The 57,671-nt window shown below is 42.3% G+C and carries 47 protein-coding genes, 3 tRNA genes and 2 pseudogenes (2 of these 52 running past the window's edge); 28 read left to right on the top strand and 24 right to left on the bottom strand.

Going from position 1 to position 57,671, the window contains the following annotated elements:
- Both JMW85_RS10235 and JMW85_RS10230 read left to right on the top strand, forming a co-directional pair.
- Positions 1-300, top strand: partial view of an ATPase gene (locus tag JMW85_RS10235; protein WP_201581678.1) — the end only. The gene continues 1,344 nt to the left of window position 1, outside the view; the window shows 300 of its 1,644 coding nt (coding positions 1,345-1,644); the start codon falls outside the window, past its left edge; the stop codon is at positions 298-300.
- 638 nt (positions 301-938) lie between these two features.
- On the top strand, positions 939-2,546 hold the full coding sequence (locus JMW85_RS10230) for an inorganic phosphate transporter (RefSeq protein ID WP_193008281.1): 1,608 nt from the start codon (positions 939-941) through the stop codon (positions 2,544-2,546).
- 107 nt (positions 2,547-2,653) lie between these two features.
- Here the strand turns inward: JMW85_RS10230 and JMW85_RS10225 are convergent, their stop codons facing one another.
- Complete coding sequence (locus JMW85_RS10225) at positions 2,654-4,297, bottom strand: aminotransferase class I/II-fold pyridoxal phosphate-dependent enzyme (RefSeq protein WP_374220453.1); 1,644 nt, start codon at positions 4,295-4,297, stop codon at positions 2,654-2,656.
- 474 nt (positions 4,298-4,771) lie between these two features.
- Here JMW85_RS10225 and msrB point away from each other — a divergent pair, with 474 nt between their 5' ends.
- From msrB to JMW85_RS10205, 4 genes are all read left to right on the top strand, one after another.
- Positions 4,772-5,197 (top strand): peptide-methionine (R)-S-oxide reductase MsrB, encoded by a 426-nt coding sequence (gene msrB / locus JMW85_RS10220; protein ID WP_045448234.1) that lies wholly within the window; start codon positions 4,772-4,774, stop codon positions 5,195-5,197.
- Between the two features lie 161 nt (positions 5,198-5,358).
- A complete protein-coding gene (locus JMW85_RS10215) occupies positions 5,359-5,844 on the top strand; it encodes a glutathione peroxidase (protein ID WP_201581677.1) in 486 nt (161 codons plus the stop codon).
- A 304-nt stretch (positions 5,845-6,148) separates the two neighbouring features.
- A tRNA-Val gene (locus tag JMW85_RS10210) sits at positions 6,149-6,224 on the top strand.
- Between the two features lie 66 nt (positions 6,225-6,290).
- Positions 6,291-6,367 (top strand) — tRNA-Asp (locus JMW85_RS10205).
- Between the two features lie 286 nt (positions 6,368-6,653).
- Here JMW85_RS10205 and JMW85_RS10200 read toward each other — a convergent pair.
- Together JMW85_RS10200 and JMW85_RS10195 are read right to left on the bottom strand one after the other, a co-directional pair.
- Positions 6,654-8,135: an ATP-binding protein gene (locus tag JMW85_RS10200; protein ID WP_201581676.1), complete on the bottom strand. Its 1,482-nt coding sequence runs from the start codon at positions 8,133-8,135 to the stop codon at positions 6,654-6,656.
- A gap of 1 nt (position 8,136) precedes the next feature.
- Positions 8,137-8,904 carry a heavy metal response regulator transcription factor gene (locus JMW85_RS10195; protein WP_201581675.1) on the bottom strand — a complete coding sequence of 256 codons (768 nt, stop codon included), beginning with the start codon at positions 8,902-8,904 and terminating at the stop codon, positions 8,137-8,139.
- 223 nt (positions 8,905-9,127) lie between these two features.
- Between JMW85_RS10195 and JMW85_RS10190 the strand changes: the two genes are divergently transcribed.
- The 3 genes from JMW85_RS10190 to copM all read left to right on the top strand — a co-directional run bounded on the left by JMW85_RS10190 (position 9,128) and on the right by copM (position 11,140).
- Positions 9,128-9,736 (top strand): DUF411 domain-containing protein, encoded by a 609-nt coding sequence (locus JMW85_RS10190; protein ID WP_201581674.1) that lies wholly within the window; start codon positions 9,128-9,130, stop codon positions 9,734-9,736.
- 76 nt (positions 9,737-9,812) lie between these two features.
- Positions 9,813-10,280, top strand: coding sequence for a DUF305 domain-containing protein (locus tag JMW85_RS10185; protein WP_087815467.1), 468 nt, complete (start codon positions 9,813-9,815; stop codon positions 10,278-10,280).
- A gap of 125 nt (positions 10,281-10,405) precedes the next feature.
- Positions 10,406-11,140: a CopM family metallochaperone gene (gene copM, locus JMW85_RS10180; protein WP_227681789.1), complete on the top strand. Its 735-nt coding sequence runs from the start codon at positions 10,406-10,408 to the stop codon at positions 11,138-11,140.
- Positions 11,141-11,397: 257 nt separating this feature from the next.
- On the opposite strand, the pseudogene JMW85_RS10175 reads toward copM, so the two are convergent.
- The 8 genes and pseudogenes from JMW85_RS10175 to JMW85_RS10140 form a co-directional block, all read right to left on the bottom strand.
- Positions 11,398-11,637: pseudogene (locus JMW85_RS10175) on the bottom strand (T6SS immunity protein Tdi1 domain-containing protein); the annotation flags it as partial.
- Between the two features lie 24 nt (positions 11,638-11,661).
- Complete coding sequence (locus JMW85_RS10170) at positions 11,662-12,108, bottom strand: GAD-like domain-containing protein (protein WP_201581673.1); 447 nt, start codon at positions 12,106-12,108, stop codon at positions 11,662-11,664.
- A 22-nt stretch (positions 12,109-12,130) separates the two neighbouring features.
- Positions 12,131-13,450 (bottom strand): polymorphic toxin type 15 domain-containing protein, encoded by a 1,320-nt coding sequence (locus tag JMW85_RS10165; RefSeq protein WP_087815463.1) that lies wholly within the window; start codon positions 13,448-13,450, stop codon positions 12,131-12,133.
- Positions 13,447-16,125: a DUF2345 domain-containing protein gene (locus JMW85_RS10160; RefSeq protein ID WP_201581672.1), complete on the bottom strand. Its 2,679-nt coding sequence runs from the start codon at positions 16,123-16,125 to the stop codon at positions 13,447-13,449. The genes JMW85_RS10165 and JMW85_RS10160 overlap by 4 nt, the downstream gene beginning before the upstream one ends.
- 172 nt (positions 16,126-16,297) lie before the next feature.
- Positions 16,298-17,134, bottom strand: coding sequence for an OmpA family protein (locus tag JMW85_RS10155; protein ID WP_201581671.1), 837 nt, complete (start codon positions 17,132-17,134; stop codon positions 16,298-16,300).
- Between the two features lie 110 nt (positions 17,135-17,244).
- Positions 17,245-18,225: a type VI secretion system-associated protein TagF gene (gene tagF, locus JMW85_RS10150; RefSeq protein WP_201581670.1), complete on the bottom strand. Its 981-nt coding sequence runs from the start codon at positions 18,223-18,225 to the stop codon at positions 17,245-17,247.
- Positions 18,222-22,268, bottom strand: coding sequence for a type VI secretion system membrane subunit TssM (gene tssM / locus JMW85_RS10145; RefSeq protein ID WP_201581669.1), 4,047 nt, complete (start codon positions 22,266-22,268; stop codon positions 18,222-18,224). Before tssM ends, tagF begins: the two co-directional genes overlap by 4 nt.
- Positions 22,269-22,334: 66 nt before the next feature.
- A complete protein-coding gene (locus JMW85_RS10140) occupies positions 22,335-24,119 on the bottom strand; it encodes a hypothetical protein (RefSeq protein WP_201581668.1) in 1,785 nt (594 codons plus the stop codon).
- Between the two features lie 416 nt (positions 24,120-24,535).
- Here JMW85_RS10140 and JMW85_RS10135 point away from each other — a divergent pair, with 416 nt between their 5' ends.
- The 4 genes from JMW85_RS10135 to icmH all read left to right on the top strand — a co-directional run bounded on the left by JMW85_RS10135 (position 24,536) and on the right by icmH (position 28,586).
- Positions 24,536-25,585, top strand: coding sequence for a M15 family metallopeptidase (locus JMW85_RS10135; protein WP_227681787.1), 1,050 nt, complete (start codon positions 24,536-24,538; stop codon positions 25,583-25,585).
- A 31-nt stretch (positions 25,586-25,616) separates the two neighbouring features.
- Positions 25,617-26,303 carry a hypothetical protein gene (locus JMW85_RS10130; RefSeq protein ID WP_201581667.1) on the top strand — a complete coding sequence of 229 codons (687 nt, stop codon included), beginning with the start codon at positions 25,617-25,619 and terminating at the stop codon, positions 26,301-26,303.
- A 9-nt stretch (positions 26,304-26,312) separates the two neighbouring features.
- Positions 26,313-27,659 carry a type VI secretion system baseplate subunit TssK gene (gene tssK, locus JMW85_RS10125; protein WP_201581666.1) on the top strand — a complete coding sequence of 449 codons (1,347 nt, stop codon included), beginning with the start codon at positions 26,313-26,315 and terminating at the stop codon, positions 27,657-27,659.
- 114 nt (positions 27,660-27,773) lie between these two features.
- The gene (icmH, locus tag JMW85_RS10120; RefSeq protein WP_060491495.1) at positions 27,774-28,586 is read left to right on the top strand and encodes a type IVB secretion system protein IcmH/DotU; all 813 of its coding nucleotides are present in this window, start codon (positions 27,774-27,776) and stop codon (positions 28,584-28,586) included.
- 259 nt (positions 28,587-28,845) lie between these two features.
- On the opposite strand, the gene JMW85_RS10115 is transcribed toward icmH, so the two are convergent.
- Together JMW85_RS10115 and JMW85_RS10110 are read right to left on the bottom strand one after the other, a co-directional pair.
- Positions 28,846-28,921, bottom strand: a tRNA-Asn gene (locus tag JMW85_RS10115).
- Between the two features lie 301 nt (positions 28,922-29,222).
- A complete protein-coding gene (locus JMW85_RS10110; RefSeq protein ID WP_201581665.1) occupies positions 29,223-30,425 on the bottom strand; it encodes a pyridoxal phosphate-dependent aminotransferase in 1,203 nt (400 codons plus the stop codon).
- Between the two features lie 557 nt (positions 30,426-30,982).
- Between JMW85_RS10110 and JMW85_RS10105 the strand changes: the two genes are divergently transcribed.
- The 8 genes from JMW85_RS10105 (at position 30,983) to JMW85_RS10070 (ending at position 39,228) form a co-directional block, all read left to right on the top strand.
- Complete coding sequence (locus tag JMW85_RS10105; protein ID WP_201581664.1) at positions 30,983-31,720, top strand: SDR family NAD(P)-dependent oxidoreductase; 738 nt, start codon at positions 30,983-30,985, stop codon at positions 31,718-31,720.
- 57 nt (positions 31,721-31,777) lie between these two features.
- Entirely contained in the window at positions 31,778-33,493 is a 1,716-nt protein-coding gene (locus JMW85_RS10100; RefSeq protein ID WP_201581663.1) for an NAD(P)/FAD-dependent oxidoreductase, read from the top strand.
- A gap of 41 nt (positions 33,494-33,534) precedes the next feature.
- Positions 33,535-34,515: a DUF1365 domain-containing protein gene (locus JMW85_RS10095; protein WP_201581662.1), complete on the top strand. Its 981-nt coding sequence runs from the start codon at positions 33,535-33,537 to the stop codon at positions 34,513-34,515.
- 83 nt (positions 34,516-34,598) lie between these two features.
- On the top strand, positions 34,599-36,092 hold the full coding sequence (locus JMW85_RS10090; RefSeq protein ID WP_201581661.1) for an SAM-dependent methyltransferase: 1,494 nt from the start codon (positions 34,599-34,601) through the stop codon (positions 36,090-36,092).
- Positions 36,093-36,193: 101 nt separating this feature from the next.
- Positions 36,194-36,604 carry a DUF2177 family protein gene (locus JMW85_RS10085; RefSeq protein WP_201581660.1) on the top strand — a complete coding sequence of 137 codons (411 nt, stop codon included), beginning with the start codon at positions 36,194-36,196 and terminating at the stop codon, positions 36,602-36,604.
- Between the two features lie 126 nt (positions 36,605-36,730).
- Positions 36,731-37,276 (top strand): acyl-CoA thioesterase, encoded by a 546-nt coding sequence (locus JMW85_RS10080; RefSeq protein WP_055123836.1) that lies wholly within the window; start codon positions 36,731-36,733, stop codon positions 37,274-37,276.
- 106 nt (positions 37,277-37,382) lie between these two features.
- Positions 37,383-38,504, top strand: a complete 1,122-nt coding sequence (locus tag JMW85_RS10075) for a cation diffusion facilitator family transporter (protein WP_201581659.1) — start codon at positions 37,383-37,385, stop codon at positions 38,502-38,504.
- A 229-nt stretch (positions 38,505-38,733) separates the two neighbouring features.
- Positions 38,734-39,228 (top strand): DUF2059 domain-containing protein, encoded by a 495-nt coding sequence (locus JMW85_RS10070; protein WP_227681786.1) that lies wholly within the window; start codon positions 38,734-38,736, stop codon positions 39,226-39,228.
- A 184-nt stretch (positions 39,229-39,412) separates the two neighbouring features.
- On the opposite strand, the gene dps is transcribed toward JMW85_RS10070, so the two are convergent.
- Entirely contained in the window at positions 39,413-39,895 is a 483-nt protein-coding gene (gene dps, locus JMW85_RS10065) for a DNA starvation/stationary phase protection protein Dps (protein WP_201581658.1), read from the bottom strand.
- A gap of 371 nt (positions 39,896-40,266) precedes the next feature.
- On the opposite strand from dps, the gene uvrB reads away from it, so the two are divergent.
- The 5 genes and pseudogenes from uvrB to JMW85_RS10040 all read left to right on the top strand — a co-directional run bounded on the left by uvrB (position 40,267) and on the right by JMW85_RS10040 (position 47,342).
- Positions 40,267-42,384, top strand: a complete 2,118-nt coding sequence (uvrB, locus tag JMW85_RS10060; RefSeq protein ID WP_201581657.1) for an excinuclease ABC subunit UvrB — start codon at positions 40,267-40,269, stop codon at positions 42,382-42,384.
- A 204-nt stretch (positions 42,385-42,588) separates the two neighbouring features.
- Positions 42,589-43,578, top strand: coding sequence for an AbiTii domain-containing protein (locus tag JMW85_RS10055; RefSeq protein ID WP_201581656.1), 990 nt, complete (start codon positions 42,589-42,591; stop codon positions 43,576-43,578).
- A gap of 456 nt (positions 43,579-44,034) precedes the next feature.
- Complete coding sequence (locus JMW85_RS10050; RefSeq protein ID WP_201581655.1) at positions 44,035-45,087, top strand: pyridoxal phosphate-dependent aminotransferase; 1,053 nt, start codon at positions 44,035-44,037, stop codon at positions 45,085-45,087.
- Positions 45,088-45,633: 546 nt separating this feature from the next.
- Positions 45,634-46,686: pseudogene (locus tag JMW85_RS10045) on the top strand (pyridoxal phosphate-dependent aminotransferase).
- Between the two features lie 278 nt (positions 46,687-46,964).
- Complete coding sequence (locus tag JMW85_RS10040; RefSeq protein ID WP_055123844.1) at positions 46,965-47,342, top strand: hypothetical protein; 378 nt, start codon at positions 46,965-46,967, stop codon at positions 47,340-47,342.
- A 153-nt stretch (positions 47,343-47,495) separates the two neighbouring features.
- On the opposite strand, the gene JMW85_RS10035 is transcribed toward JMW85_RS10040, so the two are convergent.
- Both JMW85_RS10035 and JMW85_RS10030 read right to left on the bottom strand, forming a co-directional pair.
- Positions 47,496-47,885: a hypothetical protein gene (locus JMW85_RS10035; protein ID WP_045451282.1), complete on the bottom strand. Its 390-nt coding sequence runs from the start codon at positions 47,883-47,885 to the stop codon at positions 47,496-47,498.
- Positions 47,886-48,080: 195 nt separating this feature from the next.
- On the bottom strand, positions 48,081-48,314 hold the full coding sequence (locus JMW85_RS10030; protein WP_201581654.1) for a hypothetical protein: 234 nt from the start codon (positions 48,312-48,314) through the stop codon (positions 48,081-48,083).
- Between the two features lie 147 nt (positions 48,315-48,461).
- On the opposite strand from JMW85_RS10030, the gene JMW85_RS10025 reads away from it, so the two are divergent.
- Complete coding sequence (locus JMW85_RS10025; RefSeq protein WP_109589185.1) at positions 48,462-48,833, top strand: hypothetical protein; 372 nt, start codon at positions 48,462-48,464, stop codon at positions 48,831-48,833.
- 109 nt (positions 48,834-48,942) lie between these two features.
- Here JMW85_RS10025 and JMW85_RS10020 read toward each other — a convergent pair whose 3' ends face one another.
- On the bottom strand, positions 48,943-49,458 hold the full coding sequence (locus JMW85_RS10020; protein WP_055123847.1) for a hypothetical protein: 516 nt from the start codon (positions 49,456-49,458) through the stop codon (positions 48,943-48,945).
- Between the two features lie 320 nt (positions 49,459-49,778).
- On the opposite strand from JMW85_RS10020, the gene recJ reads away from it, so the two are divergent.
- Positions 49,779-51,608, top strand: a complete 1,830-nt coding sequence (gene recJ / locus JMW85_RS10015; protein WP_201581653.1) for a single-stranded-DNA-specific exonuclease RecJ — start codon at positions 49,779-49,781, stop codon at positions 51,606-51,608.
- A 73-nt stretch (positions 51,609-51,681) separates the two neighbouring features.
- Here recJ and JMW85_RS10010 read toward each other — a convergent pair whose 3' ends face one another.
- From JMW85_RS10010 to JMW85_RS09980, 7 genes are all read right to left on the bottom strand, one after another.
- The gene (locus JMW85_RS10010; protein ID WP_045451289.1) at positions 51,682-52,347 is read right to left on the bottom strand and encodes a trimeric intracellular cation channel family protein; all 666 of its coding nucleotides are present in this window, start codon (positions 52,345-52,347) and stop codon (positions 51,682-51,684) included.
- A gap of 112 nt (positions 52,348-52,459) precedes the next feature.
- Entirely contained in the window at positions 52,460-53,095 is a 636-nt protein-coding gene (locus JMW85_RS10005) for a trimeric intracellular cation channel family protein (RefSeq protein WP_201581652.1), read from the bottom strand.
- A 126-nt stretch (positions 53,096-53,221) separates the two neighbouring features.
- Entirely contained in the window at positions 53,222-54,376 is a 1,155-nt protein-coding gene (locus JMW85_RS10000; RefSeq protein ID WP_201581651.1) for a multidrug resistance efflux transporter family protein, read from the bottom strand.
- 61 nt (positions 54,377-54,437) lie between these two features.
- Complete coding sequence (queE, locus tag JMW85_RS09995; protein WP_201581650.1) at positions 54,438-55,169, bottom strand: 7-carboxy-7-deazaguanine synthase QueE; 732 nt, start codon at positions 55,167-55,169, stop codon at positions 54,438-54,440.
- A gap of 241 nt (positions 55,170-55,410) precedes the next feature.
- Positions 55,411-56,232, bottom strand: coding sequence for a 2,3,4,5-tetrahydropyridine-2,6-dicarboxylate N-succinyltransferase (dapD, locus tag JMW85_RS09990; protein WP_201581649.1), 822 nt, complete (start codon positions 56,230-56,232; stop codon positions 55,411-55,413).
- Positions 56,233-56,375: 143 nt separating this feature from the next.
- Positions 56,376-57,332, bottom strand: coding sequence for an alpha/beta fold hydrolase (locus tag JMW85_RS09985; RefSeq protein ID WP_201581648.1), 957 nt, complete (start codon positions 57,330-57,332; stop codon positions 56,376-56,378).
- 135 nt (positions 57,333-57,467) lie between these two features.
- Positions 57,468-57,671, bottom strand: the 3' end of a protein-coding gene (locus JMW85_RS09980; RefSeq protein ID WP_201581647.1) for an amidohydrolase. It continues 1,530 nt past the right edge of the window; only the last 204 of its 1,734 coding nucleotides appear in the window; the start codon falls outside the window, past its right edge; it ends in the stop codon at positions 57,468-57,470.

The following is a 57,671-nucleotide window of genomic DNA, read 5'->3' as shown; positions in this document are numbered from 1 at the left end:
GATTTAGCCGCGGCGGGGACAATCGTTATCAAATACTGGTTGGCTATCGATAAAAAAGAACAGCTTAAACGTTTTGAGGCACGTCAGGAGACACCGCACAAGCAGTTTAAGCTGACGGACGATGACTGGCGTAACCGTGATAAATGGTCGGATTATGTGCAGTCTGCGGCGGATATGCTGGCACGTACCGATACAGAGTACGCACCGTGGTGTGTCATCGCGACCAATGAGAAGCGTCAAGCACGTTTGGATGTTTTACATCATGCGATTAAGCAACTATCAGCGGTGTGTGGCAGCTGATATGTGATTGGTCATTCAATTAGGTAGCTGGTTACAAAGCGCCATAATTATATATTTAACGTTAAATAAATTCAGGGAAAGAGAGTATAATGCGGCGTTACAGCAGGATGTTTTCTAACGCATCTGCTGGCAGTTACAAATCTTGCAATATCATCATGCATTATGCGCTTATATTTAATATAATGGGCGCGTAATAGTTCCTGCTGTGCACGAAACTCACTGAGTGAGTAGCGTGTTTTATCCTTTGACACAGACATTTTAATCACTCTGATTAATAAGTTTGGCAAAGGTTCTTACAATAGCAGTTATTAGAACCAAAATTATTACTACGACATCTCTAAGCCGCAAGCTGCTGTAATCAGACGATTTGGCAATATTCCTTGCGGCTTTGTGACATATTGAGTGATGTGTTTTACCTTATTTACTGCCTTTACGTAAGATGAAATACGAGTAAATAAAAGCTAAGCGCTAGGGTAGAGCACCAAGATAGCAGTAAGAAAAACCGTTTTTTAGCAAGCATATTGCGCGTTTCATATACGTTATCTTAATGTTAGAAGCTATCACGAGCATTATTAATAGCCGCGCAATGTCATCAACCGCCTATAATTTCAATCAGCTTACGCAGGACGTATCAACGTATGGGTATTAGCAACAGTTCTACAGAGCCAGCCAAATCAGTCGGTTCTATGAGAATAAATCTATTTTTTGCCATTTTACTGATTGCGATGACCGCCTACTTTTTGTGGTGGGGTCTAGATTACACGATGCGTCAACAGACGACGCTATTTATTGTGGCCACTGCTTTTGGTGTCTTTATGGCATTCAATATTGGTGGTAACGATGTCGCCAACTCCTTTGGTACCTCAGTAGGTGCAGGGACGTTGACTATCCCGCAGGCACTGGGTATCGCAGCGATATTTGAAGTGTCCGGAGCCGTACTGGCAGGTGGTGAAGTCACCGATACCATTCGAAGCGGCATTGTCGATTTAGATGGTCTTTCAGTAACGCCCAACCAATTCATTTATGTCATGCTGTCAGCGCTCATCGCTGCCGCATTTTGGCTATTATTTGCCACTAAAAAAGGTCTGCCCGTTTCGACCACGCACGCTATTATTGGCGGCGTTGTTGGTAGCTCTGTTGTATTAGGTATCACGTTAGGTGGTACTGAAATGGCATTATCAACGGTGAATTGGAGTACGATTGGCACCATCGCGATTTCTTGGGTATTATCACCGCTATTGGGCGGCGTTTTGTCCTATGTATTATATGGACAGATTAAGAAAAACATCATTGAGTATAATGATAGAACAGAGGCGCACATTGCGACTTTGAAAGGCGACAAAAAAACCTTAAAACAAAACCACAAAGAATTTTTGGACGGTTTAACAGAATCAGAACAGTTGGCTTATACGTCAGCGATGTTACGTGATCAAGAAATCTACAAAGATGATGATTGCGATGTTGAAGATTTAGAGACTGACTACTATAAACAGCTTTATGAGATTGAAAATGAACGCAGCAACCTTGATACGCTAAAAGCGTTGAAGCAATGGGTGCCTATCATTGCGGCTGCAGGCGGTGCGGTCATGGCCTCTTTGGTCATCTTTAAGGGGCTAAAGAATGTCAATAATGGCATGACGACGCTGCAAGGCTTTTTAATCATGGGTATGATCGCGGCGCTAGTGTGGCTTGCGACCTTTATCTATACCAAGAGTATCCGCGGTAAACATAAAGAGGATTTGACCAAAGCGACGTTTATTATGTTTAGCTGGATGCAAGTCTTTACCGCCTCTGCTTTTGCCTTTAGCCATGGCTCAAACGATATTGCCAATGCAGTCGGTCCTTTCGCCGCGATTATGGATGTTATCCGTACCAATAGCATTGCGACTGAAGCCGCTGTACCGCCTGCGGTTATGCTGACCTTTGGTGTTGCGCTTATCGTTGGTCTTTGGTTCATTGGTAAAGAAGTTATTCAAACGGTTGGTACCAACTTGGCAAAAATGCATCCCGCTTCTGGTTTTTCAGCTGAATTGGCTGCGGCTGCAGTGGTAATGGGCGCGTCAACCATGGGTCTGCCCGTATCAAGCACGCATACCTTGGTCGGTGCAGTACTGGGTATCGGTATCGTCAATAGAGACACCAATTGGGCGTTGATGAAACCTATCGGTTTGGCATGGATCATTACTCTTCCTGCAGCAGCGGCAATGTCTGCCATCAGTTATATTATTTTGGTCAATATTTTTTAACACGTACGCTTATTAAGTCTTATTTAACGTTATTTATAAGCACATTTCAAATAAAAAACGCTTATCAGCATCATGCCGATAAGCGTTTTTTTATGTCAAATTAAGGTTTATTCGGTACCAAATTGTTTGCGCTTTTTGGCAAAGAAGCGATCCAAGCGGTCCATGGCATCCTCTAAATCATGTAGGTTTGGCAAAAACACCAAGCGGAAATGATCGGGTTTATCCCAGTTAAAGCCTGTTCCTTGCACCATTAAGACATTTTCTTCAACAAGCAAATCCATCATAAATGCCATATCATCTTCGATAGGGTAAACATCAGGATCCATCTTTGGAAAGCAATAAAACGCGCCTTGTGGCATGGTACAAGAGATACCTTTGATCGCATTAAGTCGTGACACGGCCATTTCACGCTGCTTATATAAGCGCCCACGCTCTGACGTGAGCTCTTTCATGCTTTGATAGCCACCCATCGCCGTTTGAATGGCATACTGACCTTGGACGTTGGAACACAAGCGCATAGACGCTAACATGTCCAAGCCTTCGATAAAGTCAGTGGCATGGTGTTTTTTGCCAGACACCATCATCCAACCTGCCCGGAATCCCGCGATACGATGCGATTTTGATAATCCATTATATGAGAGTACCAGCACATCATCAGTCAACGTACTCATTGGGGTGTGTACCATATCATCATAAAGAATACGATCATAAATTTCATCGGCCATGATGATTAAATCATGCGCTTTAGCGACCTCAATAATTTGTTTCAGCAATTCATCACTATAAAGCGAACCTGTTGGATTATTAGGGTTAATCACCACGATACCTTTGGTTTTAGAGGTGATTTTAGATTTAATATCTTCGATATCAGGATGCCAATTATCGTCTTCATTACAGCGATAATGTACCGCTGTGCCGCCAGCTAGGTTCGCCGCTGCCGTCCAAAGCGGGTAGTCTGGCATTGGAATAAGCACTTCGTCACCATCATTCATCAAGGCCTGCATGGTCATTACAATCAGCTCAGAAACTCCGTTGCCTAAATAGACGTCACGAACATCAACTGCCGATAGCAACCCTTTTGATTGGTAGTATTGTAGGACGGCTTTACGCGCTGAAAAAATCCCTTGCGAGTCGGAATAGCCGGTCGCGTCTGGTAAATTCATTGCCACATCGCGCAAAATCTCATGCGGGGCTTCTAAACCAAAGGGGGCTGGGTTACCGACGTTCAGCTTTAATATACGTTTGCCTTCTGCTTCCATCTTATTGGCTGTTTGTAATAGCGGGCCTCGAATGTCGTAGCAAACATTTTGCAATTTATCCGATTTTTTTATTGTGTTCATAGCGTGACCACTCATAGGGTTGTTTTGTGAGTTTGTATCTATAGTAGGAGTTGTAGTCGTTTGATTGGCTTGTGATTCATGTATCTTATCAGCTTGAGCGGGTGCCGTACTTTGACTGTTTTTGTTATGAGAATGAGCGCTCTTACTCACCTCTTTATTATTATCACTGTCGTTTTTTAGTTCGCCGCGTAACAGATAGCCTTCGCTGCAGCCTAAAATGTGTGCTAGCGTTGGTAGTTTAGATGACACAATACCATTGGTGCCACGCTCCCAATTCGAGATAGCACCGCGACTGACTTTTGCGCCTGCTGCAGTCATGGCTTGTGCTAATTGCTCAGCAGTCAGCCCTTTATCACGACGTAGCTGTACCAGCCTTTCGGCTTGTGTGCTTTTATTTTTGTCATCAGCCATAATCATTCAAGCCTTTATTCATTAGTTGGTAATGGAGAGAAGGAAAGCAGGCATTTGTTTTAATTAAGCCTTAATGCAAGATATTATTGCATTACCAGTATCAATGCAAGCTGTTTTTAAGGGTAGTATATTTGCAAATGCAAGAATAACTTGCATTAATAGTATTATCGTTGCCTTATTGCTGCTCTACTAGATATCAAACTTCTTTCAGAGAGTTATTGTCATGGCTACATCTGTATTCATTGATATGTTAAGAAAATTTGCTGTATTTTATTTATCATAGCTTTTTCAATACCTTACGCCATCACTTGTTTATGATGGTTTTCTTGTAATGTATGCCTTGAATATTGAGTGGATAAACAATAGATAAGGCCCATCGTTTTTATAAAAATATGGCGATAAAGTGTTAGTTAATAGCAGATAAAAGCTAATGCTAATGGATGAGATAATACATACCCAAATTAAGGATACATTATGCAAGACAATCAACTGAGCCAAGAAGAGATCAGCCAGTTAACAGAAGCGGATTGGAAAGAGCGTTTGAGTGCTGATGAATATCACGTGATGCGTGAAAAGGGTACAGAACGCCCATTTACGGGCGTCTATAACGATGCGACTGATGACGGTATTTATCGCTGCAAAGGCTGCGGTGCGAGCTTATTTGACTCAAGCAATAAATTTGATGCCAGCTGTGGTTGGCCAAGTTTTGACCAAGGAGTTGATAACAGCGCTATCGAGGAGCATGTGGATAATTCGCTTGGCATGACGCGGACAGAAGTGACCTGTAGTAACTGTGGCGCACATTTAGGTCATGTCTTCCCTGACGGCCCAAGCGAGACGACGGGGATGCGCTATTGCATCAATTCTGTGTCTATTGATTTAGATAAATCTGAAAAGTAATTGGTAAAACAAATTGCTTAGAATATTTTAGAATCATGGCAGGGAAGCGCGAGATGCTGCCTTGCCAGTTATTAGCATTATTAACGTTTTCACTGTTATTGAAAAATGAGCACGGCTTAAAAGAATATCAAAATAATAACTAATAGATTTAAGGACAAATGATGAGCACGATTTACGATTTTACTGCTGAGCGTATGGACGGTACTGCACAAGCCTTTGCTGATTATCAAGGTAAGGTGTTATTAATCGTCAATACCGCGAGCAAATGTGGGTTTACACCGCAATTTGAAGGCCTAGAGGCAATATATCAGCAATATAAAGATCAAGGATTGGTCGTTATTGGTTTCCCTTGTAATCAATTTGGCGGGCAAGATCCAGGCAGTAATGAGGAGATTGGCGCATTTTGTCAAAAGAACTATGGTGTCAGTTTTCCAATGATGGCGAAGGTTGATGTCAATGGCAAAGACGCTCATCCTATTTTTGATTGGCTTAAAGAGCAAAAGGGTGGCGTATTAACAGACGGTATCAAATGGAATTTTACTAAGTTTTTAATTGGTAAAGATGGACAGGTCATTGACCGCTACGCGCCAACCACCAAACCAGATGCCATAAAAATGGATATCGAACAAGCATTAGCCAGTAAATAGGGTCATGCTTGAAAATTTATTGATTTTTTATAAAAATATAAATCCAATGAAAACATAGGCTTGTCAGATTAATAAATAAAAACCTATAAAATTGGTTAAAAAACTGAAAATACTGTTTGACAGCTATGTGTAAATCTATATAATACACACCCACAGCAAGGGGACTTAATTAAGTTCAATGTTGTTAGGATTTTTACTGACTTAAAGCGTGACAACTTTAAAGATTAAACTTTCTATAAAATTCCCTTTAAGGAATTTTAACTTGCGAAGCTAAAATTGCAGTGCAATTTTTTAACGCTTCTCAGGGTGATTAGCTCAGTTGGTAGAGCGTCTGCCTTACACGCAGAATGTCGGCGGTTCGAATCCGTCATCACCCACCACTCTTTTTAGCGAGTGTCTCTGTAATAAGAGAAGATGCTAAAAGAGAAGATGCTAAGACGACCTAAGCAGCGGTAGTTCAGTTGGTTAGAATACCGGCCTGTCACGCCGGGGGTCGCGGGTTCGAGTCCCGTCCGCTGCGCCATATTTAGTAAAAAGCTAAAACGAATTTTAAACTCTCGAGTTTAAGCAAGTTTCGCCTCAAACATAACTTTGTTTGGGGTTTTTTTGTGTTTAAAATTCCTCTTACAGCCTTTATCTATAAAGGTTGACTATTTTTCTTTATCAACTGATAGGGAATAGTCTATCTTCAATAATGTATTCTCTATAAGTTTGGTTGCATACATTCTACCTTTTGAAAATCGATGACCACCCGCTTGCTGACCACCTACTCGGTGACCAAAAAGTGACCATTCTCGATTAAACACGCCCTATGATTCTTTTAATAACTGTACGTTAACTTGAAAGTAGTACCCATCCTTAATGGTAATACTGACTTTGCCGTTATGGGCATTGACGATCGCTTGTACGATGGCCAATCCCAGCCCTGTGCCCGAATGCTGATTATTGGATTTGTGATGACGATAAAAGCGTTCAAACAGTCTATCTGCTTCCGCTTGAGTTAGAGGCGTCTGCAAGCGATTAGTGATGGTGATGTTTAGCGATGGCTGCTGAGCCGTTTCTCTAAGGGCGTGAGCGTTATGTTTTATGAGGCTAGCAGTCTTAGAAACGGCGGTAATAGTAATGATACTGTCGCTGGCGGCGTAGTAAATCGCATTGGATATCAAGTTGGCAAACAGCCTTTGTAACAAGCTCTCATCCCCTAATACCACATCAAACTCACCTTTTTTCTCAAAAGAGATACCGCGCTCTTCGGCTATCAGTTCAAAATAATCGATGAGCTTAATTATCAGTGAGTTGGTATCGACAAGATGACGTTGTGAGTCGTAGAGACCTTTTTGAGTTTTTGCCAGCAATAGCATATTGTTAATTAGCAGGGATAGTTGCTTGAGCGTGTCGTGTTGATGATGTAGCTGCTCGACATATTCTTGATGGTCTCTAGGTTTACTGAGCATCACTTGAGTTTGAGTGCTCAACGTTGCCAGTGGTGTGCGCAGTTCGTGAGCGATGTCATCTGAAAACTGTGATAATGAGGCAAAGTTGTGTTCAAGTTTATCCATCATGGCATTATAAGCGTCAGCCAAGGGTCGCAGCTCGCTTGGCATTTCAGAGACGATGATTCTATCGTCTAACTGCTCGGCGTTGATACGTGCCATTTTTTGACTGATGGTCGCTAAGGGGGCGAATCCTAAATAGACGCTAAAAGCCGCCACTGATACTAAGATAAAAGTGATCGCAATAAGTATCAGAATAAGATGGCGATTAAACTGGGCAAGGTATTGATGATGCACATCAATCGGTAGCGCGATTAATGCCAAGCGATTAGAGTGCTCAATGACCAGCGCGCGATAATGACGATGGTTAAGCTGCAAGTCAAAGGGTTGATCGCGGTGCTGCTGCCATAGTTTTTCGACCAATTGGGAGTCATTGAGTTTATCAATAAAATCCTTTGGCTGACTATTAATGACATGTCCATTATGGTCAGTGATAATTGTTTTGACTTCATAATCTGGTCGAAAGATATCTATCACGGATGATGCTGTATTGGCGAGATGAGCAGGGTCGGCAAGGTTGTTAGAGCGCTGATCATCCGATGTCACCTCTGTCATGTACTGTCGTAAATTAAACGCAGCGTGAGTCAGGATCTCTGAGTCCATTTGTTCAAAATGATCATTAACCGAACGCTGTATCCATATGTACAAAAAAGCTTGAGATATCAGCACACATACCGTTAATACTAGGGTAGTGCGCCACAGTAATGACAAGCGTCGATGCTCGGATTTATATGCCATGCTATTTTACTTCAACATGATTGAGTTTAGAAACCGTATTAGCCTCATTACTCATATCAATGCTAGTTTCATTATTAACTGTAACGGCGCTATTGTCCGCTTCTAGTTTATAGCCCATACCGCGTACGGTATGAATGAGCTTATTTTCAAAGCCATCATCGATTTTACTTCGTAAGCGTCTTATCGCCACATCAATCACATTGGTATCGCTATCAAAATTCATATCCCATACTTGTGAAGCGATGACAGAGCGGGGCAATACTTCGCCTTGATGCTCAAGTAAAAACTGCAATAGCGCAAATTCTTTGGCCGTCAATTTGATAGAACCCTTATCTCGATGCACGCTACGTTTAGCGATATCCAGTTTTAAATCAGCCATTTGAAGCACTGTGCTGGCGTAATCTGCTTGATTGGCACGGCGTAGTAAGCTTTTGATTCTGACCAAGAGCTCAGCGAAGGCAAAAGGTTTGGTAAGATAGTCGTCACCGCCAATCTCAAAGCCTTTTATGCGGTCGCTAAGGTCATCTTTTGCGGTCAAAAATAATACAGGGGTGGTGTTACCAGCAGCGCGATAATTACTGACTAATTCAAATCCGCTCACATCAGGCAGCATCACATCCATCACCACGACAGTGAAGTCCTCAGTCATCAGAGCATGATAACCATCTAAACCTGTGGTTCTATGCTCAACAATAAAACCTGCCTCGCTTAAACCTTTTTTAATGTAGTCGCCAAGCGATAACTCATCTTCGACTAACAATATTTTCATAGCATACTCGCGCCAATTATTTAGGATGAGATCAATATAAAATGTCTCTATTATTATCAATCATAGAGGAATACTGGTAATAAACCTATGCTCAGTCTAGAAGATGACAAAATTGTCATCTTGGCGTCATCTGACTGTCAGAGTGGTTATGCTAGTTTGACTTCAATACATCCTAATTTTAATATTCAACACCATGAAATATTCAACACTATGAGAAGCCTCTATGAAGCCTTTTACCGTTAAGTTTGTTCGAGGGTCAGCGGTCTTATTAACCGCTGCCATATTATCAGCGTGCGGGCAATCTGACAGCAATGCTTCTAATGCTAGCCCCTCTACTGCCAATGCCGCTAACGCCAGCAGTGGTGAGGCAAACGCTATGCAGAGTAAGCAAACAGTGACAGAGACACCAGCCAACAACCCAGACCTGCTCAAGAACGTGTCAGCCACTGTCTATAAAGATGCCAATTGTGGCTGTTGTAAAGAATGGATAGGGCACGCAGAAGATAATGGGTTAACGACAACTGCCCATGATGTTGCAGACTTGTCATTATTTAAAGAGCGTTACGGTGTGCCTGCTGAGATGCGTTCTTGCCATACCGCCGTTACCAGTGATGGTTATGTCATCGAAGGTCATGTTCCTGCCAAGTATGTGGCTGAGTTTTTGCAAAATCCACCAAAGCAAGCCATTGGTTTGGCGGTACCGGGTATGCCCGTCGGTAGTCCTGGTATGGAATATCAAGATAAGTTTATGCCATACCAAATTATGCAAATCAACAAAGATGGCACAAACCAAGTATACGCTGAGATTGAGTCCGCAGAGCAGCAGCTATAAGTTAATACTTTAGATAGTTTTTTAAATTTCAGCTACTCATTGTAGTACTGATAGCAGCATTGATGGAGACTGACTGATGAATCATGCAGAGCAAAAACAGATGAACCCTTATGTAAAGTTCACCCTCATGATGCTGACGTCTACCGTGGTGATGTATATCATGATGTACTTCAATACTTATGAGTGGGATCATATTTATTTTAGTGAGACCAGAGCATATATGGCGCTATATATGGGCGCAGGCATGGCAGTGATTATGCTCGCCTTTATGAGCAATATGTACAAGAAAACTAAGGTCAACTTAATGATTTATGGTCTTAGTGTGCTGATGTTTGCCGTGGGTATCTGGGGCGTCAGATCTCAAGCAACCGTCGATCAAGTGGATTGGATGCAGGCTATGATACCGCATCATTCAATTGCGATCTTAACCAGCTCAAGAGCCGATATAGAAGACCCTAGAGTACAGCAACTTGCTGACGACATCATCGAAGCACAACAACGTGAAATTAAAGAGATGAAGGCACTGATCGAAGCATTAGAATAAATAGCCTTAAAACACACTGCTCTTAGTACATAAATTAAATGATTTTTCCAACTGGTGGATCTTAGCTGATTTGCCAGTTTTTATATGAACCATAACTACCAAACGATCGTAATGAAGGATCTACTATGAAAATGATAAGAAATTCACGTCTTGCCATGCTTGCAGTTAGTGTCAGTGCCGTGATGATGCTTGGCGCTTGTCAGCCGACGAATGACGTAACAGAGGCTACTGTCAAAGACGAGGCGGCTCCCGTTAATAATGTTACAACCGACACTAGCGCGATGGATGCTCATGTAGGTCATGATATGTCAGGTGATGCGATGACGGGCATGCATGGAGAGTATAACGACTCTATGACTAAGATGCATGATGAGATGATGGCAGGCATGGCATACAACGATCCCGATGCTGCTTTTGCCCAAGGAATGCTCGGTCATCATATAGGTGCTGTTGATATGGCAGAGATTCAGCTAAAGTATGGTAAGGATGCAGAAATGCGTCAGTTGGCACAAGAGATTATTGACGCTCAGAAAGCTGAAATTGAGCAAATGCAGAACTGGCTTGCCAACCATCCTGATGCTGCTGAGCCAACGTCTGATACTGAAGCCATGCAGACAGCTTATGCTAAAGGTATGGATACGATGCATAGTGAAATGATGACAGGTATCGCTGACCCTAACCCAGATATGGCATTTGCTCGTAGTATGTTGCCGCATCATATTGGCGCAGTAGATATGGCAAAGATACAGCTAAAGTATGGCAAAAATGAAGAAATGCGTCAATTGGCACAACAAGTAATTAACGCGCAGCAGCCTGAAATTGAGCAAATGCAAAACTGGATAGCCAAGCACAATAGTTAAATGATGAGCGCTTAAGAATGGAAGTATTTTAGATAAAAAGCAGTGTCTTATATTTCTTAAGGTACTGCTTCTTCTGCTCTATATTTCTTAATCTTCTCTAAAATTCTGCCATTGCCTGTATCAATATTCGCGTCGCCACCTTTGTCTACCATAAGCCTTAAAAGGTTGAGCCTCTTAGGTACGCCATTAATATGAGTAAGACTTGCTAGGATAATATAACTGTGTTTAAACCACCCGAAGGTGGCTTAAATAATTAATTATACTAAGTCATCTAAATCAGGTAGATTTGATGAATCTTCAACACCGAATGCCATTTGTCCTAATTTCTTAAAGTCGATGTATTGGATTTCAATCAAGTCGGGTAAAAGATTGAGATGTACAAAGATATTCATCTTATCCACATTTTTAATAGACGCATTGTCACTAATCACAAGGGCAGGGACGAAGCCGAACATTTCATCATAGTCAAGTGCGCCAAACTTTTTGACACAACGGTCGAATAGGGGTTTACCGTTATTGTCTCATATCTGTATATTTAATCTGTTTAAACCCAAAAACATAGCTAATTCTTGATTGGATTTTCCATACGCTATTTCTTTTGCATTACCTTTCTTTTGGTATATCCAACCTAGAGTAGGAGTGATTTCAAATGTGAATCCTGATTTTTCACCCCAAACGTATAATTCGCCAAAGCCACTTCGAGCGATCACATAATAGTTATCTTGCCTCATAACCTCATCGCCGAGCCATGTAGTCAGATCTTCTTCGTAGTCAGCTGGATTAACTATCCAAAATAAGCCTTTTTTAAAGCGACAAAACCCTAAACGCTCCCAATAGAACAGTAGTTTATCAGGCAATCTACCACGATAACGATTAAAAATAGCTTGTGCAACTGGCTGCTGCCAATCAGGTTGTCCAAAGTCTTCCATGAAAAGATCAAAGTCTTCATCTATAATAAATGTACTCATTTAAATGTCCTTTAGTCATATTTTATTTACATCTATTTAGTTCAACGTTCATTTTGGTTTGCCCGCCTTGTTTTAAAGCTTCTTTAGCGGCTTTATCCATCTGTGCAACTCTACTATTTGCTTCAACTTTATTAGACCATTGTCCACCTATGGACTTATTCACATCAGCACGACCCAGTCGATTAATTTTATCTTTACCACCTGCAATCATATCAGGATCATGTAGAGCATTCAGGTCTTTCATTATTTCAGGAGTGCGTTTGTTCGCTAGTTTTTTAGCTTCAGAAGCCGTCTTGCCTTGCTTGCGATAGCTTCTCTGTAATGATTCAGAAATATCGTTTTCGTATTTATTTCTAGCTTTAGTCTGCTCACTTCCTGTTCCTTTACGCTGGTTTTTATTGTAGGAGGCGCGGCCAGCTAGATACTCATCTACAGTTAAATTATTGATGCCATCTTGTTGACCTTTAAGTTGTTTATAATAGTCTTTCTCAAATTTTGCATTTGCTTTACTGTCTTTAGAAAATCTGCTTTTTAAGTCTTTGCTTGGCTTAAAGCACTTCGGCTTATGCTGCTTCATAACTCCTTTTCTAGCAGGTCTCGACGTGATACTACTATTATGATTAACCGTTTCACCAGAAGCGTTCCTGTTGGTTGAAGCTAAGGCTGTGCTGGGTTTTGTGCCAGCAGCTTTACCAACGCCTGCATGATTAACACTCGCTGTAGCCGGTGTCATTTTCGACCAGCCATTTATCTCATTAATAATTTGCTGAGCGAAACGATCAAAGTCTTTTTGAATTTGAATTAACTTTTGCTTATTAGACTTACTTAAACTATTGAGAAACTTAGGGGTCAAGATACTGTTAAGTAAGCCTTTTAGTTTACTGACATCTAACGCTTTTTTTAAAGCTTGCTCTGCATTACCTTTACCAAATTTTCTGATAAAGGCAAATAGATCAGCAGGGTTTTTACCGCCAATCTTGATAGCTTTAATAGCACTTTTAACTGCATCACCAAAGACTGGTATCAGCCCTATTAATGCTGCTATGAGTAAGAACCATAATGTAATATCGGAGGGTTTATCTTTAAGGCTCATGACGGATTTAATAATGTCTCTAGCATCAATAAGCTGTCCTGCAATAGGAACTGCACCGATCACAATTTCAGCAAATAGTGCCCAAGACGAGGTGTTTTCACCTGCTAGAAACGAACCTGTCTCTTCTTTTAATGCTTCAAACCAGCCTGTGGGTTTTTCTTGTTTGGCTTTTTTATATTTTTGAGGAGTGTAATCCTTCCCTATGTTACTAATCCCTAGTGCGCCGCCGCCAAAGCCATTACTACTCATATACCATCCTCCATATCTATATCAGGCTTGAAGTCAGCAGGGTCTTCACCATAATAAACATGAGCTTGACCCTTAGGCACACCTTCTAAACGAGCAAAGCCATTTTTATCTAAAATGCCTTCTCTGACAGAGCCATCTGCGAACTCGACACGGTAGGGCGCACTGCTTACTGGAGTCTCATCATCGTGTAGATAATTAAGCTCGATAAAGGTTGGTGGTTCGTCCAAGATATTAGAAGGTAAGCCTGATACAAATTGACCATCAACTCCGCCCCCAGCCTTACTATGCTTCCCCGCCTTCTCCGTAAACTGCATCGCCGAAATCGTAATATCACCGCCATCTAGCGTAATACTCGTACCACCCGCTGTTAGCGTAATCTTATTCGTCGCTACTATCTCAACCTCTTTGGTCGAGGAGGCGATATTGACATCTTGCTTAGCCGTGGCTTCAAGCTTACCCGTATGGGCGGAGAGGGTGATATTCTCTTTGGCATTGGTCATGCTAAATTGACCATCGGCTATGATATTTAGAGACTCGCTACTGACTTGGTTATGACTATCGCCACTACTGATATTCATGTCTTGCTGAGTGGTGGTTATCATCTCACCCATACTTCTGTGAATCAGCGTATCGTCACTGGCATAAGCACTGTATGCTGCGCTATCGATTAGCGTGTAGGGCGTCGTTTGATGGGTTTTGGTTTGCTGTTCCTCTGCGATAGTCTCAAGCTGCGTCTTAATCGCTTTGTGGTCATTGACATGACGTCCAAGCCCTGTCGCCAATTGTGTTAAACGTTCGGCTAAGTGCTGACCACCTAATGTAGTTTGGGTCAGAGTCGGGGTGTGCTGTTGATAGTTATGCTGTCCAGATTGCGTATGAGTTTGCGGTTGAGTGGAGAGGACGAGTGCTTCGCCTGATTTTATATTGATTTGGGCATTGGTAGCCGCATTGATGCCTTGACGCCTGGCTGTGTCTGATGGATTGATAATCCCCATTTTTAGACTGGCGGATATCCCAGAACTGTCTACTTTTAGCTGAGAGTAAGCTTGTTCTGTACGGTGGTCAGTCATCCATTCAGATAAACCATTGCTCGTGTTGCGATAACCGCTTTCAATCGCTTGTTCGTTGTCCGTGGCAAATAGGCTAGGGCGAGTCGATGACAATAAACTGCCAGTATTAATCAGATGCTCGCTATCACCGATAGACTGCATCAGGGTTTGGTCATCCGCTCTATGGGTGAAGTGGGTGCCATAGTTAGCGCCAGCCTGAGCCTCAAGGCGACTGATAGGCTGGGCAGGGCTATCCAGTAAATAGCTGCGCGTGGGCGTCATATGGTTACGGCTATCCATCTCATTTTGCATTTCGGTGATACCCGTCATCGGCGGTAGGGCATGTCTGCTATATAGATGACCGACCCATGAGGTATCAGCGGTAATGAGGCGCAGCTGAGTCAAATGAATGCCAGCTGCTAATGTTGACGCATGACGCTGTTGGTGGCGTGAGCTTTGGGTCAGCCCTGTGACATGCGCTAGACTATTGCGAGCCAGATGCACGATATGGGTAGCACGGTAGTGCTGATTGAGCGCACTGTGATCGACAAGCATAAAGGTATCAGCAACACTCAAATCCGTAGCATGGGCTAGAGCATGATAGACGCTATATTGACTTTGATGACTGTTTGCCACGATGGTTGCTTCGTCTATGGTTTCAGTATCTGTTACTGGCGCAAAAGCAGCAGGCGTGTCTAATGTGAGTGTGTAGTTATTCGAATGGCTTATGTCATCAGAGTTACGGCTCATCGCAACGTCAGCGGACTGCGTTGGGTGTGCAACACTGCTGCTATTAAAACGCTGCATCGTTACTGAGTTTGGCTGGGTGATGACCTGCTCACTCAATGCCAATACTGGTGCATGGACACGGTCATGTAACACTTGCTGGTAACGCAGCGCGCCAATATTTAAGCTAATTCCATCGCTATCACTTGGACTGTGCGATGTAATAACGAGCTTTGGTGGACTATGCTCGTCCGTTTGCTCATGGCGTAGATAGGCTGTCAGCCCTTGACGCGCGAGCCGCTCGCAAATATGTGTCCAGTCGCTTATTTGCCACTGGGTCATGCGTGCTGATGACCAGTTAGCATCTTCACCATTGTTGCTGTCATCGATTATTTCTATATCCAGCGTAGCCGTGCGCTCTGCTACCATCGCTTGTACGGTCAAATGAGTATCAATATGACCGCGTATATGCTGATGCAGACGATAAGTGATGGGCTGGGCGAGCAAGCGATAATAGCCGTAGCTGCCATCATGATCTAGCTGATGCACAGCCGTTATATACAGATGGCGAAAGCTTAGGCCACTTGGAATATCAAAGCTCAACGTCAGAGGGCTACCGATGAGGTGGGTTAATGGTGTAAAGGGAGGGTGATGCCGCTCATGGATATAAACGTGTAGCACATAAGTGTCGATACCGTGCTGCTGGTGTTGGTGATTACCATTGGGATTTAGTTGAGCAATGATATCGGCTTCATCAGCGCTATGCATGAGCTTATCTTGCCACGCACGATGAGCATTGATGTCTTGGCGAGCGCTCGGATAGGGCGCTTGAGTGCTGCCTTCACTGGCATAGAGCCGATCAGGATGCATAGGCAGCACGGTATTGGTCAAGCGTAGCATAGTTATGTCCCTATTTTTTTAGCAGTGGCTCTCTTTTGGCATTGGCATTTTTTGTAGCATCGATATCTCTAGTAGCAATGACAGTATGTTTTTCAGCATTATCAAACCAGCTATCAGCACTTAACCGTCATTGTTTAGTTGCCGTTATCGTCATACGTTCTACATAACGATGTTATTCATTAAGGGTAAATTCGATACGGCGATTGCGAGTGCGACCTTCTTCGTTGTCGTTACTAGCGATAGGATCTGAGTCCCCTTTGCCAGTAGTACTGAGACGAGTCGCATTTATATTTCGACCGATCAAGTATTGTTTGACGGCTTCTGCACGCTTATTTGATAGGGCAAGATTGGCGGTAGAATTGCCGACATTGTCGGTATGACCGGTGATAAGAACAGGCTTATCACCTACTCGCTGTAACACCCCTGCCATATCGTCTAAGATACCAAGGCCCATCGGCGTTAGATTGGTGCTACCAGACTCGAACTCGACGATACGGTTGCCCAAAGTCTCGTCTATGAGGCGTTGTTCACCTTCTACCACGACCAGCTGATTTTCTAATTGATAGAGATCAGTTAGGCGCGAGTGAATACGGTTTTGAATGGCTTGCTTTTGTTCAAGGCTGCTTACCTTGCCATGTAAGCTAATGGTCGTCCCATGAATGTCGATACGCCCTTGACGAATGTTAGAGATATCGCTATCAATGATAGTCGTGGCTATCTGTTGCCAGTTGGTTGGTATACTGATGTTCGAACGTACTTCGATTTCATCTCTGACAGGTTTATCAGGATACTGTGCTTTTAGCTTGTCGAGCAGTTGCTGTTTGTCTGAGCTGGTAGCGACCACACCCTTGATGACCACTGGCACATTTTGTGAATTATTTGTCACATGAGTGTCGTTATGTTCTGCAAATACAACGGCGCTCATAGGCAGGGTGATAGCGGCGGCTAATAGCAGGTTTTTCGTGTGATTTGTTCGCTTGGGTTTTGTCATTCTAGAGAGGACTTTCATTCAAGTACCTTTTTAATCTGTCTATTATTGAGCAGTGACTAATTGCAGGGGTATGATGCATGGTGGCTACTATCAGCTGTTACAAATCAGCAGTTATCGTGAGCCATTATTTATTGTGCTAAAAAAGTTTTTTTAAACAATTGCCTAGTATCATACAGATATAAATTGTCTTGTAACAATACTTTATTAAACCGTGTCAACCCAATGTCTTCATCGATATAGCCTTGAGTCCAGTCACTATGAGCGATGACCACCCAATCTTCAGGATAAGTTTTTTCACTTTCTGATATTTGCTTGAGTATACGTCCATCTGGTTTAGTAAAACTAATGAGCAGGCGATAGCAATTAGCGACACGATATAAGTAGGTATTCAAGTAGAGCTGGTGTGGCTGATAAAAACCATTGATGAGATCGTGCCAAAAAGTGGCCATGTGTATCGAGTTTTCTCTATCAGAGGTAAGTGACCAGCAGATGGCTTTATTCAAGCCATGGAAACCCTTAGTAAAGGTCGGTAAAAATAACAGGCCAGTGGCAATGATTTGCTGTATCAGCTGCGCTTTATCGATGTTCATTAAGATCGCGATATCATGCAACGTAGTGGTATTGATAAAATCATAGTAGTAAGTACTGGCATTGTTATCGATGCTGAGTTGGCTATGATTGAGATGCTCCATCAGATCGCTATTGTCAGTTTTGGATTTGGCCATACTTAAAACTTCATAAGTGTCATTCCAAAGCGCTGATGACTTGACGGGCAGATAGTTCATCCAGTTTTTCGGTTTATCGAGATGAAGCACGCCAAAACCTATCAATGGGTAATTTCTATAGCTACTATCGTGACTAGGGATCAAAACACCGGTGATAATCTCATTAGCTCTAGTATCGATATGACTGAAATTTAAAAAGGCAAAGTTATGATTACTGACATTGTCTATCGGAATTCCGCTAAATACACTTTCCGACACGGCTAGCGCTTGGCTGACCCATTCATCAATGGCATTGGTCTCAGAGATATGAGCACGCGCCCGTACAAAGTCCCCGCGAGCAGGCAATTTTCCAAAATATACTAAAGGCAAGGAGTCTGGAGTCATGGCGTTTGCTCCTGCTGTTCAGTCACGGCTGAACGATCATCAGTAGCCGTCGTGGTATCAGTAGGCGGTTGTACTGGTGGACTGTTTTCACTATTGGTATTAGGGACTACAGTAGATACACGGGCAGGCGGCGTGACATTGCTTGTATTTTGCTCGCCAGTCGGTACTGGCTGATTGGTGCCAGAACCCGCATTAGGAGTATCGCCATCAACAGCATTATTATCAGAAATTGGCCTTGCTGTACGTGTGACACCAAGGGCAATAATCTCCTCTGGTAGTTTCATGCCAGTAAAGGGATTGGTAGAGCGACCTTGACCGGTAGTGGTACTACTGCCGCTGCCGCTGATGATTCTAAAGCGTACAGAGATAGTGATACCGTCACCAGACCATGCCATCTCAAAGATATCATTGCCAAGTTCAGTACGGCGTGCACTGTTAATGAGCCTTTCTACCCCAAAGCTGCCTGCTTCTTCAAAGACAGTAAAGTCTCTGCCATCATAGTCCTTGGCGCGAATACTGGCACCAGGTTGGCTACTTGGATTTGGCCATACAAACGTTGTCCACGCTTGAGTACCCATGCGATAACGCAACTGTTGACCATCGACTACAATGGTATATTCAGTCAAACCGCTGACGGGTAATGGCATAATTTGAAAAGTGGTTTGATTGGCAGCGCCACCAGTATTATTCGCACCAGCAGCGCCTGTGCTATTGCTGCCCATATAATTGGTAAAGTAACGGCCAAAATCAGCAACAAACTGCGGATTAAGACCCAGACCTGCACCATTCCAGATTTTACTGGAGATTTGATCGCCGCGGCGAATGATAAAGGGCGATAACGTTTCGTTGACGAATCGCGCCACATAGCCATCTTCGCCGAAGAATTGACCGATCTCTGCAGGCGTCGCTTCTAAGTTTGCATTGGCGGTAAAGGGATACTTACTGCCTAGGTTATCGAGGAAAGGCTTATAGACCTGTGCTTTCCAAACTTTATTAATCTCTGCTTTAGTGGGCGTCAGCAGCATATTAAATGAACGAGTCAGTGGCTCACTCAACAACGGACGAACCAGTTGTTTTATTTCAGAGTTGGCTTGACTTAGGATCTGCTCATCTAATATTTGTAGAGATTTGGTTAACTCTGAGCCTTCGGGGCTAAGGGTTTGTGAGGCAAACAACAAAGCATCAGGGCCGATGTCGTCACTACGAGCGATATTATTAAAGCGGGTTCTGATATCGCCTAAACTGACTAAATAGCTGTCTAATAATGACAGATCCTGATTTTCTTCTCTTGGCGTTACTAGCGCATGTATAGAGGAGAATTCTTGCGCAATCACACCTGAGCTTGCTTGTGCTACAGGCGCAGCGTTACTAGAGCTGCCACCATTATTCATCGCAGCTTCTGCTTGCCGCAGCTCAGCAGGGCTTTGACGCAGGATGGTTTGCTTAAACCAATTGACAAATGAGCGACGAGATTCGCCACCATTGCCAGCTGCTTGATTAGCCGCTTTATTGTCCCATTGAGTTTGGCGATCTACTGTCTCAAACAGGGTTTTTAACGGTGACTCTGTGGCATTGGACAGCTGGTTTAATAAGACCGCATGATCATCGAAGCCTGTGCTATCCCGAACATACACTTGAGATAAAAAACGTTTCCATTCACTGGTATATTCTTGCTTATAGCGATTGACCAGATATTGTCGTATCTGTTCAGGACTGCCCGTCAAGGTAAGGTCATCTTGGCTACTGGTGGCCAACACCCAATCATCGGCGACCACTCTCGTAGTGGCAGCTTTATCAATCTCATCACTGACGAAAGCATCCCATGCTTCTTTAGTAAAAGTGCCTGAAATGACATAACTACCAAGCAGTGCTTCATTAGCATTGTTTTGCGTAATCTGCGCAACCGTGACCGATGGGAAACGGGCAGATGCACGCATTTTAATCTCAGAGTAAACACGCTCACGAGCAGGTTGGCCTTTGCTAACTTTGGATAAATTGCTGCGGGTTTTGTCTATCAGCCCTAAGTCATTTTGGATCAATGGAAAGGTGGGGTCGTCGACATGAGCCAAGGTAAAACTCAAGATACGCTCAGCTTGGCGAATCATCTTGTCACGTGGCATGTCAGCGCGATTGGCTTCGAGCCAGTTGCGCCAAAAACGGGTCATCTGATCACTCAAATGACTGGCCTCTAAATTGTCATGATTGCCAAGCATGAGATAAGCCTTGAGCGCATTATAAGCATCTTCAACGTCTGTGGGGTCCGACTGGATATAAGCATCATTAACGGCAGCATCAGAGGTGTCATCAGTGCTTGAGTCTTCTGTACGGACTTCTAATTGATCGGCATTGGTATTTACTTCGGTCAAAAACGTTTCGATATTTTGTTTGGTTGGCGCTAAAACGATGATGCTGATGCCGTTGTAATATTCTGCTAGCAATTTTTGCTTAAGCTTATCGCCTTGATAGAGGCCAAATCTCAAAGACAGCGGCTTGTCGTCTTCGTAGCCTTCAAGCTGCTCGATTCGACTTTGTAGAATATTGAGCGACTCAAGCTGGGATTGTAGATCACCGTTAGAATTTTTTTGTAGCGCTGCGACTTGCTGTAAGTCAGCCACGACACGCTCAGTGAGCTGTTTATTATTGGCATAAGACCATGTCCACAGACCGACAGCCGCACACAAAGTCACGACAGCAGCTAGCGTCGCAAGCGCACGATGACTGCGCTTGTGTCGGTTTTTATGCTGCTTGACCAAATGCTTGTCTTTTAGAATGACTTTAGAAAATAGATCTTGTAAAAAATAAGGCTTGTCTGCGGCTTCTTGCTGCGCATTGAGCGGTATCGCAGGTGGGTGCAAATCGTAATTTTGTACCATTTGCAACGTCATTTGGCTGCTAACTTGCCCGTCCTGCAAGGCGCTGGTAAAGTAAAAGCCACGCAATATGGGCTTAAATTGGAAAGGGTTGTCCTCAAACAAAGCATGCATCAGCGTCCGTATCATGGGACGTAATGACTGAAACTCCATTGGGAAAGTCATTAGACTGGGAGATACCGTGCGCTGATGACGTAAGGATAGCTTAGTGGTGCTCAAATCTTTCAAACCATTGACCAATACGCCAAAATGTTCTTCGAATACGTCAGTAATATTGATGTTTTCTGGGTCTTCAGGGTAGGGGATGGTCGCGCCCCATACTTGGCTGCGCTCTTCTTGCTCATAGTCATTAAAGAAGTCACGGAAGCCTGAAATCAAATCCATTTTAGTAAAGACCACATAGACAGGCGCATAAACTTCTAACTGTTCAGTTAAGTCTTGCACACGGCTGCGCAGATTCTTGGCCAAATCCAAGGCATAGTTTGGGTCATTTTTGGTGAGTTCGGCGATACTGACCGCGATGATGATGCCATTGATCGGTGCTTTAGGTCGATTCTTTTTGAGTAGGCTTAAAAATGACAACCATTCTGAGCGATCTTCTTCATAAACGGAGTAACGTCCTGCGGTGTCGAGCAAAATACCTTCAGTCGAAAAAAACCAATCGCAGTTACGTGTACCGCCGACGCCTTTAACGGATAGCTTGTTACCTTGTTCCATAAAGGGAAATTTTAAGCCAGAGTGTAGCACTGCAGAGCTTTTGCCTGCCGCGGGATTACCAATGACCATATACCAGGGCAGCTCATATAACGCCGCTTTGCCTGTTTGATCGCCTATCTTTGATTTGCGAATGGTTTTAATGGCATCTTGCATTTGCTGACGTAGCGCTTGCACTTCTTGAGCGTTTTCATCTTTGGCCACATGAAGGCTATCGTCACCTTGGCTCTCGTTGCCATTATCCTCCACTAAGTTTGCCAGCTCATCTGAGGCAAGCTTACGTTTTTTCCACAGGTAATAGCCAAGCGCCCCCAGCACCGTACATGTGATTAGGACGCCAATGAGTATGACAAAGGTTTTAATAGTCACATAATCATAAAGTAAGACTAGGGCGACTATGAGCCCCAGCGCCAATAATACTCTTGGGTTATAGATAAGATGAAAAAACCTTGAAAACATGCGTGCTACCTAGTGTGAACTTAAGATAATAAAACGAGTATTTACCACGACAAAACACCATTAAAACTACGACTCAGATTTTTGAGAAGAGTCTAGCAACCAAAGAATATTGCAGTGCTTATGTTGAGTAATTAAAAACGATCTGTCTGACTCTTGTTGGTCTTCTTTGGCTAAGTCAATGAAGAGTGATAGGCTGATGAATGGCTTCAACCAATTATTCAATGGCATATAATGCCCTAAATGATGTTCATTTACCAGAGCGCCTTGTGCTATAAATGCTTCAAGAAAGCTCATATACGTTGATAAGTCATAAGGCTGCTTTAATGGATTAATGTCAGATATGGCGGTAATGGCCATATCTGTTATAGCAACATTAGTCTTGTTTTTTTCCTTGCTATTGATATCAGACGATTTTTTTTCGGACTTTACTGTCTGTTTATCAGTGGTTTTTAGCGTGGTCGTATCGGTCGGTGACAGTGAAAGCATATTGTCTATTAATAGGTTTTTGATAGTCGTTAAATGATTCAAATAGCGACGATTATCACTCAAAAGCTCAGTGCGATGAGCTGTACCTATCTCCGTTAATAAAATACTGGTACTGGCGTCAATATTGAGTAGCTCTTGAGCCGCTTGATTCGAGAATAGCAACAGCGCACCCGCCTCAGTTGGAACGACATTGGTCATTTGCTCAGCATACAAATGAGTGTCTAGCCATTCTTCACTTATCTGTGAATCTGCAATGATAATTAAGCAAAGATCAGGCGCAGTTGATTTAGATAAAGGCAGTAGATGTCTATTGATGAATTCTGTAGGTGTGGCAATGGCAGTATTGTTAGCGCCATTATTTGCTACGGTGTTTGCGACATCAGTGCTGTCAGTTATGATTATCGTAATAGCAAGCCGTGTATCAGGAATACCGTAAGTTGCTAACTGTTCTTTTATGGTCGCGATTAAAAATGCTGAATCGGCGCTGGCAGGTAAGCATAGATAGATAGGAAGATTGGCTAAATGACCAGCAGAGGCTGCTGTCATTTTGTCATCACTGTTCTCTTTACGGCTGTTATTTTCACTACTTACTTCGTTGGCACTCACCAAATAATGTTGCTGCCATTCGGGATGAATATGAATGGCTGCGTTGGACTGACTCGTATCTTGTTGGTGATGTTGGTAAAAGCGTTCGGCAAGGCTAGACAGCATCTCCTCGCTCAAGACTAGCTGCTCATAAATTAATGCCTGTAAACGCAAGGTAGTAGCATTTAACGCGGCTTTACATTCAGTAAATCTCTCATCATCGAGATGATTGTCTAAATCATTGTCTAAATTACTGTTCGAATCTAAATAATGGTCTGAATAGCTATCGTCAAACTCTGAATCTGCTGAATAGGCATCAGAGATATTAGGATATGGTAGGGCAGCGGCATCAGAGAGTCTTGCAATCGGTTTGACCAACATTGGCATACCATCAATATCTGTCAAATCCTCGCTCAATACGGTTAGGTCTGCATCATTGTCCACCACCTCAGACCAACAGTCTCCTTCTGGTAGGCAGACACGGCTATAGATAAATAACTGATAAGTATTGGGCGGTTTAATAGTGTCTGTTTTATCTGCTGTTCCATCAATTATCTCTGGTGAATCGGTTGTTTGTTTATCCAGTTTTTTTTGCCACCATGAGAGCGCCATGATAGAGCCAAGAAACAATAAAGGGATGGTAACAAACCATAGTAATAAACCAGATGAGGTCAGCTGTCGCGCATTGTCTTTAAAGTACATCCAGACCAAAATGAGATACAACACCAAAAGCATGACTAAAACAGATCGGCCGTATGACAGTATTTTTTTTGCGCCCACTTATTTAAACTCCCTATTTGTTGGGTTTTATTATGATTATTACCATGTAGACAAGCTTTTCGATCCAAATTTTATGATATCTACAAGCTTTTTTTTACTATATTGGTTAACTTTATTTGTCTTTTTTGTGATTCGGTTGTAATGATAGGAATCACTTTGAAAATGTTGTTAAACTATAAAATCTATAACCAGTAAGCCTCTTAAGCATTATTAAGTAAATTTCTATAATGAAATAGTATTTTTAAGTTGTCTGTAGATAAGCTAATGGATAGAAATAAATAAAAATTGGTATAATTAAGTTAGCTTTATTTTAAAAGGAGATTATTTGTCTATATAATACTGACGAAATCGTAATTATCAACGCCTGTTTATTATTATTTTGTTTTTATCGTCTCAACTGTCGCTGACTCTTGCCTATGATTTACTTGACTGTATCGGTCTTTACATTGCTCTCTATCCTCATGATGGTCATGCTTTTTGATCGGCAGCTATGTGGGCGACTATTAGATAAGGTAATGGTATTTTTTCATCGATTGCCTAGCCTAAAATTCAAGCGTTCATCAATAAAGACACCAAAGAAGGTATTTCATTATCGTATCAAGCAGTTTGTTCGTTTTATTTCGGACATAGATGTTTCTCGTATTCCAGTGATATCAGCATTGTCTTTTTTGATTGTCATGGCAACGGTTGGATTGTGTTATGCCTTGATTACCAATCATTCTCTGGAGGTTTATCATGCCAACGATACCGTGGCTAGCACGACAAATCTGCAAATCAGTCAACTACTCATAGGAGAGCGTCTGCGTCCGCCGTCGCCTCCGCCAGAGGAGCTGTTTGCTGAACTAGAAGCCGAGGTTGCAAGCTACCAAGCTGACAAGACAGAGGAAGGGTATTGGCCAAATAATCAGACAAATATACCTCAGACTGATAGACCGCTCATGCTCCCTGAGCCTGATTTGTCTGACTTAAACACGCAAGATCATAGCACTGGCTATTCAGGTGATATGTTGGCTACACATCTAAACAACGGTCATATCAATATCAAAAATGCTGACCGTAATTGGCAAAAAATGAACTCAGATTTTGTTCAACGGCTGTTGACTGTGTATAAAGTAATGAGTGACCAATATGGCTATGACATGGTGCTGTTAGAAGGCTATCGTAGCCCTGCAAGGCAAGCAAGACTATTGAAAAAAGGGACTCATGTAACGAAGGCAGGATCATACAAGAGCTATCATCAGTTTGGTTTGGCGGGCGATAGCGCCTTTATCAGAAATGGTAAAATTGTCATAAGCGAAAAGGATCCTTGGGCAATGCGGGGCTATAAATTATATGGTAAAGTAGCCAAATCTGCCGGACTTGTGTGGGGTGGTGATTGGCGTATGATGGATCTTGGGCATGTCGAGCTGCGCAAAAAAGGCGTGCTCGGTCGCCCAGAAATGGCTGAGATTTTGACCAGTCAATAATGATAATAAAAAGCTAAGGTAAACTGAAAGTATGAATAAATGTATGACATTGCCAGTATCATTAATCGCTGCTACTTGCTTGCTAAGTGGTACGATCGCCGGATGCAGCACTGATAAGTTGAGCAAGTCAAATGACAAGGTATCGGCATTGGCAGGCGAGCCTCCTACTATAGATGCCATGAGCCATATCGTTGATAATGGCAAAAATAGTGCTGATCTGCAAAGTTTAAAAGTACAGCTAGAACTACAGCAACAGCAGCTGGCGACCATGAGTGCTGAGCAGCAAGCATTGCAAGAAAAACTGAAGCGTCAGCAGATTACTCTAAATATCAAACCCACCACTAATGCCAATGCAGGGCGTACCAAAGTAGGCACAGCAAGTACTGCCTATATCGCATTTTTGGAGGAGGAGAGCCAGTTTACGGATATTGAAGTACTGGCGGCCAAAGAGATCAGTATTATCCCAAATCGTGAGAGCAGTCTGACTGTAAACATTCCACAAGACGCGCGCTTTATCGCTATTAAAGTGGGGCTGAGATATACCAAAAAACGTTCACAGTTTCTTATCCCACTTGCCAGTCTCAATTTTGATACGCCACTGGCGATCAATATTGGTGGATGCGATGTCAGCATTACTGAGGGTGTTGACCCAGCACTGGCACCTACATTTACCACCAAACTTAAATATTATCAGCAGCCACTAGTCAGCTGTTCTTAGGAGATTGTCTTGAGTAAACACAGGGTATTATGGGGAGAAGGGTTGTTTTTGCGACCCCAACATTTTCAGATTCAAGACACTTATCATGACTCGCAACGAGCTTTGAGTATGATGCTGGTGCATCCTTATGCTTATGGCGTATCTGATGTTCAGATTGATAAGCAACTTTTGGAAAGCAATTTACTAAGCTTTCAAAGTATTTATGCGGTATTGCCCGATGGTACGATATATCATGCGCCTCGTACCGACACTTTACCGAAAGCCATTACCTTAGATACCCAAGACAATGGCGATGAAATTTTCGTATTTTTGAGTTTAGAGATTGTCCATAGTGGCGGCAGCAATATACAGACGGATCGTAGTGACAATCCAACACGCTATGTAAGGGGCGCTATTGAGGCACAAGATCTATATAGCCAAGCGGCTGAAGCAGTCATTGATGTGATTAAACTGTCGCCAAGTTTACAATTAAGCCATTCTGCGCAAGCGCCTAGCCAAGATACCGTGTCATTATTGGTAGCCAAGCTCGTGCGTACCACTCAAGGCGTCTATCAAGTCGATGATGATTATATCGTCCCAAGTGTGCATATTACGAGTAACCCTGCGCTTATTGGTCACGTATATCGTTTGATGACGATGATTAATACCAAGTCCACGTCACTGTATGACCATCATCGTCAGTCTAACAATGATTTACTGGAGTTTCGCTCCTCAGATATTGCCTCTTTTTGGCTATTGCATACGCTAAATACCGCATACTCTCAGCTCAGTCATTTATATAATAATGCCAAACTACATCCAGAACGCCTTTACGAAGCATTATTAAATGTCGCCAGCCAATTGGCTACTTTTAGCTCATTATATAAGGTGGGCGACTTACCTTCTTATCATCACGATAATGCCAATGACTCATTTGTTAGTATCATTTTAATCATTCGTGAGCTACTCAATACCGTCATTGCCAGTAACTTTATCTCGATTCCATTACGTCAGAATAAGCCATCTTATTATACAGGCGAGCTAAGTAGTGACAAAATCACACGTGGCTCACAGCTGTATCTGTCTGTTAGCTCATCATTGCCGATGCACGAGCTCATCGATATCGTACCACGCCGATTTAAAATTGCGACGCCTGACTCAGTAGAGAAACGTGTCTTGTCAGCGCTGCCAGGTTCTTCTATTTCACATGTCAGCCAAGTACCCAGTGCGATACCAGTGAGACCAGGCTTTAGCTACTTCACCATCGAACCGGTAGGCGAGCTATATGACGAAATGCTCAAATCTGAATCTATCTGTATTTATGTGCCCAATGGCTTTGATGATTTAAAAATAGAGCTGATGGCTATCGTACAGTAGTTCTTTTTGTCTCTAGAGGTGCTGAGGTTGCAAGATGAGTATGCACTAGGGCGCACTCTCATTTTGAGGACACGCCCTCAATAGTATTTGAAATAATAAGCATTAGGAATAATCATGTCAGGGAATAATTCAATGGGTTCTGCACCTTCGTTGTTAGATTCAGGCGAGGTGGCTTCAAAGGTTTCAGCAACGGGTCTAGATAAGCGTATCAGTAGTCAGTCGCTGGTAGACATCATGTATGACGGCTTTTACTTGGTGTTTTTATTGCGTAATCATTATTTCAGTACAGAGCCGCGTCAATTTCGTCAAAAAATATATGATTTCTTAGATAAATTCGAGATGAATGCGCGCAAAAAAGGATTTCTGTCAGAAGATATTCATGAAGCTAAGTATGCGTATTGTGCATTGATTGATGAGACCATCATGACCTCGCAAGAGCCCGAGTTTCAAACTCTCAAAGATGCTTGGGAGCTAAATCCTTTGCAGTTGGATTTATTTGGCTCACAAATTGCTGGTAATGAGTTCTTTGAGCGTTTAGATGGGCTACGCGAGCAAGGAGAGAGGCGTCTGCCTGCTCTGGAGGTCTATCACTATGCGATGCTACTTGGTTTTCAAGGGAAGTATCGTTTAGAGGCGCCAGAGAAAATTCGTTACCTTATCTCACGCTTAGGGGATGAAATTGAGCATCTACGGGGTAATAAGAACGAGTTTTCGCCATTTTGGGCGATACCGGACCAAATCAAACACACGCTCACGAGCGAAACGCCACTATGGGTCATACTCACGGTCATGGCAGTGTTGTTGACCGCGATATTTGCTACCATGTGGCAGTTTACCAATAGTTTCTCGAATGAGCAGCTGTCAGCATACGATAATGTGATTCAAGAAAACAAAGAGCAAGCTCATATCTCAATTTTCCTACCTTAATTATTTTCCTTACTTTAAATGCTAACTTCTTTAACAGTTTTTATTTCAGCTGCATACGTTGTGCTGAAATAAAAATTGTTAGGACAGCAAGGTAATAATTGTTATATCGTTGGCTACTTATTTTTCTACTGAGTTTTATATAAGTTTCTTTATGCCAATGAAAAGAACAGCAATAAAAAAACCCTCATCAAAGAGATGAGGGTTTTGGCAAATGCCATAATTGAATTAAAGATAATTCAAGAAATTTACGACTAAAATGTGGCTCTCCAACCTGGGCTCGAACCAGGGACACACGGATTAACAGTCCGTTGCTCTACCAACTGAGCTATTGGAGAATAAGCTGCAAGTATTTAAAACCTTACAACGAGCCTTAGAAGTCTCTAACGAGTTCTTGCTAAGTGGGGCGTATTCTAGCAAAAATAAAAAATACGTCAAGCCTTTTTTGCATAATTATCAAAGATAATTATTTTAATAAGGGGATAAGGCGTTTTTTGAGGTTTTTTGCCAAAAAAATTCAGCAATTGCGAGATAAATAAAAAAGACGCCACATAAAGGATAGGTGGCGTCTTCGTTTATAAGCATATTTATAAGCACATACTTAAGCATAGTAATTTTAAGACAGTGGCTGTTTAGTCTTTATTCAGTAACGTCTAGATCAGCAACCGCTTTTTCGATACGTGATAAGGCGTCTTTTAGCGTCGCTTCATCAGTTGCGTAAGAGATGCGCATATAGCCACCAAGACCAAAGGCGTCACCAGGCACCACTGCTACGCCAACTTTCTCTAACAACCATGTTGAAAATTCAGTACATGATGACAGACCAGCGGCTTTGATGAGTGGTTTGATGTCAGGATATACGTAGAAAGCGCCATCAGGACGCAGGCAGGTAATACCTTTAATCGCGTTCAAACCATCAACGACTAGATCACAACGCTTTTCAAAGGCTTCTACCATCGGCGTAAGCACGCTTTGATCGCCACTGATAGCGGCTTCGGCAGCCACTTGGCTGATCGATGTTGGGCATGAGGTTGACTGTGATTGTACTTTTTTCATCGCCCCAATCAGCTTGGCAGGGCCACCAGCGTAACCAATACGCCAGCCAGTCATCGCATATGCTTTTGACACGCCATTTAAAATAATTGCCCGCTCTTTTAGCTCAGGTGCGGCATTCAGAATATTGTAGAACTTATCGCCCGTCCAGCGGATGTGTTCATACATGTCATCTGAAACAACATAAACTTGTGGGTGCTTTCTCAGCACTTCAGCGATGGCTTTTAGCTCATCCAACGTGTAAATCATACCTGTTGGGTTAGAGGGGCTGTTTAGTACCAGCATTTTGGTTTTGTCAGTGATGGCGTCTTCTAACTGCTCAGCGGTGATTTTGAAATCTTGCTCAGCAGGGCATTTGACGATGACTGGCACACCTTCTGCAATGATGACCATGTCAGGATAGCTGACCCAGTAAGGTGCCGGAATGATGACTTCATCACCTGGATTGATAAAGGCTTGCGCAAGGTTAAAAAATGATTGTTTACCACCGACCGATACTAGGATTTCATTGGGCTCATAGCTGATGTTGTTGTCACGTTTGAACTTCTCAATGATGGCTTTTTTGAGCTCTGGCGTACCATCGACAGCGGTGTATTTGGTAAAACCGTCATTAATGGCATCGATTGCTGCTTTTTTAATGTGCTCTGGCGTATCAAAATCAGGTTCACCAGCGCCCAAACCGATAATATCTTTACCAGCTGCTTTTAGCTCTTTGGCTTTATTGGTAATCGCTAGCGTAGGCGATGGTTTGATGTTGTTGACGCGGTCAGACAGTTTCAATTCACTCATGAGAGATCCTTTTTATAGTGGAGTGGGATTGGTGAAGCGCTATCATCAATTGTATAACGTTTGAGATGTCATTAGGACACGGTATCAGGAGGACACGATATCAGGCAGTTTCAAAAACTGCCGCAACGGAAGTTGATTTTTGAAAATAAATAACCGTTAATAAAGACAAGCGCTTTTAACAGGTTGGATATTTTCATGATAAATACGCTGACTAATCAGCCCTTTAATGTAAAGCTATTTTTGATTTTTAGTATTGTAGCATGCCGTAATTAGGCTGTCTTATAAGGCTAGTAACATAAAACGACAGACCTAAGAGCAATTTTCCCAGTGCGCGAGAGTAGAAAGGTTCAGTCAATTGAGAGACGCATTGATTGCGAAACCACAACAATAAATCGATAGCCTTGCGCTATGATTGTTTAGATTTAATAAATAAAATGGATGATACCTTAATGAAAAAAGGTTAATGCCATCAGCTGACTAAAGATGATAAGCAAGTATTTAGCACTTAAATGCATGGTAAGTTTTGTACTATTAGCACAAATAAAAGGACGTTTACGATGACTGACTCTACTAAGAAATTACATATACTTATTACTGGCGCGACGTCTGGTATTGGCAATCAATTGGCAAAAGACTATCTACTGGAAGGTCATCAAGTCTATGCCGTTGGTCGAGACGATAGGGCATTGGCTGAGCTTGAGTCACTAGGCGCAGAAACGGTTGATTTAGATCTCATGGATCGGGATAAAGTTATCGACGCTTTTGAAAAAATTGAAGAGGTTGATTTGGCGATTTGTGGCGCTGGCATGTGTGAATATTTGGACATGCCAAACTTCGATAGCGCCTCGTTTATGAAAGTGATGTCGGTAAATATGGGTACGTTGTCACATGCTATCGAAGGGATATTGCCAAAGCTAATCGCCTCAAAAGGTCGTCTGGTTGGCATTGGTTCAGCATCTGCTTATGTGCCGTTTGCTCGTGCTGAAGCTTATGGCAGCTCAAAGGCTGCTATCCATTACCTAATGAAAACTTTGCAAATTAGCCTTGCACCGCATGATGTGTTGGTAAGTTTGGTCGTGCCTGGTTTTGTCGAGACGCCAATGACTAAGCAAAACGATTTTCCCATGCCCTTTATCCAAACAACAGCGCAGGCAAGCCAAGCTATTCGTGATGGTATCGCGAGTGGTCACGATGTGATCGAATTTCCCAAAAAGCTCACTTTACCGCTAAAGGTATTGGGTACGTTGCCAGATTTGGTGTGGCAGCAAGTCAGTGAAAAAATCAATAAAAAATAGTTTATATTGAAAAATTGCAAAAAATAAATTACTAAAAATATGGAAAGGAACGCATCAATGCTGTTTAACTGCCGTAAACGTAAGAACCTAGAGACAGTCTCTCATGAAGCCAGCAGCCTCTCAAAACAGACGACTAATGCTCAAGCTCAAAAACGTATTGCTATCATTGGCTCAGGTATATCAGGATTGACTTGCGCTCATTATCTGGTGGCGCAACATGAAGTGACAGTGTTCGAGGCTAATGATTATATTGGCGGTCATGTAAATACCATCGATGTGGCGCTACAAGACGGCAAAAAAGCAAAAAGCAGCAATGTGGAAAACAGTGCCATAGATACTGGCTTTATCGTCTTTAATGAGCGTACTTATCCCAATTTCTTTCGGCTACTGCATGAGCTGCAAGTGCCGTTTCAATCGACTGACATGAGCTTTTCGGTAAAGAATACAGCGCGCCATTTTGAATACAATGGTCACACGCTCAATACTTTATTATCGCAGCGTAAGAATGTTTTCAATCCAAAGTTTTGGCAATTTATCAAAGACATTTTACAGTTTAATAAGCATATCAAGCAGCTACGCCAAGACTACGAAATGACACGTGCTAACGGGCAAGATGTCAGCGCTTTTACTGAGCAAACACTGGGCAGCTATCTCACAGAAAAAAGCTATGGCAAGCTGTTTATAGATAACTATTTGCTGCCAATGGTCTCTGCCATTTGGTCAACCAGTCTGCATGAAGTACAAGACTTCCCACTGGTGTTTTTTGCGCAATTCTTTGACAATCATGGCTTGCTCGATGTGGTTAATCGTCCGCAGTGGTTTACGATCAAAGGTGGCTCAAAACAGTACGTCAATAAGTTGATTCCACGCTTCATCAAAGCGGGCGGTAAGGTGAGAGTAAACAGTCCCGTACAGTCTGTGGTTCGCGATGGTGAGCAAGTATTATTGACGGTTCAAAATAAAAGCATTACTGATAACAATATCGAAAGCTTGAACGAAAAATTGGTATTTGACGAAGTCATCTTTGCTTGTCATGCAGACACCGCGCTCAAAATTTTAACAGACGCCAGTAAGGATGAAAATGAGGTACTCAGTCATTTTCGCTTTACCAAAAATACCGCCGTATTGCATACCGACATCAGTGTCCTACCGAACAAGCCATTGGCATGGGCCAGCTGGAATTATCTGATTGATGAGAGTCTCGCAAATCAAAAAGCGCAAATATCAGCAAAACCAGTGCTGACTTATCACATGAATATTCTGCAACGCCTGACCAAAAAACACAATTATTTGGTTACGCTGAATCCAGAAACCGTTCATGAAAATATTGACGATAAGCACGTCATTAAGCGCATCGATTATAGCCATCCTGTGTTTGATAAAGCGATGATTGAGGCGCAAAGCAAATGGTCGAGTATCTCTGGTAACGGCATGCACACACATTTTTGCGGTGCCTATTGGTTTAATGGTTTTCATGAAGATGGTGTACGTAGCGGTCTACGTGTCTGCCAGGCGCTCGGCTATGATATTGCCATAAAAGACGAGGTTGATCCGACTCATCTGCCTGATGCCGAGAGCGCACATACGCCGTTTCGTTATAAGGACCTACCGGTAAAGGCAGATAGCAAATTGCGCACACTTAATAAGCGTGAGGTGGTCACGGCGCTCACCAATCAGGAGCTGATTGAGTACATTGAACGTTTACAACCGCCTGTTAAAAATGATGAACAAAAGCGAAAGCGTCGCTTATTTGGTCGTCATAACGTGCAGTGATTTTAGCAGTGAAATCAACGAACACTATTGAAGGGAATGCTATGTCTATTGAAACCGACACGCCTAATAAGCTGTTACCCCATCAGTTGTTCCATGGGACGACTTGGCACAGTCGGTTACTGCCAAGTGTGCATAAATTTGCGTACCCATACCGTTATTGGGGCATCAATATCAGCGCATTGGCTAAAGGGCTGGAGCTTCCTGAAGTAAGTACAGGTATTAGTAGCAAAAATAAGCTTTTAAAAAAGTTGCTTTCAAAAGGACGGCTGGTCAAAAGATTGCCATTATTTTCAGCAAAGAAAAAAGCATTGCAGCAGTTTTGTCCTGATGATTACTTACAAGGTCTACCTCTACAAGAGGTAAATAGCCTAAGTAATTGCTCAATGAGTGACAAGCATGGTAATTGTCGTTCAAATTCTGTTCAAGCACTTAATCATCGCTTAAATCAAGCGTTTACTGAGCAAACGGGTAGTGCGCCAACAGGCGATATTATTGGGATGCTCGTTTGCCGCAATGCGGGCATATATTTTAGTCCAGTCAATTTTTACTTAGGTTTCGATGAGCAGCAGATGCCGTCGCATTTATTGGCTGAAGTCTCTAATACACCGTGGGATAAGCGCCATTATTATGGGTTTACACTCAATGGTGCGAATACTGAATTTTGTCATAATAAAGATTTTCATGTCTCACCTTTTAACCCGATCGATCAGCTATATCGTTGGCAGGTTAAGGTAAAAAAGCAGCCGGATAATTGCTTGCAAGTTCGTATTTCTATCGATATCAGCGATGAGCGCGGTGAGGTATTAAAAACGGGTATAAAAATGGCTGGCGTTCCAATGACCGCCACAACGATTCGCAACAGTTTGCGAAAAAATCCGCTAATGAACATGACCTCTGTAACCCGTATTTATTGGCATGCTTTCAAGCTTTATGCGATTAAAAAAGTGCCTTATATTCATTATGATGAAAAACTGGCCGATAGCCAACAGAACAAAGCACCGACTCCAAAAGATATTCTTTGATAGTTGAAGGGTTAAAGATCAGCCAAAGAAATTTATCAGCTTAACGCTTAAGCATAGAGCATTTAAACAAGGATGAATATACGATGTCAGCACGACCAACCGACCGAGCACCCGTTTCGACATTAGGAAAATTGACCGCACAGATGAGTAAGGTCGTCAATGAGCGCGTCATTTTTCAGCCCGTCAGTGCGGGAATGAATCAATTGGCAAGAAAACTCATCTTCCGCGCATTAGCGCATATCCAGTTTGGTAGCCTGACTATAGTCGAAGCATTCGATGAGCAAGCACCTAATACCGTCAGCTTTGGTAAAGTATCCGATAGTGTCGCGAGCAGCTCGGCAGTGGGTCGCCATTCACTGCACGTCACCTTGATGATTCATGATCCTGCTGTCTATCGGCAGTTGTTGCTTGGCGGCTCTATTTCGCTAGCAGACAGCTATATCAATGGTGAGTGGGATACGGACGATTTGACCGGGCTGATTCGGTTGGCAGCGCGTAACTTGGCGGTGCTGAATAAGTTAGAAAATCGCTTTGCAGGTGTGAGTAAGGCTTTTGAAAAAGCGAAGCATCGGCTGCGCAGTAATGATCAGTCTGGTGCTAAGTCCAATATTTTAGCGCATTATGATTTGGGCAATGATATGTATCAGCGTTTTTTGGACGATACGATGATGTATTCAGCGGCAGTCTATCGTACGCCTGATGTATCACTGAGCGCAGCGCAGCAGCATAAACTGGCGCTCATTTGCCATCGATTACAATTGACGCCTGATGATCATGTGATAGAAATTGGCACAGGGTGGGGTGGTTTTGCTATTTATGCCGCCACACATTATGGCTGTCACATAACGACGACGACCATCTCTGACGCCCAGTATGATGAGGCGCAGCGCCGAGTCGATGCGGCAGGACTGTCTGATAAAATTACCCTGCTGAAGCAAGATTATCGTGAGCTGACAGGGCAGTACGACAAGCTGGTCAGTATCGAGATGATTGAAGCCGTTGGGCACGAGTACTTACCGACGTTTTTTGCCAAATGTAATAGCTTGCTCAAACCCACAGGGCTGATGGTGCTGCAAGCGATCACCTTTAATGATCAAAACTACCAAGATTATATTAATTCAGTCGATTTTATCCAAACGCACATTTTCCCTGGTGGTTGTTTGCTCTCTAATCAAGAGCTAAATACACAGTTTACGGAACAAACCGACATGGTCATCAAGCAGCTACATGATTACGGTTTTGACTATGCTCATACCTTGCGTGATTGGCGTGCGGCGTTTATGGCGCAGCGTGAAGAAATTAAGGGGCTTGGTTATGATGATGCCTTTATTCGCTTGTGGGATTTTTACTTTTGCTATTGTGAAGGTGGGTTTTTAGAGCGCACCATCGGCGTGGTACAGTTGACCGCAGTGAAGCCAGACAATATTGATGTGATGCATTTCTCTGATTTGTCTTCTCATGACACTCTCACCGATGAGCAAAGCAGCTGCCTGATTCACGATATTATGAATTCTCATGAAAGCGGTAAAGCCAACAGTGATGGCCAAGACGCCTCCAAACGAAACATAGCGTCTTAACAAGTTGCGTTTCAACAGGTAGTGTCTTAAAAAACACTGACTTAACAAGCGCTGATGGAAACAAGCTGGGATTGAAAAACGCTAATTAAAAGGATGTGGTTATGGGTTATATATTTATATATCTGGCTGCTGTGCTTATATTTTTGGGTATTGACGCAGTTTGGCTCAAGACTATGACTGGCTTATTTTATGAAAAGCGTATCGGGCATCTGCTTGCCGATGAGCCAAACATGATTGCTGCTGGCGTGTTCTATATGTTTTATCTACTGGCTCTCTGTGTCTTGATTTTATATCCACAAATCAAAGCAGGCGCTTCGATTGGTCATATATTCTTGCTTGGTGGCTTGATAGGGCTGATGGCCTACGGTACTTATGACTTTACCAGTTTAGCGTTGTACAAAGGTTTTACACTGGATACAGCGTTGGTTGATTTTGCTTGGGGCGGTATCTTGACAGGTTCAGTGAGCGCTATTGTTGCTTGGCTTGCTTATCGTTTTCATTGGTTGAGCTAAAGTTAAATAGTTCAAAATTTACATAACCTAGACCATTCAATGACAGAGTGCCGTTTGTGCTCTCTTGTGAGCTGCTGTATAAATGATACTTACTATCAACATGCCCCAAATCATTCAAGGATTTTTATGCCGCAATACAATACCAGCTCGACTGCCAAAAAAGCCCCATTAAATCATGAGCTATATATGTCGATACTCATGACGCCTGATATGGCGAATTTTATTGGCAATGTGCATGGTGGTGATTTGCTTAAGATGCTGGATCAAGTCGCTTACGCTTGCGCCAGTCGCTATAGCGGTAATTATGTGGTGACGCTGTCTGTTGACCAAGTGATGTTCCGTGAGCCTATATATGTTGGCGAATTGGTTACCTTTGCGGCAAGTGTTAATTATGTGGGAAATACTTCAATGGAGGTCGGCATTCGCGTCGAAGCAGAAGACGTTCGAGCCCGTACTGTACGCCATACCAATAGCTGCTATTTTACGATGGTCGCTATCGATGATAATGGCAAGCCCACACCTGCGCCGCCACTTGATATCAAAAATCCCATGCAGCAATGCCGCGCTGATGCAGCACTAGAGCGTAAAAACCTGCGTCTGGAAAGCTCACATCGACCCAGTTGTGATATCGGGGATATGGTTGGTGAGCTGGCTAATTCTCATGATCGTTAAGATGAATAGACCCTGTATAGTCAGTTAAAATGCTTTCAATATACGGTCTATTGATCTGGTTAAATATATACATATCTGCGTTCAAAAAGCCTATATCGAGATTATTATGAGCTTAAAACCATCGGAAGCCGAGTCACCTCCTGCTATTTCTCATCAGCCAGCGCCGCATAATAGTCGTGCTCGGGGTGCTGGCACGCTCATTACAGACACCACTTCTGATGGTAATTCTCACTCTGTATTAGACGGTTCTGCTAAGTCGACAACCAATAAAGACAAGCAACATTCCGCTTCATTGGTGACGGTATTAATTGCTGTTGGAGCCAACCTTATCATTGCGATTGCCAAAACGGTTGCAGCATTTATGACGGGCTCTGCTTCTATGATCGCAGAGTCTGCGCATTCGTGGGCAGATGCAGGTAACGGCACCTTATTAATTGTCGCCGAGAAAAAGGCGATCAAACCTGCTGATGAAAGCCATCCCCTTGGCTATGGCAAAGAAGCTTATGTCTGGTCGATGATTGCCGCTTTTGGTGTCTTTATGGCAGGTTCGATTGTCTCCATTTATACCGGTATCACCGAGTGGAATGCTGCGGAAAGCGAGACCAACTATACCATCGGTTTTATTGTATTGGCGATTGCGTTTGTGCTCGAAGGGTTTTCGTTAGGGCAAGCTTACTTACAAAGTAAAAAGCATGGCGAAGCGATAAATGTCAGCGCCATTGGCTATGTGGTCGATACGTCAAACCCAACTTTACGTGGTGTATTCTTTGAAGACTTGGCAGCTGTCATCGGCTTGGTTGTCGCTGCTGCTGCCATGGGTATGCATGCTTATACGGGACAGCCGTTTTGGGATGCGCTCGGCTCCATCATTGTCGGAATATTATTGGGTGCGGTAGCCATCTTTTTAATTAGCCGTAACCGTGACTTTTTGGTCGGTTATAAAGTATCAGAGAGGATACATGGCTATGCATTGAGCGAGTTACTCAATCATCCAGATATCGATAGTGTGTCGTACTTACATTTGGAGTGGGTGGGACCCAAAAAGATATTTATGGTGGCGGCAGTCGATATCGCTGGCAATCAAAAAGAAAAAGAGATTGCCCAAAAATTCGAAATTATTGAAAGTCAGTTCCGTGCCAATCCTTTATTTCAGGAAGCTATCCTGACATTATCTGTACCCAATGCTGAAACTTTGAGCTTACCCAATAGTTATAACCAAGATGCCTGATAAAGAGAAACTAATATGAAACTAAGTCTTCAGTCTGCTATAGAGAGCCCTGTTGGGCGTTCAATCATGGTTCGCTCATTAACTATGGCCGTTTGTCACTATTAGCGCAGTAGCCAGTCTGACTCAAGCACAGGCTGAGCTGGTAATTCATAATGAGCCTGCTCAACAGCCAAGCATAAGTATCAATAGAATAAGTGCGAATAGCGCTTCTATTAACAATACCGCTTTTATGAATAATAATATCTCCCCAACAGATACGTCTATTGTAAAGCTGATGGAAGTGATGCACATTGATGAGCAAATAGAATCTATCGTTAACGGGCAACAAGCGGCTATCGATGCTATCAATGTACAAACGCAAAATCGTACTGAGTCAGTAGGTGATGGTAACTTAAATAAACGCCAACAGGCGCTACAAGAGCAGATTCAAAAAGTGCTGGGTCAATATGCCAAGATAATGACCAATACTATCGGCGATACCACTGACAAGCATACGTTGACGCAAGCATATATTAACGCGGCAAAAACTTACTATACGCAAGCGGAAGTTGATGCTCAAATTGATTTTTATGATACGGTGATGGGTCAAAGTATCTTGTCGAAACAGCCACAGATTACAGCAGCATTTCTAAAGCAATCCTTGCCTGATGATACTAGTGAAACTGAGGCACAGCTGGATGAGCTTTTACCGCAGATGCAACAAATAATCCAAGGTGTTTTTTAACTGACAGCTAATAACTGATAATTTAACTATTTTAAAGCCCGTTTCTGAGCGTGAATCTTAAAGTTATTACACATAAGTTCGTACACACAAAAAAGGTCACTATAAAAGTGACCTTTTTTGCTGATATAGACTGTCTTATTGATATAGCTGTTTTATTAGTATAACTGGTTTGAGTACAAAGATATTATTTCTTTGGTGCATTGGCACCGATGAACCATGCATCTTTATCGACAGTACGGCTTATTTCCGTTAATAGGTCAGCGGTATCTTCGTCACCCGCATCACCAGCCGCATCAATCCCTTCGCGTAATGAGGCAGCAATGGTCTTATAACGATTGGTCAGCTCACGAACATGCTGATCGACTTCAGTGATATCAGTAGGGTAAGTATCGAGGATAGAGTCCTCAACGACGCGTTTAGAGATACCATTGGCTTTACCACCAAGGATAACAATACGCTCAGCGACCGTATCATAAGCTTCAGTTAAACGACCATAAGTATCATCTAATAATTGATGAACACCGATAAAGCCAGTACCTTGCAAATTCCAATGACATTGCTTACTGTCCATACTCAAATCAATGAGATTCGCTAGATTAGCGTTCAATAAGTCGATCATTTTCTTTGCGGTTGCGTCATCTATTCCACTTGCGTAACGTTCTCTCATGTTCTACTCCGTTATGTGTATTATTTTAATGAAAATCTCATTTGTTGTTATTGGTATCTTACTAATGAACTACTTGTTGATTCGTTATAAATAATAGCAGCTTAAATGAAGATTGAAAGCCTCAAGCGTTAGGCTTTATTAGGTGGTCGTGTAATGAGTTTGTTAATCATGAAAAGCTTTGTAAATTTAGCGGATGCTGTGTGCGTTTTTTATAACGAAGGTACTATTTATTGGTTATAAATAGGGCGTGTGACGTCATGTCTAGATGCTAATATTGTAAGAGAAGATGACAATATAAAACCCTTAATTACCTTTAAAAACCCTAGCTTAGACCCCACATTGTTATAAACCTTCAGAAGAAGAAAGCCATTATGCGAATGCCTGAACCGCGCTCGTCGCGTCAGTTAAATCAATTGGCCACTCAGCTCCAAGGTGAAGCTGAAATTAGTGGTGTCAATGCGTCTGGGACGCAAATATCAAGTCGTGCTTTTGAGATGGTCACCGAATTTGAGCCAGCAGGCGATCAACCGCAAGCGATTAAAAAACTCGTCAACGGTATTAATTCTGGTATGGATGAGCAGTTACTACTGGGTGTAACGGGCTCTGGTAAGACCTATACCATGGCAAAGGTCATCTCTGAGACGCAGCGTCCAACCATTATCATGGCGCATAATAAGACGCTTGCCGCGCAGTTATATGGAGAGTTTAAATCATTTTTTCCAAACAATGCCGTTGAGTACTTTGTCAGCTATTATGACTATTATCAGCCTGAGGCTTATGTCGCGGCGAGTGATACCTTTATCGAAAAAGACAGCGCTATTAATGACCATATCGATCAGATGCGTCTGTCAGCGACGCGAGCACTATTAGAGCGTCGTGATGCGATTATTGTTGCTTCGGTATCGTGTATTTATGGTTTGGGTGATCCAGAAAGTTACCTGAAAATGCTGCTACATATCGTCGTTGGCGACAAAATTGATCGCACTGCTACCATCAAACGTCTTGTTGAAATGCAATATACGCGCAATGAGCTAGACTTTGGGCGTGGTACGTATCGTTTGCGCGGTGAGCTGCTAGATATTTATCCTGCTGAGTCTGAGCAGCTGGCGGTACGTGTGCATTTGTTTGATGATGAAGTCGAAAAAATCACGTGGTTTGATCCTTTAACGGGCAAAACGGTGCGTACGGTGCCGCGGATTACTATTTATCCAAAATCGCATTATGTGACGCCGCGTAATAAGTTAGAGGCGGCCAGTCATACCATTCGTGCGGAGCTTGAACCGCGTTTGGAGTATTTCCGTGAAAACAATAAACTGATTGAAGCACAACGTCTCAAAGAGCGTACCCAGTATGATCTTGAGATGATTCAACAGCTTGGCTACTGTAATGGTATCGAAAACTACTCGCAGCATCTGTCTGGTCGTCCATCAGGAGAAGCGCCGCCGACCTTATTTGATTATATTCCAGAAGATGCGTTGTTATTCCTTGATGAGTCGCACGTCACTGTTTCGCAAATCGGTGCAATGTATAAAGGCGATAGATCACGTAAAGAGAACTTGGTCAATTATGGCTTTCGTTTGCCAAGTGCGATGAACAACCGTCCGATGAAGTTTGAAGAGTGGGAGCGTATCAAGCCTAAGACTATTTATGTCAGTGCCACGCCAGCGTTGTATGAGCTTGAACACAGCGAGCAAGTGGTCGAGCAAGTCGTCCGTCCAACGGGTTTGATTGATCCTGAGATTGAGATTCGTCCTGTATTGACGCAGGTCGATGATGTGTTATCAGAGATTACTAAGCGGCGCGAAAAAGATGAGCGCGTACTGATTACCACCTTGACTAAGCGCATGTCAGAGGATTTGACCAGTTATCTAAAAGAGTACGACGTCAAAGTTGCTTATCTGCATTCGGACATTGATACTGTCGAGCGTATGCAAATCATTCATGAGTTACGTACAGGCGTGCATGACGTACTGGTCGGCATCAATCTATTGCGCGAGGGTTTGGATATGCCAGAGGTATCGCTAGTAGCGATATTTGATGCTGATAAAGAGGGATTCTTGCGTTCTGAGCGTGCTTTGATTCAGACCATTGGACGAGCCGCGCGTCATATCAATGGTAAGGCTATCCTTTATGCTGATCGTATTACCAACAGTATGCAAAAGGCGATAGACGAGACCGACCGTCGCCGTGAAAAACAAGTGGCATTTAACCTTGAACACAACATCACGCCAAAAGGGGCACGTCGCAGTATCACCGATAAAATCGATACGGGTGACGATCAGAATGCCAATGCCAATGACAATCAAGTGATTCCAATCAAGAGCAATCTGCCTGATGTTGATATTAGCATCTTACGCAGTCCTGGTTTGCTGGCGAAAGAAATCAATCGTCTTGAAAAGCTTATGAAGCAGATGTCGCGTGATTTGAAATTTGAGGATGCAGCGAAAACGAGAGATAAAGTGCTAGAGTTAAAAGCGCATTTGATTTAGATGGTAAGGCTTAGAATATAAAAACAGTAGGGCGGGTTAATAGATAGTTAGCTCGCCTTATTTTAGTTAATTACAGTGACTTTGTGCCTTATTTAACATAGGCTACTATAAATTTGGACTAACTATAAAAATAGTTTTTTATTAAAAAATATGATATTTAGATAAAGCTTAAGAACATTCTCTTTTTTTAAATTTGGATACTTTATGAGCAAACGAATTGATGAAGCAAGAAAGGTATGTGGATCATTATTAGATGAACTAGAGCATTCCAGCTCAAACATTGATTCTATACTGATGAAATCAAAAAGACTTGCGAGGTTAATGCGGGATACTGATGCTCAAACATGGTTAGATCTTGAAACTAGAGGTTATCCCAAGAGCTTTGATTTTAAAAGTTTGGGAAACTGTCTAAAATATGCGGTGTCTTCAGGTAGAGCTAATATGCAAGCTGCTACCTACTATACTCAAAGTCTGTCTACTTTAGAAGCAAATGCCGAATCTGATGGAATTCTGATGAATTCATTTAAATTATCGACAGAATCCACAACTAAGGTAAACGATTTTCTTGAACAAAGAGCTACTGAGGCATTGCTAACTACTCAACATAATTTAAAGCTGCAATATAAGACTAATTACGCAAACAGTAAGTCATTACTTTCTTCTATGAAGTCTGCGATACATAGCTATGTTACCGATACATATCTTGCTATAGAGTTGGGAGATATTGCCCAAGATATTTTTGAAAGTGCTAGAGAGCAAGTAGATGCATTTATACGTTCTAACTGTCCTAAAGGTGCTGAAAAAGTTCTGGCAATTAATGAGAGAATGCAGGATGGAACTGCTGAATCATTATCTGGAGCACTAACTTCATGTCGTCGCCTTTTGATGGACGTTGCAGATTCAGTTTTCCCTGCTCAGGAAGAATGGAAAGATAGACAAGGTAAAGTTAGAATAGTAGGTACTGAGCAATATAAGAATCGCTTACTTGCATACTTATCAGAATTGAGTACCAGTAAAGGTAGCTTTGCTTTACTAGAGTCAGAGTTAGAGCACTTAGCATCACGGTTAGATGTTGTTTATGAAAAGACGTGTAAAGGTGTACATGTGGATGTGACCATAGAAGAGGCAAGATTAACCGTCATACATACTTATCTGTTTTTAGGAGAGTTAGCAACTTTTGGAAAAAAATCATAAATATGTTGTCTGCTTCATAAAATTAAACTTATAAATAAAAACTATGCTTAATTTTATCCCAATCTCAAAATATTATCATTTCTAATATCAAGCATAGTTTTAAATTTCCTAACTTAAAATATATAGTTACTTTGTGTAGTATGTATTAATAAAAGGCTGGCTGGTATTTGAAGCTGCACCTGATATTTATGCAGAGAATAAAAAGCCTTAATGACCATAGCTTGAAAGCATTTTTTGTTAACTTACGCCTTATATTTCATAGCAGTATAGGTGATGACAAATGACTGTCTGTTGAGTTGAACTAATATTAGGATTAACAGGAAGGGCTTTATAGGTGTAAATTAATAACTAATAATTGGTTATATCAAAACTTGTGTTTATACCAAATGCCCCTTAATATGATATCAATGAGCAATATGAACTTATAACAACGGACGTTGAGGCATATAATCCATCATGCAAAATAATAAATTCTTAGAATTAAATGCGAATGAAAACTCACTAGGCATGGCAGATTCTGCTAAACAAGCCATTATAGAGTCTTTAGGTGAGGGCTTTCGTTATCCAGATAATCCACGCGCAGCGCTCATTAGCAAAATTGCCACCATCCATGGTGTGGCAGAAAACCAAATCTCATTAGGCAATGGCTCGACTGAAAATATTCGAGCTACCTTACAAATGTTGCAAAACAAAGCATTAAAAGAGGGCAAGCAGTTTCAGATGGTGATTCCTGTGCCAACGTTTGATTGTGCAGAGATGTATGCAAATTCCATTGGCGTGCCTGTGGTCAAGATACCATTAACCGCTGAAAACTATGATTATGATTTTGATGAACTGCAAAAAGCAGCTGACGATTTTGATGGCATCAGCCTACTTTATATTTGCAATCCGAACAATCCAACTGGCATCATTACATCAACTTCAAGGCTTAAAACTTGGATAAGTAATGCACCAGATAGCCATTACTTTTTATTAGATCAAGCTTACTTGGAGTACGTATCAGATCCAAGCTTTGAGAGCGGTATTGAGTGGGTGAAACAAGGGTTATCCGACAATCTTATTGTTATCCATACTTTCTCAAAGTTATGTGCCTTAGCAGGTATGCGAGTGGGCTACGCAGTTTCTAACCCGCAAGCAATCGAGGCTGTCGAAGCGTTTATGTCTATGGACAACACCAACTTGTCAGGTGCGGTTGCTGCTATTGCGACGTTAAATGATGCCAAGTTTTTAGCGCTAAGTTTGCGCAATACCAATCAGTCGCGCCAGATGATTGAGGCAGTATTAGACGATCTTGGATTGCGTTATTTACCTTCACAGACCAATTTTATTTTTCATGAAATAAAAGGTGATTTAAAAACTTATATCGATAGAATGCGCGACCATGGCATCAAGGTTGGTCGCGAGTTCCCACCTGTTACAGGGTTCAATCGCTTGACGCTTGGCACGCCTGATGAGATGGCAGCATTTATTAAAGTATTAAAGCTGTTCCGTGAAAAAGGCTGGGTCTAAGTAGTGCATTAAAAAACTGCTAATTTTAAATATCGATAAACTCGAAAGACTAGGGCGTGTCCTCAATTCAATCGATTGCTTTCTAAATGGGCTAAAAATGGCTAAATTTTGCCAAACATCGTCAAATAGCTTTTTAATATCTTGATATTATTTGCGCTACTTTCCTTGTTTTACGGCAATTTATCTCATGTTTATCACCATTTTTAAAATGAGGACATGCCCTAGCATTAGCAAAAATGCTAAGAGTTTTGCAAAGTGAGTTGCCTATAGGGTGGCTCTTTTTTATTTAATGGATAATATTAATAAATGAGCATCTTACTCATAACAGCTGCTAACGAGTTTCATCGCTCAGAGCGCTTGTAATCAGGGTAAATGCCACTTACCATAACCATTATTATCCGAATGCATATCACCATCCATATATAAACCCTACTAAATAATCAGAGTAGCAAAAAGACGAGCGCAAGTGCTACGTCCGCTGGCTGAGCGAGTTTGACATTGTTCATCGCATATTTGGTATGGGTATCAATTAGGCGTATTACTATTGTGCTTACCAATCCATTAATAGAATTAAACTCTAACGAAAACTCACTGGGCATGGCAAACTCTGCCAAAAAAGCGGTTATCGATGCTTTAGACATCGGCTTTCGTTATCCAGATGACCAGCGTGTAGCCTTAATTACTAAAGTTGCGAAAATTAATGACGTGACTGAAAGTCAAATATCTCTAGGCAGCGGCTCCAGTGAGAATATCCGCACCGTCGTACAAATGCTGCAAAACAAAGCGTTAAGAGAAGGCAGAAACTTCCAAGTAATTGTGCCGCACCCAACCTTTGCTTATGCGGAATTATATGCAACCTCTATCAATGTGCCCGTGGTAAAAGTAGCACTGATGCCTGAAAGCTATTCTTTTGATTTACAAAATATGCAAAAAGTGGCTGATGATTTTGATGGTATAAGCTTGTTTTATCTCTGCAATCCTAATAATCCTACAGCGACGATTACTGACACAGATGAGTTAAAAGCGTGGGTAGGAACGGCACCAGACCATCATTATTTCTTGCTAGATGAAGCCTATTCAGAATACGTCACTGACCCAAGTTTTGAGAGTGGGATTGCGTAGATAAGAGAGCAGCGCTCAGACAATATTATCGTGGTTCGGACTTTCTCCAAACTGTGTGCGCTAGCAGGTATGCGTGTCGGCTATGCCGTTGCCAGTCCGCAAATGATCATTGAGCTAGAGGCGTTTATCTCAGTGGATAACACCAATCTGTCTGGTGCTGTCGCCGCGATAGCAACTTTGGATGATGAGGCGTTTTTGGCGTTGAGTTTGCATACTGCCAATCAATCGCGTCAGCTGGTTGAGCAGACGTTGAATGAGCTTGGACTACGCTACTTACCATCACAAGCCAGTTTTATATTTCACGAAATCAAAGGCGATGTACAAACCTATATCGATAGGATGTGCGACCATGGCATCGCTGTCGGTCGCGAGTTTGCGCCTATCACTGGCTTTAATCGTTTGACGCTTGGCAGAGCTGATGAGATGGCAGTGTTTGTTGAGGTGTTGAAATCGTTTCGTGAGAAAGGCTGGGTGTGATTAAGCCAGATAGAGTAGTTTCATCATTAAAAAAGGGGACACGCCCTAGTTTGCCACTTCCTTTTTTTATTGCAATAGGATAAAGGAGCTACAGCTAACATTCTATTTTTACCAACATCAAACGCAGTTTTACATATCCTGTCTTAAAAAATATCACGTCATCTTATAGTATTGATTCATAAAGCACGAACGAACAGGCAGCAGATTACATGCTGGACAGTGGCTGTAAAATCAGGCGTGCTAACGTATATTATAATTTTAAGGTCAGGGATATATTCATGTTTGATATCAAATCATTTTTTAAGAGAGAAGTAGAAAAAAAACTCATTAATGTAGACGATTATATTTTTATGCCTGAGCGAGTAGAGATGGAGCTGGAGGGCGGAGTATTAAACTGTGTACTCAACAGTGATGGTCGAGTCGATATTTTTTATAGTAAGCAAGGCGTGACAGAGGTCGGCTCGGCATCACGTAAGCATCCCTTTACGGCATTCGAAACCGAACTATATCATGGCGTTTATGATGACGTTATTAATGATTTGATTAAAGAAGTAGATAAGATTATCGATGGCTCTTCTAAGTATTTTAGTCGCAGCAAAATACTGCCCTTTACAGCAGCTTTGTCACAGAATCCAGTCGACAAAAACAAGTTCTAAGCCAAGTTAATAAGATAAGTGGATGGTATAAAGACTTAGCAATAAAAAGGGTGCGTTATTTATAACGCACCCTTTTTATGGTCTTATTTTAATGTCTTAAAACTTGAATGTTATGCAACTATATCTACTACAAATCAGTAGATATATCATATTTTATTTCATAAAACTGGTATAGCAACTTTGTAGAGATTTTGCGACGACTTTCGTGACCAGCTGTGTGCGATATTGCGAATCTATAGCAGCATTGCCCAATTCAACGAGTGTCACTTGCTGCGGCGCTTGCTCACTGACACAGCCACAAACATTACTTTTTACAGCTTCTTGTTGTGTGTCGGTCATAGCGACGCTAGCCACACGCCAAGCAGTTTGCTTTTCAATCTGACTGCGGCATTGGTTATCAATCGCTGATTTAAAGACATTCATACCAATCTCATTGGCAGTACCGATAGCAGTACCTGCATTATTATTCATACCACCAGTCGTTGTGCATCCAGATAGAGCGAGGGTAGCGAGCATAGCCGTTGATATTAAGATTTTTTTCATGGGTCTGATCCTTTAAGATTTTTATTGGTTTTAAGGTTTATGCTTAATAGAAACTGGTATTTTGTAGGAGGTGATGTTTGCTAATTGACATGTATTTTTTCCAAGCAGGTCGTATATTATCAGCAAAACTTATTAATAACACCACCAACTATTATTAGTATTGAATAAAGCTTTTTTTATCAAAGCTTGTCGTTATCAATCCAGCCACGCATAAGGGTGATAATATGCATAGGCTTTATAACCAATATAGCCGACAATCATCAATAAACCACCGACGATAAATAACCAAGTGGTGAGGTGTTTGCATGAAAAAGCATCAAAATTGTCATTGAACGCCGCAGAAATACTGGCGATGAAAATAATGAGGCAACCCAATAGCAATATCAGTGTTGACGTGAGCTCATAACTATCTACGCTAAAGTTTGGCATACCATAATCCAAGAATAAAATTTATCTTACTTTAACGAGTTCATTAACTGAGAGAGGTGAAATATTCATGAAGTATTGCTATATTTGGGTAGCGTGTTTATTATTTTCCACTGTTAATGCTATGCATCGAGATATCATGAAACATGCATGGACAGGAATATTTATTTCATCAAAATAGGTTTCCTAAATTCAATTAGAGATTCAATGGATAAAAAGCTATCAATACCCTGTCTTTTAATTGCTTTGACACTCAGCCTTTTTTTTATAAGAAGTGTATATGTGATGTCTGATTATCACGTACAGCAGTGTCATTGGAAAGGCTCTACATCAAAAGTCATGGGAGATGGATTTAGTTTTGATAACGATGTTCGGCTCAAAGATGGCGTCATTTTCATAAAGAACAAACCAGCGGCAAAAATAATGGTTAGAAAGTATCGTCCTTATGCAGATAACATTATTATAATTAGTGACATAGAGTATTCTGAGTTAGAGATGTATTATGAAAAAGGCTATTATTAAATTGAAAAATTAAACCCATATATACGTAGCTCAGCATAAAAAAACCAGCTAAGGCAATGGCTCTTAGCTGGTTTTATCTTATAAAGTTGATGTCAGTTTTTTAACTGTTTTAGACATTTTTACCGTGTTGCTTTTGCTGAATGTCTTTTGCGAGCTTGTAGCACTCATTGATGTGGTCATTGGCGATTTTTTTGAAAATCATATAGCCCATTGTAGCAGCAACCATTTGACCCCCTAATGGGATAAATTTCGTTACTTGTTTGGCAGCGATACGACCACCAAAGCCTTGTACGGTCTTTTTAACAATACCACGTGTCGCCATCAACCCTGCAAAATCGACAGTACGATCTTTTAATGCACCCCAATGAATGGCTCGTGATTCTAAATCAACTGCCGCCTTACGATCTTCAAGTAAGCCAAATCGCTCGCTAATGTCAGGTAATAGTTGAGTAAGCATACCTGCATCTACTGCGACATCAAAAAATGGTACAGGAACGATGGCAACACCAGCAGAATATTTGGCGCGTTTTTTAACCAGCTTTTGACATTCTTTTTTTACTTGTTCAAGATCCAAGCTAGGGTCAATGGTATTTGGTAACTTTTCAGCCAGTGGTGTGGTTTTCATAAAGCATCCTTATAAATGGTTAAAATAAAAAATCAAACAAAAAATCTTAATAGATAGCAAGTATCTCAGTTGTTTACCATTTTATGGATTTCTGAGCGGCATACAATCATTGCTTTGTAGCAAAATGCAGAAAAATGCAGTCGCTATACACCGTTTTTGTAAATGAAATATTATGCATATTATATGGATAGAGTATGAATTATTTGCTCCATGCTAGTATTAAAATATGGCTTATCACAATGTACTGCAACAAAAAACGATAAACCAAGCCACCAAAAATTGTCATTGTGACCCTCTGCCAAAGCCAGTAGAATATGCACATGCTAAATTTAACCCCCCGTTATACCAGCACTCGCATCGACGAGTTGCCCGCCGCGCTGCAACCACTTGCCGCCCAATCATTGACGCTTGCCCGCTTATACGCAGGTCGCGGCATTACTCGACCTGATGAGCTAGAGACGCAACTCTCTGCGCTATTGCCAGCCGAAATGCTGCATGGTGTCACCGAAGCAGTGCGTCTATTAGACGTCGCCATCGATGCCGGTCAGCGTATCCTTATCGTGGGTGATTTTGACTGTGATGGTGCGACCAGTACCGCATTGATGATGCGTGCGCTCACAAAAATGGGCGCAGTCGTTGAATTTTTAGTGCCTGACCGTTTTAAGTATGGCTATGGTTTGACACCAGAAATTGTCGAATTGGGTATTGAGAAGTATCATCCTGAGGTGATAGTGACTGTTGATAATGGTATCTCAAGCCATGAAGGCGTGGCTCGTGCGCAAGCCGATGGCATCACTGTGATTATTACTGATCATCATTTGACGACTAAAGAAACACCGCCTGCGGAGGCTGTGGTTAATCCCAATCAGCTCGATTGTCACTTTAGCAGTAAAGCGCTCGTAGGAGTGGGTGTGGCATTTTATGTGCTTGGACGCTTAGCCAAGCTGCGCCGCGAAGCCGGTAAATCTACCGTGCAAGTGAGTCAATATTTGGATTTGGTGGCATTAGGAACGATTGCTGACGTTGGGGTGCTTGATAAAAACAATCGCATTTTAGTGCATCATGGACTGGCGGCTATCCGCCAAGGGCGTTGCTCGCTCGGTATCTTGGCACTCCTTGAACAAGCAGGGCGAGATCCTAAGCAGTTGCAGGCGCAGGATTTTGGGTTTGTCTTAGGACCTCGTATCAATGCCGCTGGTCGTATGGACAATATGCGCGTCGGTATTGAGTGTTTGTTGACCGAGGACTGGAGTACGGCGCAGCGTTTGGCGCAAGAGCTTGAGCAGTTAAACCGGACGCGTCGGCAGGTAGAAGGTGAGATGCGCGCGCAAGCGGATAACATCGTACAGACATTAGCCGCTGCGGATACAGACATGGACGATGAGGCTACGGCGGATAACCGTGAAAGCGGCGATGTTATTGTTCAAAATAGATCTGAGAAAAAGACGAATAATAATCATAAACGCAGTATCGTTTTATACCAAGATGATTGGCATCAAGGCGTCATCGGCATTGTCGCTGGACGGTTAAAAGAAAGTCATTATTTGCCAAGTATCGTCTTTGCTCCTGCGGACACAGAGCGTACCGCTGAAGATGACCCTATCAAAGGCTCGGCGCGTTCCATCGCTGGCGTGCACATTCGTGATGCGATTGAGCAGGTTGCCGAGCGCCATCCTGATTTAATCAGTCATTTTGGTGGTCATGCGATGGCAGCAGGCTTAACGATCAAACGCCGTAACTTTGATGGGTTTGTTATGGCTTTTAATGACGTCATGGCACAGATGGATAATGAGGTGTTTGCTGAGCAAAAACTCACTGATGGCACGTTGCAGGCGAGTGACTTTAGCTTGTGGTTTGCTGAACACTTAGCTGATGCCAATATTTGGGGTCATGGCTTTGCACCGCCAATATTTGATGGGGTCTTTGAAGTGTTAAGCTTTAAGATATTAAAAGACAAGCACCTTAAGCTTTCGCTACGTTACCCTGATGTGCAATATCCGATTGAAGCAATTTATTTTAACTTTGATAGCGAGATATGGGATTATCGTGCGGAAAAAGTGCATGTATTATTTCAGCTAGACATCAACGAGTGGAACGGCAAACAAAGTCTACAGTTGATGGTAAAGGATTTAGCAGTCGTACAGGAATGATGGCATTATCTTATTATAAGATACTCAACCAGTAGCAAATATAGCGTCGACTTTGTTTAAGGTTGACGCTTTTTTAGTATTTCCATTCGATGGTTGGAAACTGCCAGTCATAACGAATGGCGAGCATGCGTAAGGTAAAAATCGTACCCATAGTAGCGATGTCAGCAATCCAAGCTGTCACACCCAGATTGTGTAGTGCGAAATAGAGGATGCCGCCAGCCAAAGCTGCCGAAATATAAATCTCTTGCTGCAACACCAGCGGAATCTCATTGCAGATCATATCGCGGATGATACCGCCGACAATAATGGTAATCACCCCAAGTAATAATGCCACGGGCACATTTGCACCCATACTATCGGCAACCTTGATACCGATTAAGGTAAAAACTGACAGTCCAATAGTATCTGAGAGTTTGAGAAACTTATTAACGCGTTTAGAGTTGGGATGAAAGAATATTTGCATCACTAATGAAGAGAGGGTGATAACAGTCAGGTAGCTCATATCCACCATCCAAAATAGTGGATGGCGATCTAAAATGACATCACGCACAGTACCGCCACCGATAGCGGTGACAATAGACACCAGCAAACAACCAAAAACATCAAAATTTTTGTGTTTTGCCAGTATCGTGCCTGAAATACTACAAGCGATAATACCAATCATATCAAAAAGATAAATGAGAGAGCGTGGGTCAAACGTAGTGATTAGTGCTGAAGGGTTCAATGCGATAGCCAGCATGAGCAAGTCTCACTAAGTTTGTATGATGATTGTCTGATTATTTTTAGCCCACTTAGAAAGTAAACGATTGAATTGAGGACACGCTCTAGTGTTTAAACCATATATATCGGTCTTATTTCACCAAACGTATAGAAGGCAGGTGCCAATCAAAACGCAATGCTAGCATCCGTACAGCAAAGATAACGCCCAGCATAATAAATTCATTCAATCCAGCATTTACACCCAAACGATCAAGCAGCAGATAAGTGATCGAACCTACAATACTAGCAGAGATATAAATCTCGCGTTGAAGTAACAGTGGTATCTCATTACAGATGATATCGCGTAGCAGACCACCAATAATAGCCGTCCAAACCCCCATCATAATAGCGATAATAGGTGACATATCTTGTGTCAATGCTATCTTAAAACCAATCACGCTAAAAGCCGCCAACCCAATGGCATCGAACAGCTTCAATGCCTTATCAATCTTATGATACAGATGAAAGAATATTTGTAAAATAAGCGATGTCACTGTGATGACGATCACATAATTGAGGTCAGTCATCCAAAATAGCGGATGACGGTCTAGCGCCATATCACGTAGTGTACCGCCGCCGATAGCATTGACCATCGCAACCAAGATACAGCCAGCAATATCAAAGCCTTTGTGCTGTGCCAGCAGTGTACCTGCGATCGCACAAGCAATCACACCAACCATATCTAATAAATATAATAAAATATCAGGAAAAATTAAATCATTAACCATGATTATATTACCAATATAATGGCCATCAAAATAGATTGGCTGGGCTGGGCTGGGCTGGAATAGATTAGTTTTGAAGTTGTTTATATGAATAATTTAAATAGAGTTAACCTAATTTTAGGTAGTAGTTTAGCCATCTTTTGCAAATAGAATAAGCCCAACGATAATCAGAGCAATACCTATTAAACCCATCGCTGATGGCAAAGTATTATTGAGCAATAGCATACCGCCAATTAAGGCAAATATCACTTCACTTGCCTGAGTGGCATCAACCCCAGCCACTTCGCTTGAAGTTTCCGCTTTTTCACGGGCATATAAAAAGATACTGGTTGCCGCCACGCCTGCCAATAGAGCCACAAGTAAGGTATTGAATACCTGCTTAGTATCAGGCAAATCCGGATGAACGACAAGACCCAAAACCAACCAAAATGGCAGACTGCCCAAGGTCATTAACCATACTTTGTTAAAGGCATTTTGTAGCAGGGTGGTTTTGATAGCAGGTATACGTGCGATTAAAGTTTGCAGCAAAGAGCTCGGCAAGGTTTGAGTGGGGTGGTTAAGGTTTAAGCAATTGACCGCGTCCGCCGTATAACTCATATCGGCTGACAACGCAGATGCTTCTGTAATAAGTGAGGTTGTTTTTTTACTAATCTCGTTGGCTTGGATATCAATTTTTTGAGTGCTAGTAGGCTCGGCACTACGCTTGCGAGCGTTGTAAGATACCTGCCAAACCAACTGATTACCAATGGGATAGCTAAAGGCGGCTATTAGAGCAGGCACGGCACCATAAAGCAGCATATCTTTCATAGGCACTGCATCAGCATCTAGCAAAGAAGCAGCATGCAGTCCTTCACTGATATTGACCAGTACCACGCCAGCAAATACTAATAACGCATATGCAATGAATTTTTTATCAAAACGTTGTCCGAATGCTAGCAAAACGAGTAGGCTTGCAACCACGGTAAACATAAAAGTCGCGGCGACTACCCAGCCTGCGACATGATCAGCCGCGTAGCATATTCCTGTATAAAAAATTCCAAAACCAATACTGCCCGTAATACACCAAAAGCCCCAATGTTGACGGAATATAGTCATCAGCTCCGTAATACGCCCAAAACCATGCTGCATAATTATAATAGCCGTGAGTATTAGCCACATAAATGCATAGCGAAGGCTAGCTGACCAAAACCAATGCCCACCAGCCGCACTCATAACTTCGTTTAACACAAACGTCGAGCTAAAAAATGCCCCCGATAATAAGCCCAATAAAATGAGTTTGACCATACCTATATTCCTATCCTTGGGTCGCTATTTATATTGAATATCCGTTTAGATAATTAGACTGTTATTTACCTTTAGCATCTGCCCAGATGATTTTATGCAGTTGCAATTGGAAGCGTACGGGCAGCGCGTCAGCCAACATCCATTCTGCAAGTTCGCGCGCCAACAAAGGTACATCGGGGCTGACTTCGTCGTCGATATCCTCTGCGACATTAAACATCGGCGAAAACCAAACCGTATCGACCAATTCATTTAATTTATGCTCAAACAGCTTGGTTTTCGCCCAGTCGTAATCTTCACGATTCATAATGACAAACTTGATTTGGTCATGCTGAGTGAGGTGGTCGAGATTTGACCATAGATTCTTATCGACTTCGCCTGAGCTTGGCGTTTTGAGATCCATGACTTTACTGACGGCTTTTGGCACGTTTGCTACCGTGAGCGCGCCTGCGGTTTCAAGCGAGATTTCATAACCGTTGTTCAGTAAGCGCTTCATTAGTTCAATGGCGTTCGGCTGAGCTAAAGGCTCGCCGCCAGTCAGACAAATACGCTTGCAAGGATAGCTTTTGATGGTCTCTATAATGGTTTCTAGCGACTGCCGCTCGCCGCCAGTAAAGGCGTATTCAGTATCGCAATAGACACAGCGAAGTGGACAGCCGGTCAAGCGCACAAATATCGTTGGCAAGCCTGAGGTCAGCGCTTCACCTTGCAAAGAATAAAAAATTTCTGTCAAACGTAGACCTGCTTCAGGGTCAGTGACAGGAATGGCGGCGGTGCGTAATAGTGATTCACTCATAATATGTCAAATACAGTTAAAGATTGATAATGGGATGAGGCATTTATCAATGGTAATAAAAAGGCAGGTTCTGGTATGGGCGTTTTGCGTTTGGATAAAGCCAAACTAAAAAAAGGGATTATAACGCACCACCCTCTATTAAGCTGCAAAAAAGACGCTGAAGTTTTCTTCAGCGTCTTTAATAAGGAGGATCTGTCGCTGTCCGTACGGTTTGGGTACGAGACTCTAAGTATTAAAAATACTAGGCTAAACGCAATAGCTCATTGACTGATGTTTTAGCGCGGGTTTGTGCATCGACTTTTTTGACGATGATAGCAGCATATAAGCTATGCGTACCATCTTCTGACGGTAAGCTGCCTGGTACGACAACAGAGCCTGCTGGTACACGGCCACGATGAATCTCACCAGTTTCGCGATCATAAATGCGCGTTGATTGACCGATAAATACACCCATCGAGATAACAGCGCCTTCTTCGACGATTACGCCTTCAACGATTTCAGAACGCGCACCGATGAAGCAATTGTCTTCGATGATAGTTGGATTCGCTTGTAATGGCTCTAATACGCCGCCGATACCAACGCCACCTGATAAATGCACATTTTTACCAATTTGGGCACATGAACCCACGGTCGCCCACGTATCTACCATCGCGCCTTGATCGACATACGCGCCGATGTTGACATACGACGGCATCAATACTGCACCAGCTGCGATGTATGAACCTTTACGAGCAACGGCTGGTGGTACAACGCGTACGCCAGCTTCTTTGAACTGTGCTTCGGTCCAGTTGGCAAACTTAGTCGGCACTTTGTCATAGAATTGCACATGTTCGCCCGCTGCCTGAACATAGTTGTCGTTTAAGCGAAAAGAGAGCAAGACGGCTTTTTTTGCCCACTGATTGACGACCCATTCGCCATCCTTTTTTTCTGCAACGCGCAATGTACCGTTATCTAGTTGCTCAAGCACTTGATTAATAGCATCACGCACGTCTTGTGGCATCGTGCTTGGGCTGTATTCGTTACGTTTTTCAAAGGCTTGTTCGATGGTTTGTTGTAATGACATAAAGGTTCCTAAAGTTAGTGGAAGGTAAAGCATATATTATCGTTAAATAACTCGCATGACTTGGCGTAAAAACTTGCTTGCCGTATTGTCGCTAATTTGGCAACTTTTAGCAAACGAGTTAACCGCCAAGATGAGCGCTGCTGTTAATTGTCTGAACTATGGCTTTCTATCCATTCTAAGATATCTTCATAAACGGTTTGGTGGTCTTTTTCATGCAAAGGCTCATGACGCATATTTGGGTAGAGTTGGATATCTACTTGACTGAAATTTTGCTTGTTTAAGCGCGTGACAATTTTGCGGATGCCGTTGCCCATATCTCCAATAGGATCATCTTCGCCACTGATAAATAGCATCGGGAAGTTTTTTGGAATAGTCATTGCCCAGCCTTTGTTTAAGCCAGTTTCCATCAGAAAGAATAATGTCATAAAGCCATTGTTGGTGAAATCAAAGCCCGTTAAGGGATCTGCTTCATAGGCTTCAATGGCGGCAGGATTTTCAGTTAACCATGCAAATTCTGATGAAGAGATGCGATCTTCAAGCTTACTATTCAAGACTTTATTCATCACCTTGGCAAACATTGCATTTGGTTTTTTGGGTGCTACTTTTGCCAGTACTTTATTGACTGGGAGTAGTACTTTAGTCAAGGGGTTGGCATCTGCTGTACCCATCAAAATAGCACCTGTAAAATTGTGTGCATGGTGCTTTAGGACATTACGCACAATAAACGAGCCCATAGAGTGACCCATTACAAAGTGTGGCACGTCAGGATGGCGGTTTTTTAAGCTATCTGCCATGACAATGACGTCTTTTAGCAGGGACTGTACTGGATGCTCTTCACCAAAAAAACCTAAATCTGCTGATGTTTTGACGGTCTTTCCATGTCCCAAATGGTCATAAGTTGCCACTGCGATACCATTATCCGCTAAAAACTGAGCGAAGTCTGCGTAACGTCCGCTATGCTCTGCCATACCGTGGACAATCAGTAACGTGGCTTTTACCGCTGTGTTTTCATGGCTTGGTTCAAAAAAACTATGATGCAAGTAATGAATATTATCGGAGGAGAGAATGTGGTCGTTACCTGTATCGGTGTTGATACTCATATAGGGTTCCTTAAACAGTTTTAATGAATGTTTTTAATAAATGGCTTTAATGGTTCATCATCTTAATGAATAGCAGGCATGATGATTTGAAATCGCCTGCTAAAATTTGGCTTATTATACGGCGCTTACCATGAACTATTGTACTGGACGTTGGTAAATCGTTTGACCTTCTTTAATGGTTGTAATGACTTTGATGTCTTTGAGCTTGCTTGCCTCTATGGTTAATGGGTTGGCATCCAAGATAACCAAATCAGCCAGTTTCCCTGGCGTCAAGGTGCCTTTGCTGTCCTCTTCAAAATACTCATAAGCGGCATTGCTGGTAATGGCCTTTAACGCTTG

It is taken from the genome of Psychrobacter glacincola, from assembly GCF_904846075.1.
Taxonomy (GTDB): Bacteria; Pseudomonadota; Gammaproteobacteria; order Pseudomonadales; family Moraxellaceae; genus Psychrobacter; species Psychrobacter glacincola_C.
Note: the sequence above shows the minus strand (reverse complement) of the source record. Positions and strands in the feature narration are given on the sequence as shown.

Coding starts and splice junctions, on each gene's coding strand:
- JMW85_RS10230 (WP_193008281.1), top strand. CDS start 939: ATGGGTATTAGCAACAGTTCTACAGAGCCAGCCAAATCAGTCGGTTCT.
- JMW85_RS10225 (WP_374220453.1), bottom strand. CDS start 4,297: ATGGCTGATGACAAAAATAAAAGCACACAAGCCGAAAGGCTGGTACAG.
- msrB (WP_045448234.1), top strand. CDS start 4,772: ATGCAAGACAATCAACTGAGCCAAGAAGAGATCAGCCAGTTAACAGAA.
- JMW85_RS10215 (WP_201581677.1), top strand. CDS start 5,359: ATGAGCACGATTTACGATTTTACTGCTGAGCGTATGGACGGTACTGCA.
- JMW85_RS10200 (WP_201581676.1), bottom strand. CDS start 8,135: ATGGCATATAAATCCGAGCATCGACGCTTGTCATTACTGTGGCGCACT.
- JMW85_RS10195 (WP_201581675.1), bottom strand. CDS start 8,904: ATGAAAATATTGTTAGTCGAAGATGAGTTATCGCTTGGCGACTACATT.
- JMW85_RS10190 (WP_201581674.1), top strand. CDS start 9,128: ATGAAGCCTTTTACCGTTAAGTTTGTTCGAGGGTCAGCGGTCTTATTA.
- JMW85_RS10185 (WP_087815467.1), top strand. CDS start 9,813: ATGAATCATGCAGAGCAAAAACAGATGAACCCTTATGTAAAGTTCACC.
- copM (WP_227681789.1), top strand. CDS start 10,406: ATGAAAATGATAAGAAATTCACGTCTTGCCATGCTTGCAGTTAGTGTC.
- JMW85_RS10170 (WP_201581673.1), bottom strand. CDS start 12,108: ATGAGTACATTTATTATAGATGAAGACTTTGATCTTTTCATGGAAGAC.
- JMW85_RS10165 (WP_087815463.1), bottom strand. CDS start 13,450: ATGAGTAGTAATGGCTTTGGCGGCGGCGCACTAGGGATTAGTAACATA.
- JMW85_RS10160 (WP_201581672.1), bottom strand. CDS start 16,125: ATGCTACGCTTGACCAATACCGTGCTGCCTATGCATCCTGATCGGCTC.
- JMW85_RS10155 (WP_201581671.1), bottom strand. CDS start 17,134: ATGAAAGTCCTCTCTAGAATGACAAAACCCAAGCGAACAAATCACACG.
- tagF (WP_201581670.1), bottom strand. CDS start 18,225: ATGACTCCAGACTCCTTGCCTTTAGTATATTTTGGAAAATTGCCTGCT.
- tssM (WP_201581669.1), bottom strand. CDS start 22,268: ATGTTTTCAAGGTTTTTTCATCTTATCTATAACCCAAGAGTATTATTG.
- JMW85_RS10135 (WP_227681787.1), top strand. CDS start 24,536: ATGATTTACTTGACTGTATCGGTCTTTACATTGCTCTCTATCCTCATG.
- JMW85_RS10130 (WP_201581667.1), top strand. CDS start 25,617: ATGAATAAATGTATGACATTGCCAGTATCATTAATCGCTGCTACTTGC.
- icmH (WP_060491495.1), top strand. CDS start 27,774: ATGTCAGGGAATAATTCAATGGGTTCTGCACCTTCGTTGTTAGATTCA.
- JMW85_RS10110 (WP_201581665.1), bottom strand. CDS start 30,425: ATGAGTGAATTGAAACTGTCTGACCGCGTCAACAACATCAAACCATCG.
- JMW85_RS10105 (WP_201581664.1), top strand. CDS start 30,983: ATGACTGACTCTACTAAGAAATTACATATACTTATTACTGGCGCGACG.
- JMW85_RS10100 (WP_201581663.1), top strand. CDS start 31,778: ATGCTGTTTAACTGCCGTAAACGTAAGAACCTAGAGACAGTCTCTCAT.
- JMW85_RS10095 (WP_201581662.1), top strand. CDS start 33,535: ATGTCTATTGAAACCGACACGCCTAATAAGCTGTTACCCCATCAGTTG.
- JMW85_RS10090 (WP_201581661.1), top strand. CDS start 34,599: ATGTCAGCACGACCAACCGACCGAGCACCCGTTTCGACATTAGGAAAA.
- JMW85_RS10085 (WP_201581660.1), top strand. CDS start 36,194: ATGGGTTATATATTTATATATCTGGCTGCTGTGCTTATATTTTTGGGT.
- JMW85_RS10080 (WP_055123836.1), top strand. CDS start 36,731: ATGCCGCAATACAATACCAGCTCGACTGCCAAAAAAGCCCCATTAAAT.
- JMW85_RS10075 (WP_201581659.1), top strand. CDS start 37,383: ATGAGCTTAAAACCATCGGAAGCCGAGTCACCTCCTGCTATTTCTCAT.
- JMW85_RS10070 (WP_227681786.1), top strand. CDS start 38,734: ATGAATAATAATATCTCCCCAACAGATACGTCTATTGTAAAGCTGATG.
- dps (WP_201581658.1), bottom strand. CDS start 39,895: ATGAGAGAACGTTACGCAAGTGGAATAGATGACGCAACCGCAAAGAAA.
- uvrB (WP_201581657.1), top strand. CDS start 40,267: ATGCGAATGCCTGAACCGCGCTCGTCGCGTCAGTTAAATCAATTGGCC.
- JMW85_RS10055 (WP_201581656.1), top strand. CDS start 42,589: ATGAGCAAACGAATTGATGAAGCAAGAAAGGTATGTGGATCATTATTA.
- JMW85_RS10050 (WP_201581655.1), top strand. CDS start 44,035: ATGCAAAATAATAAATTCTTAGAATTAAATGCGAATGAAAACTCACTA.
- JMW85_RS10040 (WP_055123844.1), top strand. CDS start 46,965: ATGTTTGATATCAAATCATTTTTTAAGAGAGAAGTAGAAAAAAAACTC.
- JMW85_RS10035 (WP_045451282.1), bottom strand. CDS start 47,885: ATGAAAAAAATCTTAATATCAACGGCTATGCTCGCTACCCTCGCTCTA.
- JMW85_RS10030 (WP_201581654.1), bottom strand. CDS start 48,314: ATGCCAAACTTTAGCGTAGATAGTTATGAGCTCACGTCAACACTGATA.
- JMW85_RS10025 (WP_109589185.1), top strand. CDS start 48,462: ATGGACAGGAATATTTATTTCATCAAAATAGGTTTCCTAAATTCAATT.
- JMW85_RS10020 (WP_055123847.1), bottom strand. CDS start 49,458: ATGAAAACCACACCACTGGCTGAAAAGTTACCAAATACCATTGACCCT.
- recJ (WP_201581653.1), top strand. CDS start 49,779: ATGCTAAATTTAACCCCCCGTTATACCAGCACTCGCATCGACGAGTTG.
- JMW85_RS10010 (WP_045451289.1), bottom strand. CDS start 52,347: ATGCTGGCTATCGCATTGAACCCTTCAGCACTAATCACTACGTTTGAC.
- JMW85_RS10005 (WP_201581652.1), bottom strand. CDS start 53,095: ATGGTTAATGATTTAATTTTTCCTGATATTTTATTATATTTATTAGAT.
- JMW85_RS10000 (WP_201581651.1), bottom strand. CDS start 54,376: ATGGTCAAACTCATTTTATTGGGCTTATTATCGGGGGCATTTTTTAGC.
- queE (WP_201581650.1), bottom strand. CDS start 55,169: ATGAGTGAATCACTATTACGCACCGCCGCCATTCCTGTCACTGACCCT.
- dapD (WP_201581649.1), bottom strand. CDS start 56,232: ATGTCATTACAACAAACCATCGAACAAGCCTTTGAAAAACGTAACGAA.
- JMW85_RS09985 (WP_201581648.1), bottom strand. CDS start 57,332: ATGAGTATCAACACCGATACAGGTAACGACCACATTCTCTCCTCCGAT.